The 41,809-nt window shown below is 57.3% G+C and carries 36 protein-coding genes, 1 tRNA gene and 1 pseudogene; 24 read left to right on the forward strand and 14 right to left on the reverse strand.

Annotation, left to right across the window (positions count from 1 at the left end; all coding sequences use genetic code 11):
- Positions 1-559: 559 nt before the first annotated feature.
- The 5 genes from CR159_RS19450 to CR159_RS19470 all read right to left on the reverse strand — a co-directional run bounded on the left by CR159_RS19450 (position 560) and on the right by CR159_RS19470 (position 8,048).
- Positions 560-1,027, reverse strand: coding sequence for a PaaI family thioesterase (locus tag CR159_RS19450; RefSeq protein WP_102075614.1), 468 nt, complete (start codon positions 1,025-1,027; stop codon positions 560-562).
- A 90-nt stretch (positions 1,028-1,117) separates the two neighbouring features.
- On the reverse strand, positions 1,118-2,110 hold the full coding sequence (locus CR159_RS19455; RefSeq protein ID WP_102075615.1) for a DUF808 domain-containing protein: 993 nt from the start codon (positions 2,108-2,110) through the stop codon (positions 1,118-1,120).
- Positions 2,111-2,123: 13 nt separating this feature from the next.
- Positions 2,124-3,644 carry an efflux transporter outer membrane subunit gene (locus CR159_RS19460; protein WP_102075616.1) on the reverse strand — a complete coding sequence of 507 codons (1,521 nt, stop codon included), beginning with the start codon at positions 3,642-3,644 and terminating at the stop codon, positions 2,124-2,126.
- A 12-nt stretch (positions 3,645-3,656) separates the two neighbouring features.
- Complete coding sequence (locus CR159_RS19465) at positions 3,657-6,842, reverse strand: efflux RND transporter permease subunit (RefSeq protein ID WP_102075617.1); 3,186 nt, start codon at positions 6,840-6,842, stop codon at positions 3,657-3,659.
- A 15-nt stretch (positions 6,843-6,857) separates the two neighbouring features.
- The gene (locus tag CR159_RS19470) at positions 6,858-8,048 is read right to left on the reverse strand and encodes an efflux RND transporter periplasmic adaptor subunit (RefSeq protein WP_102075618.1); all 1,191 of its coding nucleotides are present in this window, start codon (positions 8,046-8,048) and stop codon (positions 6,858-6,860) included.
- Between the two features lie 234 nt (positions 8,049-8,282).
- Here CR159_RS19470 and CR159_RS19475 point away from each other — a divergent pair, with 234 nt between their 5' ends.
- From CR159_RS19475 to CR159_RS19485, 3 genes are all read left to right on the forward strand, one after another.
- Positions 8,283-9,299 (forward strand): LysR family transcriptional regulator, encoded by a 1,017-nt coding sequence (locus tag CR159_RS19475; RefSeq protein ID WP_102075619.1) that lies wholly within the window; start codon positions 8,283-8,285, stop codon positions 9,297-9,299.
- 60 nt (positions 9,300-9,359) lie between these two features.
- Positions 9,360-10,766: a UDP-glucose dehydrogenase family protein gene (locus CR159_RS19480; protein WP_102075620.1), complete on the forward strand. Its 1,407-nt coding sequence runs from the start codon at positions 9,360-9,362 to the stop codon at positions 10,764-10,766.
- A 69-nt stretch (positions 10,767-10,835) separates the two neighbouring features.
- On the forward strand, positions 10,836-11,330 hold the full coding sequence (locus CR159_RS19485; RefSeq protein ID WP_102075621.1) for a DUF421 domain-containing protein: 495 nt from the start codon (positions 10,836-10,838) through the stop codon (positions 11,328-11,330).
- Here CR159_RS19485 and CR159_RS19490 read toward each other — a convergent pair.
- Genes CR159_RS19490 through CR159_RS19500 form a run of 3 tightly spaced genes read right to left on the reverse strand, consistent with a single transcriptional unit; the run spans position 11,299 to position 15,499 of the window.
- Positions 11,299-14,049 carry an ATP-binding cassette domain-containing protein gene (locus CR159_RS19490; protein WP_102075622.1) on the reverse strand — a complete coding sequence of 917 codons (2,751 nt, stop codon included), beginning with the start codon at positions 14,047-14,049 and terminating at the stop codon, positions 11,299-11,301. The genes CR159_RS19485 and CR159_RS19490 overlap by 32 nt on opposite strands.
- Before the next feature lie 21 nt (positions 14,050-14,070).
- Positions 14,071-14,961, reverse strand: a complete 891-nt coding sequence (locus CR159_RS19495) for a YihY/virulence factor BrkB family protein (protein WP_102075623.1) — start codon at positions 14,959-14,961, stop codon at positions 14,071-14,073.
- Positions 14,962-14,989: 28 nt separating this feature from the next.
- Positions 14,990-15,499, reverse strand: a complete 510-nt coding sequence (locus tag CR159_RS19500; RefSeq protein WP_102075624.1) for a hypothetical protein — start codon at positions 15,497-15,499, stop codon at positions 14,990-14,992.
- A 124-nt stretch (positions 15,500-15,623) separates the two neighbouring features.
- On the opposite strand from CR159_RS19500, the gene CR159_RS19505 reads away from it, so the two are divergent.
- A complete protein-coding gene (locus tag CR159_RS19505; RefSeq protein ID WP_102075625.1) occupies positions 15,624-16,913 on the forward strand; it encodes an MFS transporter in 1,290 nt (429 codons plus the stop codon).
- A 19-nt stretch (positions 16,914-16,932) separates the two neighbouring features.
- Here CR159_RS19505 and CR159_RS19510 read toward each other — a convergent pair whose 3' ends face one another.
- Positions 16,933-17,841: a LysR family transcriptional regulator gene (locus CR159_RS19510; RefSeq protein ID WP_102075626.1), complete on the reverse strand. Its 909-nt coding sequence runs from the start codon at positions 17,839-17,841 to the stop codon at positions 16,933-16,935.
- A 122-nt stretch (positions 17,842-17,963) separates the two neighbouring features.
- Between CR159_RS19510 and CR159_RS19515 the strand changes: the two genes are divergently transcribed.
- The 5 genes from CR159_RS19515 (at position 17,964) to CR159_RS19535 (ending at position 22,712) form a co-directional block, all read left to right on the forward strand.
- Positions 17,964-19,040, forward strand: a complete 1,077-nt coding sequence (locus CR159_RS19515) for a tartrate dehydrogenase (protein ID WP_102075627.1) — start codon at positions 17,964-17,966, stop codon at positions 19,038-19,040.
- A gap of 29 nt (positions 19,041-19,069) precedes the next feature.
- Entirely contained in the window at positions 19,070-20,077 is a 1,008-nt protein-coding gene (locus tag CR159_RS19520) for a Bug family tripartite tricarboxylate transporter substrate binding protein (RefSeq protein WP_439650585.1), read from the forward strand.
- A 212-nt stretch (positions 20,078-20,289) separates the two neighbouring features.
- The gene (gene pbpG, locus CR159_RS19525) at positions 20,290-21,378 is read left to right on the forward strand and encodes a D-alanyl-D-alanine endopeptidase (protein ID WP_102075628.1); all 1,089 of its coding nucleotides are present in this window, start codon (positions 20,290-20,292) and stop codon (positions 21,376-21,378) included.
- Positions 21,379-21,405: 27 nt separating this feature from the next.
- Positions 21,406-22,209: an NRDE family protein gene (locus CR159_RS19530; RefSeq protein WP_102075629.1), complete on the forward strand. Its 804-nt coding sequence runs from the start codon at positions 21,406-21,408 to the stop codon at positions 22,207-22,209.
- A gap of 32 nt (positions 22,210-22,241) precedes the next feature.
- Complete coding sequence (locus CR159_RS19535; protein WP_233208415.1) at positions 22,242-22,712, forward strand: carboxypeptidase-like regulatory domain-containing protein; 471 nt, start codon at positions 22,242-22,244, stop codon at positions 22,710-22,712.
- Here the strand turns inward: CR159_RS19535 and ypfH are convergent.
- The gene (gene ypfH / locus CR159_RS19540) at positions 22,709-23,467 is read right to left on the reverse strand and encodes an esterase (protein WP_102075648.1); all 759 of its coding nucleotides are present in this window, start codon (positions 23,465-23,467) and stop codon (positions 22,709-22,711) included. The two genes, CR159_RS19535 and ypfH, sit on opposite strands and share 4 nt — an antisense overlap.
- Positions 23,468-23,611: 144 nt before the next feature.
- On the opposite strand from ypfH, the gene CR159_RS19545 reads away from it, so the two are divergent.
- Positions 23,612-24,070, forward strand: a complete 459-nt coding sequence (locus CR159_RS19545; RefSeq protein ID WP_102075630.1) for a GatB/YqeY domain-containing protein — start codon at positions 23,612-23,614, stop codon at positions 24,068-24,070.
- 13 nt (positions 24,071-24,083) lie between these two features.
- On the opposite strand, the gene CR159_RS19550 is transcribed toward CR159_RS19545, so the two are convergent.
- Together CR159_RS19550 and CR159_RS19555 are read right to left on the reverse strand one after the other, a co-directional pair.
- Complete coding sequence (locus tag CR159_RS19550) at positions 24,084-24,485, reverse strand: BPTD_2524 family lipoprotein (RefSeq protein WP_143705486.1); 402 nt, start codon at positions 24,483-24,485, stop codon at positions 24,084-24,086.
- A gap of 127 nt (positions 24,486-24,612) precedes the next feature.
- Complete coding sequence (locus CR159_RS19555; protein WP_102075632.1) at positions 24,613-25,698, reverse strand: alkene reductase; 1,086 nt, start codon at positions 25,696-25,698, stop codon at positions 24,613-24,615.
- A gap of 176 nt (positions 25,699-25,874) precedes the next feature.
- Here CR159_RS19555 and CR159_RS19560 point away from each other — a divergent pair, with 176 nt between their 5' ends.
- The 3 genes from CR159_RS19560 to CR159_RS19570 all read left to right on the forward strand — a co-directional run bounded on the left by CR159_RS19560 (position 25,875) and on the right by CR159_RS19570 (position 28,107).
- On the forward strand, positions 25,875-26,528 hold the full coding sequence (locus CR159_RS19560; protein ID WP_102075633.1) for a potassium channel family protein: 654 nt from the start codon (positions 25,875-25,877) through the stop codon (positions 26,526-26,528).
- A gap of 30 nt (positions 26,529-26,558) precedes the next feature.
- Entirely contained in the window at positions 26,559-27,899 is a 1,341-nt protein-coding gene (locus CR159_RS19565; protein ID WP_233208416.1) for a TrkH family potassium uptake protein, read from the forward strand.
- Between the two features lie 131 nt (positions 27,900-28,030).
- A tRNA-Pro gene (locus CR159_RS19570) sits at positions 28,031-28,107 on the forward strand.
- A 120-nt stretch (positions 28,108-28,227) separates the two neighbouring features.
- Here CR159_RS19570 and CR159_RS19575 read toward each other — a convergent pair.
- A pseudogene (locus CR159_RS19575) lies at positions 28,228-28,398 on the reverse strand (transposase); the annotation flags it as partial.
- Positions 28,399-28,458: 60 nt separating this feature from the next.
- Here CR159_RS19575 and acuR point away from each other — a divergent pair.
- Positions 28,459-29,094, forward strand: a complete 636-nt coding sequence (acuR, locus tag CR159_RS19580) for an acrylate utilization transcriptional regulator AcuR (protein ID WP_102075635.1) — start codon at positions 28,459-28,461, stop codon at positions 29,092-29,094.
- A gap of 79 nt (positions 29,095-29,173) precedes the next feature.
- Positions 29,174-30,160 (forward strand): acrylyl-CoA reductase (NADPH), encoded by a 987-nt coding sequence (gene acuI / locus CR159_RS19585; protein ID WP_102075636.1) that lies wholly within the window; start codon positions 29,174-29,176, stop codon positions 30,158-30,160.
- A gap of 14 nt (positions 30,161-30,174) precedes the next feature.
- On the opposite strand, the gene CR159_RS21445 is transcribed toward acuI, so the two are convergent.
- A complete protein-coding gene (locus CR159_RS21445) occupies positions 30,175-30,426 on the reverse strand; it encodes a hypothetical protein (protein ID WP_143705487.1) in 252 nt (83 codons plus the stop codon).
- 234 nt (positions 30,427-30,660) lie between these two features.
- On the opposite strand from CR159_RS21445, the gene CR159_RS19590 reads away from it, so the two are divergent.
- The 9 genes from CR159_RS19590 to CR159_RS19630 all read left to right on the forward strand — a co-directional run bounded on the left by CR159_RS19590 (position 30,661) and on the right by CR159_RS19630 (position 41,586).
- Positions 30,661-31,647 (forward strand): NAD(P)-dependent oxidoreductase, encoded by a 987-nt coding sequence (locus tag CR159_RS19590; protein WP_158238569.1) that lies wholly within the window; start codon positions 30,661-30,663, stop codon positions 31,645-31,647.
- A gap of 14 nt (positions 31,648-31,661) precedes the next feature.
- Positions 31,662-32,561 (forward strand): LysR family transcriptional regulator, encoded by a 900-nt coding sequence (locus CR159_RS19595; protein ID WP_158238570.1) that lies wholly within the window; start codon positions 31,662-31,664, stop codon positions 32,559-32,561.
- Between the two features lie 106 nt (positions 32,562-32,667).
- A complete protein-coding gene (locus tag CR159_RS19600; protein WP_102075639.1) occupies positions 32,668-33,648 on the forward strand; it encodes a Bug family tripartite tricarboxylate transporter substrate binding protein in 981 nt (326 codons plus the stop codon).
- Between the two features lie 66 nt (positions 33,649-33,714).
- Positions 33,715-34,899 (forward strand): mandelate racemase/muconate lactonizing enzyme family protein, encoded by a 1,185-nt coding sequence (locus tag CR159_RS19605; RefSeq protein ID WP_102075640.1) that lies wholly within the window; start codon positions 33,715-33,717, stop codon positions 34,897-34,899.
- Positions 34,900-35,005: 106 nt separating this feature from the next.
- Positions 35,006-35,731 (forward strand): enoyl-CoA hydratase/isomerase family protein, encoded by a 726-nt coding sequence (locus tag CR159_RS19610; RefSeq protein WP_233208417.1) that lies wholly within the window; start codon positions 35,006-35,008, stop codon positions 35,729-35,731.
- 40 nt (positions 35,732-35,771) lie between these two features.
- Positions 35,772-37,916, forward strand: coding sequence for an acetate--CoA ligase family protein (locus tag CR159_RS19615; RefSeq protein WP_102075642.1), 2,145 nt, complete (start codon positions 35,772-35,774; stop codon positions 37,914-37,916).
- An 81-nt stretch (positions 37,917-37,997) separates the two neighbouring features.
- Positions 37,998-39,164: a mandelate racemase/muconate lactonizing enzyme family protein gene (locus CR159_RS19620; protein ID WP_102075643.1), complete on the forward strand. Its 1,167-nt coding sequence runs from the start codon at positions 37,998-38,000 to the stop codon at positions 39,162-39,164.
- 267 nt (positions 39,165-39,431) lie between these two features.
- On the forward strand, positions 39,432-40,412 hold the full coding sequence (locus CR159_RS19625) for a Bug family tripartite tricarboxylate transporter substrate binding protein (protein WP_102075644.1): 981 nt from the start codon (positions 39,432-39,434) through the stop codon (positions 40,410-40,412).
- Between the two features lie 25 nt (positions 40,413-40,437).
- Entirely contained in the window at positions 40,438-41,586 is a 1,149-nt protein-coding gene (locus CR159_RS19630; RefSeq protein ID WP_102075645.1) for a mandelate racemase/muconate lactonizing enzyme family protein, read from the forward strand.
- Positions 41,587-41,809: the final 223 nt, after the last annotated feature.

Below are 41,809 nucleotides of genomic sequence, written 5' to 3' on the forward strand. Positions count from 1 at the left end.
GCCAACAGGCTTTTGGTTTCACTGCGCTTCGCCGTCTGCACCGCGGGTAAACCCTAGGTGTTGGAGCAGCGAAGAACGAAACTATAGCACAGGTATTTTGTGCCGCGCAAACGAAAAACGGGGAAATTAGCAGGAAAAACGAGGGCTGACGATCGAAGTTGGCGTAAGCCCTTGAAACAAAACGGTAAGATATTTTTAACCGGAATGAAATAATTTGGGGTCACTGGCCCTATGCACGAGAAAGACGAGGAAAATGGGCTGATTTAATGAACTCGGTCTCCGTAAATCGATGACAAGTGCATTTATCGTTGTCCAGCTGCTTCCGAATCCGACTTCTCTCTATATTGCTCCTTGTACATATAGAGAGATAAAGCGGCTTTCTTTCTATAGGACGAAGACAGCCCTGTCTATATATGGATAGGAAAAGTTCCGCCCTCTCTCGTCCTCTCTATATATGTACAGAGAGGACGCAACCTTGTCTATATATAGAGCGCGCAGTCAGCCCTGTATATATATAGAGAGAGATCCCCTATATATAGAGACCGCCGCCTCGAAGTTCCTAGGCCCGGTCGGCTGGCCTGTCGCGCACGCACATTAATGTCTGTTGTCCTACCGCGACCAACACGCGTTCCCCGGAATGAACGGCGAATACCTCGAGATGGCATATCGTCAAGGTGCGCCCCGAGCGGACCACCTTCCCGACTGCTTCCAGGTGATCGCCCCTGGCAGGAGCGATAAGATTGACTTTGAATTCCACCGTAAGCACCGAGCTTCCGGCAGGAAACAGGGTGAGCCCTGCAAAGCCCCCCGCTGTGTCGGCAATGGCACTGGTGCCGCCGGCGTGAAAATATCCATGCTGCTGCGTCAACTCATCGCGAAACGGCAACTTGATATGAACCTCGCCAGGTTCAATCGCGATAAGCGTTGCTCCCAAATGGCGCATCAAACCCTGGCGATCAAAACTGTCACGCACGCGCTTCTTCATATCGGCGGCGTCTTCCAAAGCCGGCTGTTCTTTTTGCGTCATCGGATGCTCCCCTTATATTATTAGTAGGCAGAGCGTATCAGGATTCCCCGGCCGAAAGCAAAAGCGCTTCCGCCACGCTGGTGGTGGAAATCAGTGAGGTGCCTCATTGGACCCACCGGACTTGTTCGATCTTCCCAGGATACGCTGCACCAGCTTTACAAGCACAAGAGCAATACCACCCGCTATGATCCCGACCAACGCGTTGATCAGGGTGGGTGCCACCCAATTAATCGTCGACCCCAGCGCGCCGGCCAACCCCGACGTGGCGGAATGGACGAGGTCATGCGAGTAGGTCTCGGCGCCTGGAATACCGTGCATGAGTATGCCGCCACCGACCAGGAACATGGCAATCGTCCCAACGATGGACAGTGTCTTCATTAGATAAGGCGCGACGGATAGAATCGCAACACCAACTCCGCGTGTGGCTTTGTGCAAGACACCATCGCCATGCCGTTGGCTAAGATATAGGCCAGCATCGTCCAACTTCACGACAGCAGCCACGAACCCGTACACACCGACAGTCATGATAAGCGCGACACTCGCCACAACCAGGGCCTGGGTACTAAACACTGCGCTGGCGACTGTGCCCAGCGTAATGGCGATGATTTCAGCCGACAGAATGAAGTCGGTGCGTATGGCGCCTTTGATCTTGGTCTCTTCCGGAGTGGGGCCGGACGTATCGAAGGCCTTAGTGATATCGGCGGGCGGCGGCGCCCCGGGAACCACCAAATGCGCTTTGTCTTGCGGATGCAGCAGACTATGCACCACCTTCTCGACACCTTCATAGCACAGGTATATGCCGCCCAGCATCAGCAATGGCGTAATTGCCTGAGGCACAAACGCGCTGATGGCAAGCGCGGCCGGCACAATGATCAACTTATTGACAAAGGAGCCCTTCGCCACCGCCCAGACAACTGGCAGCTCTCGCTTGGCCACCACACCGCTTACCTGTTGTGCGTTCAGTGCAATGTCGTCGCCGAGCACGCCCGCTGTTTTCTTACTCGCTGCTTTGGTCAGAAGCGCCACATCGTCCAACACACTGGCGATGTCATCCAGTAAGGTAAGTAAGCTGGCTCCAGCCATCGGCAGTCCTTATTCATTGATCGAACTTCGGACTGTACAACCGCGCCGTGTCAGTAGCGAGTGTCGTTACATCTGGAATAACCGGGTTCCAGCCCCCGCCTATTGCCCGAATCAGATTGACCGCCGCATGGGCCCTATCACCATACAGAAGCACTGCTGCGCGTTTTTGCTGAAGAACGGCCCGGTCGGCGTCGATCACATCAAGATAACTGGTGGAACCCTCGCGGTACTGAATCTGTGAAAGCTCCGCCGCCCGGGCGGCTGACTGCACAGCCGTATCCTGGACGTCGGTCTGCGAACCCAGAATGCGCAAGCTGGACAAATTATCCTCAACCTCCCGGAATGCGTTCAATACGGTCTGGCGGTATATAGCCACCTCTTCTTCGTATTCGGCGCGCGCGCGATCCAGGCCCGCCTGGCGTTGTCCGCCATCGAAAATAGGCAGTGACAACATCGTTCCCACGAAAGGCCCTAACAGGAATGCCCGGCTGGACCACTCGAACAAGTCGCTTAACTGCGAAGATTCGTATCCCCCAGTGCCGGTGATGTTCAAGCGCGGAAAAAATGCGGCCTTAGCAGCCCCTATCCGGGCATTTGCGGCCGCCATGGCGCGCTCGGCTGCTGCAATGTCGGGACGACGTTCCAGCAGCGACGAAGGTAATCCCGCCGGAATTCCCACCGCGACCGACTCCAGCGGTTGCGGCGCCAATTCAAAATTGGAGGGAGGCTTGCCCAGCAAGATGGCTAGGGCATGTTCGGCGATCGCCCGCTGGCGATCGACGCCCAGCGATTCAGACCGAGCGGAATCCAGTTCGGTGCGAGCGCGCGCCACATCAAGTTCGCTGATATCCCCTTCCGCGTAGCGACGCTCGATAAGTTCCAGCGTCTGTTTGCGCAGTTCCACCGTGTCGCGGTAGAGCGCTTTTTCCGCATCAAGCCGGCGAACCAGAAAGTACGCTTGAGCAACGTCTGCCTGCAATGCCAGCAGTACGGAACGAAATAACGCCTGGTATTGCTGCGCGCCGGCCGTCGCCGCATCGACCTGGGAAGCCACGCGCCCGAACAGATCTACCTCGTATGAGACACCTGCCTGCGCGCGCCATAACGTGAGTGGCGGATTGGAAGCATCTTCCGAAAGACCTTGAGACGCATTGGATGTCCGTTGCCGCGTGGGTCCAAAGCCCGCATCGACACGGGGAAAAAGTCCTGAGCGCGCATCTTTGGTCAGGGCGCGGGCCTGCGCCACTCGTGCCGCGGCCGCCTTCAAGTCCTGATTGGCCGCCATGGCCTGCTCTTCAAGCTCATCCAGACGAGCGTCATGGAAGACCGCCCACCAACGGCCACGTTCCAGGCTGTCGGAGGGTTGCGCTTCTTTCCATCGTTCGGCCGCCTCGGGCGACATGGAGGCTTCCTTGAACGCGGCGGGTACGTCAACGTCCGGACGCTGGTATTGGGGGCCGACTGCGCATCCAGCCAGCACCAGCACGGTGGCGCCAAGGCCAAGTGTGAATCGTAAAGACTTGTTCATGATCATTATTCCGTATTGTCAGTGTCCAGCGGTTGGCGCCGCTGCGGGGGCTTCGTGTGCGGTGGCAGAGTGCAGTTCGCCCTTGCCCATGGAACGCAGCAACACGTAGAACACCGGCGTAAGGAACAAACCGAACAAGGTCACTCCCAGCATGCCGAAGAACACGGCCACACCCATCGCATGGCGCATCTCGGATCCGGCTCCTGAAGACAGCACCAGCGGAACCACACCCATGATGAACGCGATCGAGGTCATGAGGATAGGCCGAAGACGCAGCCGGCTTGCCTCGATTGCGGCCTTCAGCGGAGTCGCGCCCTGCAATTCAAGCTCACGCGCAAATTCGACAATCAGGATGGCATTCTTGCAGGCCAGCCCCACGAGCACCATTAGTCCTATCTGCGTGAAAATATTGTTGTCGCCCCCGGTGAGCCACACTCCCCCGAGCGCCGCAAGAATGCTCATGGGCACAATAAGAATGACCGCCAGCGGCAAGGTCAGGCTTTCATACAAAGCCGCCAGCACCAGGAACACCAGCAGTACGCTGATGGGGAATATCCAGATGCCCGCATTGCCAGCCAGGATCTGCTGATAGGTCAGATCAGTCCATTCGAACTTGACCCCGCGCGGGAGTGTCTTGTCGGCGATGCGTTCCGCCGCGGCCTGCGCCTGGTCCGACGAATACCCCGGTGCCGGGCCACTATTGATGTCTGCTGCGGTATAGCCGTTATAGCGGACCACCATCTCGGGTCCGTAGGAAGGCGTAACCTTCACCAGCGAAGACAAGGGAACCATGTCGCCATCGCGATTTCGAGTCTTTAACTGGAGGATGTCTTCAGGTTGCGAGCGGTACGGCGCATCAGCTTGCGCTCTCACCTGATACACCCGGCCAAACCGGTTGAAATCGTTCACATACAGAGAGCCCAGGTAAATCTGCATGGTGTCGAAGACATCTGTCACCGGCACGCCCAATTGCTTTGCTTTTACCCTATCCAGGTCCACATCGAGCTGCGGCACATTGATTTGATAGCTGGAAAACGCGGGGCCCAATTCCGGCGTCTTGCGCGCCTCGGCAAGGAATGCCTGCACCGCCGCGTCGAGTTGCGCATAACCGATGGCGGCCCGGTCTTCGATCTGCAGCTTGAACCCCCCGACTGTTCCCAGCCCCATGACCGGTGGCGGCGGGAAAACGGCTATGTATGAATCGTTGATGGAAAGATACTTCTGGTTCAGTGCAGCGGCGATACCGTTGGCCGAGAGCTCCGAGTCGCCGCGCTCGTCGAAGGGTTTAAGCATCACGAACACAATCCCGGCACTGGAGCTGTTCGTAAATCCATTGATGGACAGTCCCGGAAAAGCAATGGCGCTTTCGACGCCTGGTTGCTCCAATGCGATATCGGTCATGCTGCGAATCACCTGCTCGGTCCGATCCAGGGATGCGCCGTTGGGCAATTGAGCAAAGCTGATGAGATACTGTTTATCTTGTGCCGGGACAAAACCGCCGGGCACGATATACGACACGCCCACCGTCATTGCGAGCAGTACGAGATACACACCCATCGACGACGCCTTGCGCGAAATGACGCCCGATACTCCCCGGGCATACTGATCCGACGATCGGGCAAAGAAGCCATTGAACCGCGAAAAAAAGCCGCCCAATAGCCGGTCCATGGAACGGGTCAGCCAGTCCGGCTTTTCATCGTGCCCCTTCAATAGCAATGCGGCCAGCGCCGGCGACAGCGTCAGGGAATTGAACGCTGAAATCACCGTAGAAATGGCTATCGTCATGGCGAACTGCTTGAAGAACTGCCCGGTTAGCCCTGTCATGAACGCAAGCGGCACGAAAACGGCGACCAGGGTCAATGCGATGGCCACAATAGGCCCACTGACCTCCCGCATGGCGCGATAGGTGGCATCCCGGGGAGACAATCCCTCCGCGATATTGCGCTCGACGTTTTCCACCACCACAATGGCGTCGTCCACCACAATACCTATGGCGAGCACCAGTCCGAAAAGAGACAGCGCATTAATGGTGTACCCGAAGGCCAACATCAAGGCAAAAGTGCCAACGATGGAAACCGGCACCGCGAGCAAGGGAATGATCGAGGCTCGCCAGGTCTGCAGGAAGATGATGACCACCAGCACGACCAGGGCAATGGCTTCTAGCAGCGTCACCACAACCGCCTTGATGCTCGCACGAACAAACTGCGTGGGGTCATAGGCGATGCGGCTTTCGACAGATGCCGGGAAGTCCGCGGAAAGTTCGTCCATGACCGCACGAACCTGGTCGGATACGGCAAGGGCGTTGGCACCGGGTGCCTGCATGATGCCTATGCCGACGGCCGACTCGTTATCGAGCAGGGATCGCAAGCCATATTCCGAGGCCGCAAGCTCTATGCGCGCCACGTCAGCCAGTCGCGTCACTCCTCCGTCAGATGACGTCTTGAGCACGATATCGGCGAACTCGGCCTCAGTGTGCAACCGTCCTTGTGTGTTGATTGAAAACTGCAAGGGCACATCCGGCAGGTTCGGCGAGGCGCCAATCACGCCCGCAGCCACCTGTACATTCTGTTCGCGTATGGCGGCGACCACGTCAGCGGCGGTGAGCCCGCGTTGCGCCACTTTTTGTGGGTTCAACCACACACGCATGGAGTAATTTCCACCACCCCACAGCTGCACCTCGCCTACCCCCTCGATACGAGCCAGCCGGTCCTTGACATTGAGAACCGCATAATTGCGCAGGTACGTCATGTCGTAGCGGCCGTCGGGAGAAACAAGATGCACGACCATTGTCAGCGTCGGAGAGCTCTTTACCGTGGTCACACCCAATCGCTGCACGTCTTCCGGCAATCGTGGCAATGCCTGCGACACGCGATTCTGCACCAACTGCTGCGCCTTGTCGGGATCCATGCCAAGGTTGAAGTGTATGGTCACAGCCAGGTTCCCATCGCTATTCGCCTGGGATTGCATATACAGCATTTCCTCGACGCCGTTGATGGACTCTTCCAGCGGGGCGGCGACCGTTTCGGCAATGACCTTGGGATTGGCGCCAGGATACTGGGCACGCACCACAACGGAGGGCGGGACGACTTCCGGATACTCGGAAATGGGCAGCTGAAACACAGCCAGTGCCCCTGCAAGCAGGATCAAGACCGACAACACTCCCGCGAAGATGGGCCGGTCGATAAAGAACTTGGAGATATTCATGAGAGTCCAGTCGGTTCAGGAGTTATCGGCGGAGTTGGAGGCGAGCTTTGGAGGTTCAGTCGCCAGCGCCGGCCTGGGGGCCACCACATCGCCTGGCCGGATGCGCTGCAACCCATTGACAACGATGCGCTCCCCAGCTTTCAAGCCGGTTTCAACCACGCTCCGTCCCTTGCGGCTGGTACCCAGATGGACCTCCCGGTATGCCGTCTTGTTGCTTTCATCCACGACCACGACGAAACGCTTGTTCTGGTCAGTGCCGATTGCGCGATCATCGATCAGCACGGCCTCATGCGGAGCACTTCCGCCCAAGCGGATACGCGCGTACAGACCCGGCACCAGGGAGCCATCAGGATTGTCGAACACCGCACGCACCCGTATGGTTCCTGATGACGTGTCCATCGTGTTGTCGATAGAGGCGAGTTTTCCAGGCCGCGGATGGTTTTCCTCGTTAGCCAGACCGAGATATACAGGTACTTCGCGATCCCCCGAAACCCTGGCCGGATTCACGACCTTCAGGAAGCTTTGTTCGTCAACGTCAAACGAGGCATAAAGCCGCGATACCGAAACCAGCGAGGTCAAGGGCACCGATCCTGCTCCCGCTGCCACGACATTGCCCGGCGTCACTTCCGCTCGGGACACTCGTCCGGAAATCGGTGCGAGTATCCGCGTATGCTCCAGGTTCAGCCGCGCCGATTCCAGCGTCGCCTCGGCCGCCTGCAGATCGGCTACCGCACGTCGCGAGGCATTGCGCTTCTCTTCATAGTCGCGCCGGGCGATGGCGTTGTTATCCAGCAAGCGTTTTCCTCTTGCCAGATCGGAGCCTGTATATGCAACACGGGCCTCTGCGGAAACCACCAGCGCTTTGGCGTGATCCACGGCGGCTTGATACGGCCGGGGATCTATGGTGAACAACACATCGCCTTTCTTGACCAGGCTACCGTCGGTGAAATGAACGGTCGTCAAGGTACCAGACACCAAGGGTCGGACGACGACCTGGTCGACCGCCTCAAGCCGGCCTGAATAATCGTGCCAGTCAGTAATGGTTTGACTTTCGACCGTCGCAACGTCCACGGCGGCCGCGGGTACAGGAGGAGACGCTGCGGACTCTTGGGCGGTACCCGCGTAAACACGAAGTACTGCAATACCTCCAATCAGGGCCGCGGTGGCAATGGCCAGCACGGCGTATCGCTTGCGTAGAAAAAACATGGTAGTCCTCGTGTTGCTTGGCAATGCCTGGCACAGGAAGAAGTCGGCGAGGATACGCAACTTTCTTGTGCGGAGCATATGAATTCTGAAAAAGAGCGAGTATTATTTACTTTTCGCGGAAACGGATAAATACCTCCTTTCCGTCTTCACTATTCGAGAACTCCCAACAATGCAGTCAGCGTCCGTGTCATGAACACCCGCACTCTGGTTGCGACACCGCATTAAGGAAACGCCATGGACCGCTTCCAGGCCATGCAGGTCTTTACACGAGTAGTGGACGCGAACAGCTTTACGCTGGCCGCGGACACACTCGGTCTACCCCGCGCCACCGTGACGACCACCATCCAGGGGCTGGAGCGGCTGCTGAAGGTGCGATTGCTGAATCGCACCACGCGCCGCCTGAGCCTTACGCCGGATGGCGCGGCGTATTACGACCACTGCGTACGAATACTCGCCGACATAGAAGACGCGGAGGCATCGTTTCTTGATGTGACGCGAGGACCGAAAGGTCGATTGCGCATCGATACGCCGCCGTCCATCGGGCGACTGATATTGCTGCCCGCCTTATGCGAATTTCATAGCCGCTATCCCGACATCGAGCTAGCGATCGGCATGAGCGACCGGCCCGTCGACATGGTCCAGGAAGCCGTCGACTGCGTGATCAGGGTGGGCGAACTGCGGGATTCGAGCATGGTCGCAAAGCGCATCGGCACATTCGAAAGCATCACCTGTGCCGCCCCGTCCTATCTGGAGCGCTACGGGGAACCGCAAACCATAAACGAACTGGATAAGCACCTCGCCGTCCATTATTTTTCGGGGCGCAGCAGCAAAAATATAGATTGGAGTTTCACGGTAGACGGGCAGGTGAAGGAAGTGGCCGTTAAAGGTGCCGTATCGGTCAATGATGCAGAAGCCTATGTGACCTGCGGACTGAAGGGATTTGGCATCATCCAGCCAGCCCGATATATGGTTGCGGCGCATTTGGAATCCGGCGCGCTGCGCGAGATTCTGCCGGCCTGGAAACCGCAATCGATGCCGATCTCCGCGGTCTATCTGCACAACCGCCACCTATCACCCAAAGTCCGGGTTTTTGTAGACTGGATAAGTGAACTGTTCCAGCGCTGCCCGTTGCTGGGCACATGCGCTTCCGACATGGCCGGCACAGAAGAATGCCGGTTCGCGGGCCGCGTTGCGCCCCACACAATACGGGAAATCATGGAACGCGAACCTGTGAAGGAAAGTATCTTCTGACGGGCATAGCGATTGCTCCCACCCGCACAGACAGCCCCCTGTCGCGAATTAGGAGCATTCATGAACATAGCGATAATCGGCACAGGTTATGTAGGCCTGGTTACCGGCGCATGCCTTGCGGAATCAGGAAACAGCGTCATATGTATCGACAACGATGAACAGAAAATCGCCGGACTCCGCGCCGGCACTGTGCCGTTTCATGAACCGCTGCTCGATGCGGTTGTCCTGCAGGCCGGCAGACAAGGGAATCTTCAGTTCACAACGCGCCTGGACGAAGGCACACGTCTCGCAGACATCGTATTTCTGGCGCTGGGCACGCCGACAGGCAGCGACGGCAATGCCGACATCGGTCCTTTGCTGCAATGTGCACATGAGCTTGCAGAAATCCTTGATCATGATTGTCTTGTGGTTGTCAAATCGACTGTCCCACCGGGAACTTGTGAAGATATCCAGGCGCTTTTCGATACGATGCTCGGGCGCCGTGCTGCGGGCTGCGCGGTCAAAGTGGCTTCCAATCCCGAATTCCTTGCCGAGGGCAGCGCCGTCACCGACTTTCGACTACCAGCCCGCATCGTGGTGGGTACATCGGACGACGCCGATGCGGAAACACTCAAGCAGCTTTATGCACCCTTCGACCCCGACGGCACGCGCCTCATCGAGATGAACCTGCGCTCTGCGGAGTTTGCGAAGTATGCATGCAATGCCATGCTGGCGGCGCGCATTTCCTTGATCAACGAGCTTGCCAATATCGCGGGCCCTCTGGGCGCCGATATCGGTCCGGTGTGCCAAGTGTTGAAGTCGGACCCAAGAATCGGGCCGCGCTATCTGGAACCTGGCGCGGGCTACGGCGGGTCCTGCCTCCCCAAAGACCTGCGGGCGCTTATTCGCATGGCCGGGGACAAGGGCGAAACGGCGCCCATGCTCCATAGCATCGAAGAAGTGAATCGCCGCCAGGTAGGACTCGTTTTCAATGCGATAGAGAAATATTTCTGGGGACGTTTCCAAGGACGCTGCGTTGCCGTGTGGGGACTTGCCTTCAAGGCGGGAACAGACGACATTCGAGAGTCGCCCAGCCTGGCGCTGATTCGAGCCCTTCTTGACGCCGGCGCGCAGGTACGCGCCTACGATCCCATTGCGGAACCCGCCGTCGAGTCATCATTCACGCATCCCGGCCTGGTCCTTGCGGACAGTGCCGAACAAGCGTGCCTGGATGCCGACGTGCTCGTCGTGATGACCGAATGGGAGGAGTTCATGACGCCCGATTTCAGGTGGCTGGCGTCCACGCTTCGATCGCCAGCCATCTTCGATGCGCGAAATCTTTACCAGGATAAGGATTTGAAGTCCCTGGGCCTTCGTCATTATCAGCCGGGACGAACATTCCCGGCACACTCCATGCTCAAGACGGTATGGCCTCAAGCGCCATTATTAAGGGACGATATACCGCAGGCCCGGCAGCAACATGCATGATCGCGGATAAACAAGAAAAGCATCGCCAGCTTCGGAAGCTCCGGCGCTCAATAACAATGGGAGCACACCATGGATGTGGAATGGAGTTCACTGTTCGAGTTGACCATCCCGCCGCTGGAAATTATTGTCCGCGGCAGCTTGGTCTATTGGTTCATTTTCCTGCTTCTGCGCATGGCCGGCAGACGTGACCTGGGTTCCATCGGTATATCGAGCATACTGTTGCTGGTGTTGATGGCCGACGCGGCCCAGAATGCGATGGCCGCCGAGTACAAATCGGTAGGCGAAGGCATGATTCTCATTGCTACCCTGGTGTTCTGGAGCGTACTGGTCGACCGGATAAGCTATTTCATTCCCGCGTCCCGGCCGCTGCTTGCGCCGGATCGAATATGCCTGATCAAGGACGGCGTCATGCAAAAGCGCGGGATGCGCAAGGAGCATGTGACCGAAGATGAGCTGATGTCGGAACTCCGGTTGAAAGGCATCGATGACATTGCCAAAGTCCGGCGTGCATATATCGAGGAAGCGGGTGACATCAGCGTACTGGCTTATCGGGAGAAATCCTGACACGTGTCACCGCCAGAATAGTCGCCAGCAATTCCCGGGGGTCCACCGGCTTGCCCACATGCACCTGGAATCCCGCCAGCAATGCGCGCAAACGATCTTCCCTTTCGCTATAGCCGGACAGCGCAATTGCCGGCAACCGTTCCGCCAGGGATGAACCACGTTGCGCCTCGAGCTTGCGTATGTCGGTAATCACTTGGTATCCGTCCGGTTCGCCCAGGGATATATCGCATACCAATACATCGGGCCATAGTGGCCGCGCACTTTCGTGCAATCGCGACAACAGGGAGACGCCGGAATCGAATAGTTCGGCCTGCGCTCCGTGATCTTCAAGGACAGCCGCCAGCAGCTCCCTGGCCTCCTGTTGGTCATCGGCAATGAAAATACGGATTCCTTCCAGGACGTGATCCTGCTCCGGCGCAGCCGGCGTCGGCGGCGCCAGCGATGCAACAGCCCGTAGCGGCAAGCGGATGGAAAACGTCATCCCGGAACCGTCTCTTGCCGGCCTCATGTCAAAACTGCCGCCCATTTGCTCCAGTATCGCGGTCACCTGCAGGGGATCCAGCAAATGCGCCACCCTCACCAGCTGCACATCATCCACCGTGCTTGGGACCGCATCGGGCGCGGACAAGCGTCCATCGGTCACTGAAATCAGCGCTAATCCTTCCGAACGCTCCAGCCGCAACTCAAGGCGTCCGCCCGGCGGCGTGAAGCCAATCGCGTTCTCCAGCAGATCGCACACGAGTTGCTGCAAAGCGCTGGGGTCGCCGGTGACGCGCATCGTATCCGTACTGATAAGTGGATACAGGACTATGCCTTGCGCTTCACTGGCCGGACGCATCGCGTCCAGTACGCCAGCCACCAAAGTCACCAGGTTCACCGGCTGGGCGGTCAATCGCGAACCCGATTCATCCAGTTCGCTTTGCTGGCGTTGCAGGCTCCACATCTGGGCGTACAAGCCTTTGGCGCGCAGCAACTCGCCGTGTGAACCGCGCTCGACAATGCGACCATGGTCCATGACCAGTATCATGTCGGCGGCCACTATCGTTGACAACCTATGGGCAATGATCAGGGTGCTACGGCCTTGCGCAAGGCGATCAAGCTCCTCCTGGATGGCGCGCTCGGTGCGCGTATCCAGGGCGGACGTCGCTTCGTCGAACACGAGCAGGGGCGGGTTCTTTAGCACCGCCCTGGCAATGGCGATGCGCTGTCGCTCTCCACCCGAGAGCTTCACCCCACGTTCGCCCACCAGGGTGTCATATTGGGCTGGCAAGCTTTGGATCAGCTCGTGAATCCGCGCAGCTTTGGCCGCCTCGATGACATCCGCCGGTGTGGCCCCTGCCCTGCCATAGGCGATGTTATAGGCAATCGTATTATTGAACAGCGCAGAATCCTGGGGTACCACGCCTATCATCGAGCGCAGGCTTTTATGGCTGACCGACCGGACATCCTGGCCATCCACTTTCACACTGCCGCCATCGACATCATAGAAATGCAAGAGCAAGCGGGCTAATGTGGATTTGCCCGATCCGCTGCCTCCCACTACTGCAACGGTCGCACCCGGCTCAATGCGAAAGTCCACCCCATGAAGTATCTGGCGGCCAGGTTCGTACGAAAAGTCGACGTTTGAGAACTCGACGGCGCCACCGCGAAAATGCAGTTCAGGCAGGGCTTCGGCGGGATCCGATTCCGGCGGATAGCGCAACAGCTCCGACATTCTTTCCGCATTGATCAGCGCTTCACGCGCCTGGCGGAAGCTCAAGCCCAGCGTATTCAAGGGCAAGCATACTTGTATGACATAGGCATTGACCAGTATCAGGTCGCCGACAGTCATGTTTGCGTTAACGACTTCTTGACCGGCCAATAACATGATCGCCGCAACCCCGAACGCAATAATCCCGCTCTGTCCGACATGCAGGACCGACAAGGCGCGCTGGTTATCGACGCCTATGCCTATCCATCTCTTCATGATGTCGCGCAGGCGTTGCGATTCGACGTGATCGGCGGCATAGAACTTGACGGTTTCATAATTGAGCAGGCTGTCGACCAAATGCCCATTCGCTGCCGAATCGAGGTCATTCAACTGCCGCAGGTACAGCGTCCGCCTTTCAGTAAACACCACGGTAAATATCGCGTAAACGACGAACGTGACCAGTACGATGGCGGCAAACCCGAATCGATAGGCCATCATCATGATGGCGACCACCGAAACGATCTCAATGAGCGTGGGCAATACAGTAAAAAGCGCAGTGCCCAATAAAAAACCGACCCCTGTCGTTCCCCTTTCGACGTCGCGCGACAGCGCGCCTGCCTGCCGGCCGCCAAGGAACTTTACGCCAAGGCTGTGAAGATGGTCGAACATCCGCACGGTAAAGTCGGAAACTGCCGTCTGGGTGACGCGCGCAAACGCCAAATCCCGCAACTCCGTGAACAAGCCGGAAGAGAAGCGCAGCAGGGCATAGCCTATCAAGAGAAAAACCGGCAAGGTCAAGGTTGTAGTGCTTGAATCCAGGACATCGACGATGCGCTTGAGGGCGACCGGCACCAGAACTGCGAACAGCTTTGCCAGGATCAGCAAGGCCAAGGCCGCCCCCACGCGCCGCCTGAATCGCCACAAGACCCGACCTACGGTCTTGAAAATTTCGCGGCGTGCAAACGTCGAAGCGCCCGTATCGCCGATCCCCGGTCGGGTCGATGGCGGACTGTTAACCAAGTCTTCCATGACAATCCTCAAGCATTGAATTTACGGCGGCATCATATCGGCGCCCTTCTCTGCTTTCTTCTCAACGGTTACGCGCGATCCGTGCCGACGCGCGTAGATCCAGGTGAACTCGGCGCCCAGCAGAAATACCTGGGCGGCGTAGTACACCCAGATCAGCAGGATAACCAGGGAGCCTGCCGCCGTCAGCGAGGAAATGGTCGAGCTTTTACCCACATACAGGGCAATGAGAGTCTTACCGACTTCGAAAAGGATGGCGGTCACCAATGCGCCCACCCATACATCGCGCCAGGCTATCTTTGCCTGCGGCATGAATTTATAGATCATGGCAAAGAGCACAGTAGCGATGCCCAGTGAAACGACCGCGTTGATGACCTGCAGCAGTAGCTCCCACCCAGGGAACAATCCAGTGGTCCACTGGCCAAACGCCGCCAGAGCGGCGCTGAGAATCAGGGATACGATCAGCAGGAACGCCAAGCCCAGAACAAGGCCGAAAGAAAGCAGGCGCGCGCGCAGGGTCGCCAATATGCCGGACTTGGCCGTCGCCGGTACCTCCCAAATACGATCCAGCGCGCTTTGCAATTCGGCGAATACGGTAGTTGAACCTACGACCAGCACTATCACGCTGAAGAGCGTGGCGGTAATGCCTTGCGCCGGTTTATCGGCGCTCTCGATCAGATTCTGCACACCCGATGCGCTGTCAGGTCCGACCATGCCTCCGATCTGGCGGACGATTTCCCCGCGTACCGCATCTTCACCCCAGACAAAGCCGGCGACCGCAATGACTATGACCAGCAAAGGCGCAATCGAAAAAGTCGTATAGAAAGCAATGGCCGCACCCATGCTCGGGGCACCATCCTCCAGCCAGGCTGTCACGGACTCTTTGCCTAAATGAAAGAATTCCTTTACACGCATCGTGCAGCTCCTGGTAGCGCGTTTGCCATCATGGGTTGCTCAGATCAGGCGCATCCCGGCGCTCCAAAGCGCGCGCCTTGGAGACGGCTTTCAGGCAATGAGCGACAGTCGCGGCAAACGCTTCGTCATACCACGGATTGGCGCCGCTGACGCCCACGACGATGCCGTCAATGTGCACACCGCCCCAGATCCCGCAGTCGCCTTTGTGCAAAAGATGCGGCAGGACATGGCGCACGGTATGGCCATCGCGACCCGTGCGCCAGCAAACCTTCGCCTTGTCACGAGCAAAGCGGGCATAATCGGCATCCCATTTGGCCCGGTCACCGATGGCATGTTCATAGAGGATCGCATCGTCGAATTCGCTGGTCGATGGGTCGAGCCCGGGGTCCATGATTACGATGTAAAGGAAACCGCTATCCCCGACAGCGGCATTTCGTATGCCCTGCTCGAGCATTGGAAGGGCAAGGTTTACGGCCTGCCTGGCCGCATCCCGGTCCGCAAAATGACTGCCTGGAGCTGGCTGCCGCTCTGTATTCATCAACCTCGCTCTCCTTTCGCCGTTTGATTTCGGCACTGGCTGCAGCACAGCAAGCCGCATGCCGAGTCCGACGCGCAGAAAGGAAAGCTACACAAATTCATCGCTATCGTGTTCAATATGCTCCATGCATCCCGACACAGCCTCCCCGCGCCAGAACGATAATGCCGAAACGCCCTATGCCTGGGTCCGACTGATCGTGTCTCTTCTACTCATGACCATCGGCGGATCGGGCATGTACTCGGTCACTGTCGTGCTGCCGCAGATCCAGGCCGAATTCGATGTGAGCCGCGCCGACGCGTCACTGCCGTATACGCTCACGATGGTGGGCTTTGGACTGGGCGGTATCCTGATGGGCCGGCTTTCGGACCGGTTCGGCGTGGTTACTCCAATCGTTATCGGCACCTTGGGACTGAGCTTCGGCTTTGTGATGGCCGGCCTATCGACCAGCCTTTGGCAATTCGTGCTGGTGCAAGGACTGTTTATTGGACTGCTGGGCACGGCGGCCACCTTTGCACCCTTGGTGGCCGATACCTCACAGTGGTTCACCAAGCGTCGCGGGATCGCCATCGCCATATGCATGAGCGGCAACTATCTGGCCGGCGCCGTCTGGCCTCCCATAATGCAATATTTCATCGATACGTCGGGATGGCGCTATACCTATATTGGTATCGGTGTATTTTGCCTGGCATCCATGCTGCCTCTAGCCCTGGTGTATCGCAGGCGCCCTTCTTCTGTGACCGCCGCAACCACTCCAGGTCCGGGCAAGAATGCACGGTTCGCGATAGAAGCGGCCCGTTCGGATCCCAACCGGCCTCTCGGGTTCAGTCCGACGGCCTTGCAAGGTCTGCTGTGCGTCGCCGGCGTCGCCTGTTGCGTTGCAATGGCAATGCCGCAAGTGCATATCGTCGCTTACTGTGGCGACTTGGGCTTCGGTGCGGCGCGTGGTGCCGAGATGCTGGCCCTCATGCTGGGCTTGGGAATCGTCAGCCGACTTGTTTCCGGATGGCTGTCCGACCACATAGGGGGACTGCGCACCTTGCTGCTCGGTTCGCTGCTGCAAGGTGTCGCGCTCATCATGTTCCTGAACAACAACGGATTAGTTTCGTTGTACGTCATCTCGGCGCTATTTGGCTTGTTCCAGGGCGGAATCGTCCCTTCCTATGCCTTGATCGTGCGTGAATACTTCACGCCAAAAGAAGCAGGCGCCCGCGTGGGCACCGTGCTTATGGCGACGTTGTTCGGGATGGCGCTGGGCGGATGGATGTCTGGCGCCATTTACGATCTTACCGGTTCTTATCAGGCGGCCTTCGTCAACGGCATCGTATGGAACCTGGTTAACCTAAGCATTGTCGGTTTTCTGTTGTACCGTGCAAAGCGCGGCGCTGGTGTCATCAACTTGCCGGTCCGCGCATAGGCCCTTGCTTTGGCCCATGTCAGCGCTCGAAAGATTGCGCCATGAAATCCACGAAAGCGCGCACGCGCGCGGAATGCTGACGGCCCTGCGGGTATATCGCATAGATGTCGGCGTCGGGGGTTTGATAATCAGTCAGCACTTGCACCAGTCGTCCGCTGTTCAAATAGCGCGAAATATCCCATTCCGCGCGCATCAATATTCCATGGCCGTCCAGCGCCCAATTGACAGCGGCTTCTCCGTCATTGGTTCGTAGTGTGCCGTGAACACGGACCGTCTCGGTCTTGCGCGACGTTCCCACACCCGTAGTCAGCCGCCAGACTCCGTAGGCTTCATCGCCCTGCTGTATGCCTATGCAATTATGCTTGGAGAGGTCTGCAGGAGTGCATGGCGATCCATGCTTTGCCAGATAAGCTTGCGAAGCACACAGCAGGCGGCGGTTCGCGGTCAGGCGCCTTGCAATGACCCGGGCCTCGGGCGGCTCGCCGAACCGGATGCCCACATCGAAGGCATCGTCACTGAATGCCGGCGGATCGACCGACAGCTGGAGCTGCACTTCGATTTCGGGGTATTCGCGCATGAATCGTGAAATGGCCGGTGCCACGTACCGGCGGCCGAAGCCCGGTGTCGCATTCACTCGCAACAAGCCCCGGGGCGCCGCCCGGGACCCCGCCAGCGATTGCTCCATGTCGTCAATCTCGGCCAGTATGCGCCGTGCACGAAGCAGGTATAGCTCGCCCTCGGGTGTCAAATGCATCCGACGGGTGGTTCGCGTGACTAGGGAGACACCCAGACGAGCCTCCATCTGCGCCAGTCGTTTACTGACGGCAGGCGTGGTGATTCCGAGCTTGCGCGCCGCCGCACTAAGCGCCCCGCAGGAAGCCAATATCGAGAAGAAAGCCAGTTCTGAAGGATGGATGGTTGAACTCATAGTTTTTTGCTTGCCGCCATTGTTAACTGAAGGTTAACAGTGGTTTCACCGCAGGTCTCATATTTTGCCGTCGTTTGTTCTTATAGTGTTCGATATCACAAAGCATTCCGATGGAGCATTCAATGAAAACGTACCGTATCGCCACCATTCCCGGAGACGGCATAGGAAAGGAAGTCATACCGGCTGGCCAGCAATTGCTGGAAACGCTCGCCAGTACTGACTCGTCCTTTTCCTTTGAGTTTGAAAATTTTGCGTGGGGCGGCGACTACTATCGCGAGCACGGCGTGATGATGCCGGACGACGGCCTGGATGCCTTGCGCAATAAGGATGCGATCCTGTTTGGATCCGCCGGCGACCCGCACATTCCCGATCACATTACCCTTTGGGGACTACGCCTGAAGATATGCCAGGGCTTTGATCAATACGCCAATGTCAGGCCGACCCGCATTCTGCCAGGGATCGACGCTCCGCTGAAACGCTGCGAAACCGGTGACCTTGACTGGGTCATCGTGCGCGAGAACTCGGAAGGCGAATATTCAGGTGTGGGCGGACGCGTCCATCAGGGCCAGCCCATCGAAGCGGCCACAGACGTATCCATCATGACACGGGCCGGTGTGGAGCGCATCATGCGTTTCGCCTTCAAGCTTGCCCAGTCGCGCCCGCGCAAGCTCCTGACAGTCATTACCAAGTCCAACGCACAACGCCATGCGATGGTGATGTGGGATGAGATTGCACGCGAAGTATCGGTGAAGTTCCCGGATGTCACCTGGGACAAGGAACTGGTCGATGCCGCAACGGCGCGTATGGTAAACCGCCCGGCAACGCTGGACACGATCGTCGCCACCAATTTGCACGCCGACATACTGAGCGACCTCGCGGCAGCCCTGGCCGGGAGCCTGGGTATCGCACCGACGGGAAACATCGATCCCGAACGCCGTTATCCGTCCATGTTCGAACCCATCCACGGGTCAGCCTTCGACATCATGGGCAAGGGGCTCGCCAATCCGGTGGGCACTTTCTGGTCGGTAGTCATGCTGCTGGAGCACCTGGGAGAAACCGCTGCGGCGCGCCGCACGATGCAAGCCATCGAACGCATTACATCCGATCCCGCGCTGCATACCGGCGATCTTGGCGGCAAGGCGCGCACCGACGACGTTACGCGAGCCATGTGCCAGCAAATAGTCAGCGGGACAACTTAAGAAAGTATTTACACAACGGAGACAACGCCATGAAAAGCAGACGACTTACAACTGCAGGCATGCAAGTTATCAATTACACGATGCTAGCGGCAGGAGTGCTTGCGACAACTTTACTGAGCGGCGGGGCGGCGGCCCAAGGCTGGCCGACCAAACCTGTGAGCCTGGTCGTACCGTTTGCCGCAGGCGGCACGACCGATGTTCTCGCCCGGGCCCTGGGTGACAAGCTGTCAGCTTCGCTGGGTCAACCCGTCATCGTTGAAAACAAGCCAGGCGCGGGCTCCACACTTGGCGCCGATATCGTGGCACGTGCCAAGCCGGATGGTTACACCTTGCTGATGGGTGCCGTGCATCACACCATAGCCAGCAGCGTCTATAAAAATCTTTCCTATGACTTTCAGAAAAGCTTTGAGCCCGTCACCACGGTTGCGCTCGTGCCCAATGTCCTGGTCATCAATGCGGCAAACACCGATGCCAGCACGCCTGCCGAGCTCGTGGCATTGGCCAAGAAGGCCACACAAAGCATGGCCTTCGGGTCAAATGGCTATGGAACCTTGCAACACCTGATCGGCACGCAGTTCGCCACACAAAACGGGATAGAACTGCTGCACGTGCCTTACAAAGGCAGCGGCCCGTTAACGACGGACTTGCTCGGTGGCCAGGTCGCCATGTCGTTTGATACGGTTACTCCTGTATTGCCCCATATACAAAGCGGCAAGTTGCGCGCCTTGGGCGTGACAACCGCCAAGCGCTCTTCCGCCTTGCCGGATACGCCGACCTTGAACGAAGCCGGCTTGAAGGATTTTGACTTGGGGACCTGGTTTGGCGTACTGGCGCCGGCCGGTACACCGGAGGACGTACTGGACAAACTGAATCAGGAAATGGTCAAGGTTATTCATTCGCCCGATTTTCGGGATCGCATGGCCAAGATCGGCGCAGAGTCCATAGGCAATACACGCAACGAAATGGCCAAGCAAATCGATGACGACACCAAGCGGTTCGCCAAAATCATCAAAGAAGCCAACATAACTGTCAATTAATCGACCTTGATCCCAGTGAACCAAGGCGCCGGACCGCTGCGGTCCGGCAGCCGGCTGCGGAACCACTGCATGCATATACAGCTTATCCCTTCGTTCAGTGCTGTTTTTTTACAGACTTAAAAAAAAACTTAACAGAGTCTTGTAACGTACTAATTATTTGAGGGTTTTTCTGATACTATCGCTTCAATCGACACTAAACTGAAGCGCCAGCCATGCTCCTGATCCGGAATTCCCTTACACGTCGTGTTCCCCTATTGGCATCCCTGCCCCTGACCTTGCTCCTGCTAACGGCCACGTCGGCAAGCGCCCAGGCGACTGCAAGCGGTAAAGAGCAAAACATCCAGCTAGTGGCGTACAGCGCCGAGCAGACTGCGGCCCTGAACGGCGCACTCATAAAGACGCGCATCGCACCTCGGCGCAACTTGCAGCCCGTGGCTTATCAGCCTGTAGCGGGTGCCGCCTCTAAAATACGAGTGGGATTACGCAATGCGACGGACGGCATGATAGCCGTTCCCGAGGTACAACAGCAAATCGAATCACTGGGTAGCCGGGCCGTGCTGAGTTCGGAAGTCGCCTTTGCCCAGGACCTGGAAAGCTCTACCGTTTTGTTTGACAAGAATGCCGACGAGGTCCGCCCTATTGCGTCAATTTCCAAGTTGATGACGGCCTTGATCATTGCCGAATCCGACTTACCCATGAATCAGATGATGCAGATCACTGATGCAGACGTCGACCGCATGCGTTATTCCCGTTCGCGTTTATCGGTGGGTACCGAACTTAGCCGCGCCGATATGCTGCATCTTGCCCTGATGTCATCAGAAAATCGCGCCGCCCACGCGCTGGGCCGCTATTACCCGGGCGGCATGCCCGCATTTGTCCGGGCCATGAACGACAAGGCGCGCGCGCTGGGCATGCGCAAGACCCGTTTTGTCGAGCCCACCGGCCTGTCCAGCGAAAACGTATCGACGCCGCGCGACCTGGTCAAGCTTTTGCAGGCCACCAGCAAGCAGGCGTTGATTCAGCGCTATACCACGGACGACAAGTACAAAATCGAAGTGGCTCGCGGCCGGCAACTGGTCTACAACAATACCAATCGCCTGGTGGGAAAATCCGACTGGGACATCAAAGTTTCCAAGACGGGCTTCATTAACGAAGCCGGCGAATGCCTTGTCATGCTTGCACGGATCGACAATCGCGACGTAGCCATCGTCTTGCTCAATTCAACCGGGCGCTCCCGTATCGGCGATGCTGTCCGTCTACGCACGGTCGTGGAAAAAGCCAGCAATGTGGCGATGCTGTAGTACCGGTCAGAACATCGCGCTTCCACCATGTGCTTAGCCTACCTGGCCATCGCGGCGCATCCGGACTGGCCGCTGTTCATTGCCGCCAACCGCGACGAGTTCCACGATCGTCCATGCCTGCCGGCCGCTCCATGGCATGATTTTCCGGACGTCATTGCCGGTATAGATTGCAAGGCGCTGGGAACATGGCTGGGTATCACGCGACAAGGTAAATTCGCCTTGCTGACAAATTATCGCGACCCCTCGTCCGTCGTGGCCGGCGCGCCGTCGCGTGGAGACTTGGCAAGTCGATACCTGGTCGGCAATGAATCGCCGCAAGCCTATGCATGCGACGCGCACCATAAGGCCGCGTCCTACAACGGATTCAATTTGATCGTAGGAGACCTTTCCGCCGCCTTCTATGTGGGAAACCGTGCAGGACAAAACGCGCCACATAACTTGGTACCGGGGCGCTATATCATTTCGAATCATTTGCTCAACACGGCATGGCCCAAGGCCGAGCGATTGCGGCTGGCCCTGGATCAGTATCCGTTCGAGGACCTGGACCGAACCCTGAACCCCGTACTCGACCTCTTGAAAGACAATACGCGGGCCGATGATCACGCCCTGCCCCAAACCGGCCTGACCCTGGAGCGCGAACGCCTGCTCAGCAGCCCCTTCATTGTCAGCCCCGATTATGGGACACGCTGCTCGACGGTCATTGCCGTACACGCCAGCGGCCGTGCGATTCTCAGCGAGATCAGTTACGACCCTTCCGGCGCCCCCAAAGAGCGCCACGACTGGCCTTTCCAAATCGACAGCTCGTCGCTGTCCCACGTGCAGGCACGCTAGAATAAAGCAACGTCAATTTAGGAGATAGCACCATGTCTCGCATCCGCCTGCCCATACTATTTTCGCGAACCGCCCTGAAACATGCTTTGGCTGCAACGGCGCTTGCCTGCGCAAGTGTGGGCACTCAAGCGCACGCGGAACTTCCTCCGATACAGAACCAGGGGGGCATCGAATACGTAAGCGGGGGCTTCGGACAAGACGAATCCACCGCCTTCAAGCAAGCCATGCCGCAATTCCCCTTGGCAATGACGTTTTCCAGTCGATCTGATGGGGCCGCGGCTTACGCCGCGGATGTACAGGTGGTTATCCGCGACGAGAACGATGCGAATGTGCTGAATGTGGCGTCGGAAGGGCCATTTCTTCTGGTTAAACTGCCGCCGGGTAAATATCGGGTCTTTGCCACGTACGACAACAAGACCCAAGAGCGCCAAATAAACGTAGAAGCAAGCGACAGCACCCGCTTGACCTTCGCATGGGAGCGACCCGCCTCCGGTCCGGATTAATGCAGCGTCCTGCCTGAACAATCCGGGTGCGTATTATTTTGCGCGTCTTGCGCAGCCTGCTGTTGCAACAATGCCAGTGCGGCCTGCCAGTTACGCAAAGGCACGCAAGTTTGCAGGCGAACAATGGCCTGCTGGATCAAGGCCTCGTGGAGTTCGTGCCCCAGATCTGACGCGACATCCAGGGTTGCATCACCCTGCAGTTCGTCCAGCTGCGCCAGCGTAGCGGCTATATCGTCGGCCAATACCTGCGTATCGTCAGCCCCGTGAAAAAAATGCAGGAGCGTCGCCGGCGGTGCCGTTTCGAACGGGCCGGCATAAAGGCCGGAAAACGCCAGAACCCGTCCCGCCAGGTCAGGCTGAGCCAGCGAGGCTTCCAGCGCCATGCTGGCCCCTTGAGAAAACCCCGCCAGGGCCGTCTCTTCACCCGTGAGTCCGTACTTGACCTGCAAAGCTTTGACCTGTTCGATAAGTTCAGGCAGCACCTGCCTGACTTGACTGGCGTAGTTCTCGTCGTGCTGGTGGTCTGCCGCCACCCACGAATAAAGCATGGGCGACCCCTCTGCACTTGCAGCATGTGCGTAGGCAAAGGGCAAGACCACGACCGCCAGAGGAAATGCCGACTTGATCGCTTTCGCCAGCGGAAACAATTGCTCGGGGCTGGATGCTTCACCATGCAGCAAGACAAAAAGCAGACGTGGCTCACCCTGCTTGGGCACAAATATATACGGTTGAGGGTGATCTGATTTCATGGTCATGACGATAGTGATTTCAACGGCTTCGGGAAGTCTTGAAAAATTGTACGTCAAAAGTCAATATGCCTGCGGGCTCACGTCATCCCGATTCCACGCCATTGCTCCTGCCCATACTGCTAAAATAAATTCTTTGTCCGGGATTTCATCATGAGCAAAATGCTCAAGCCTCAACTTGCCGACGCGGTCAAGAACGCCATGCGCGCCAAAGATGCGCCTCGCCTGGGTACCTTGCGTTTCCTGCAAGCCGCCATCAAGCAAAAAGAAGTCGATGAGCGCCGCGAACTGGACGACACCGAAGTCATTGCCATCATAGAGAAACAGGTCAAGCAACGCCGCGAGTCCATTTCGGCGTTCGAACAGGCAGGCCGCACTGAAACGGCCGAGCAGGAAAAAGCCGAGCTTACGGTTTTGCAGGAATTCCTGCCGCAGGCGGCCAGTGTTGAAGAAGTCGACGCCACCATCGCCTCCGCCATTGCCGAAGTCAAGGACCAGGGCATTACCGGCGGCCCTGCAATGGGAAAAGTCATGGCCATCGTCAAGGCCGAGCTTGCCGGGCGCGCCGACATGACCGCGGTGTCGGCACAGGTGAAGGCCCATCTTATGTAAGGCTATATCGGCCTTACTTATATGCCACGCATACCGACGTATCCATGCGGATTGAATGACGCATGGCCTCCAGCGCGTCCTGGTCCCAGGGGCTGCGCCCCCACACCGTGTGCGTCACCTGGGTGTTCTTGTCATCGATCGCCTTGATCTCGGTGCGCGCGACTTCAATGTCACCCAGGTGGCTGCGTACGGCCACCTGGCCCGTTTGCAGCGCGGGATCAACCTGCGCGTAGACGTCGTACTGTTTCTTGGCAGTCAAGCATTCGGCCGCCTGGTTTTGCGCACGCAGATACACCGTCTGGTAACTGCGCGGAACCGAATAGGAAATGCTGGGAGAATTGCCGTCGGGCTGTATGCCCAGGGCGCAGCCAGCGAGCAATACAGCCGCACCCATACTGATCACTAAAGTTTTCACTCTGCCTCCCTGCCTGCGCCTTTGATGAATCGCCACGCTTGGTGAGCCTATGCAACACCGAGACGATTTCACAAAGGTAGCACGGCGCCCGTGATCCGTGAATGTTTTATTGTCGCTGCCGAGGCAACTATGTGCAGGTTTCGTTCAAGGCTATGCTTTCCATACTGAAGGCCGGATAATCGATATACCCTTTAGGTCCATCGGCGTAGAAGGTGCTGGGGTCACAAGGATTAAGCGCGACGCCCGTCTTCAACCGTGCAACGAGGTCCGGATTGGCAATGTAGGTCTTGCCGAATGCCACCGCATCGGCCCGTCCCTGCTCAATCGCCCTTTGGGCTGTCGACAGATCGTACTGTTCATTGACGATCACCGGTCCACCGAACAAACGCTTGATGTCGGCAGTAAGGCTATCGTCGCCCAACGATTCACGGGTGAAAATAAACGCAATCGCACGCCGTCCGAGTTCCTGCGCCACATGGGCGAACAAGGCTTGCGGGTTCGAATCCGAGACGGAATGCGCGCCGCCGCGTGGCGACAAATGCACGCCTACCCTACCCGCGCCCCATATTCCTGCGCACTCGTCCACGATATCAAGAAGAAGCCGCGACCGATTCTCGATAGAGCCGCCATATTGGTCGTTTCTTTTATTGGTGCCGTCCTGGAGAAATTGGTCGATCAGATAGCCGTTTGCCGCATGGATCTCGACCCCATCGAAATCCGCGTCCCGTGCATTGCGGGCCGCCTCGGCGAAATCAGCCACAATGCCCGGGATCTCTTCGGTATGCAAAGCGCGCGGTACGGCGTAGGCGCGCTTCGGACGCACCAGGCTGACGTGGCCTTCGCATGCAATGGCGCTGGGAGCCACGGGTATCCCGCCATTCAGGAATTCAGGATCCGAAACGCGGCCCACATGCCATAATTGCAAGAATATTTTCCCGCCTTTGGCATGCACAGCCTGTGTGATTTTTTTCCAACCCGCGACCTGTGCGCTACACCAGATGCCTGGCGTATTGCGGTAGCCGACACCCTGGGGTGAAACCGATGTTGCTTCTGAAAGAATGAGCCCGGCCGACGCGCGCTGACAGTAATAAGTACGCATTAAATCGTTGGGAATGCGTCCTTCGGCAGCACGCGTACGTGTCAATGGCGCCATTACTATCCGATTGCGTAATGCGACTGCACCCAGTTGAATGGGGTCAAACAAACTAGCCATGTTTTGTGTACCACTATTTAAATCGAGGTTAACCCTAGCCCCCTAGTTTGCACCCTAAGTGCAAAATCTGCAGGTATGCACGTAACTTCATAAGGGTTTTTACCAGATTTTGCGTTAAGCTACCATCCCGAGCCGGTCAAGGCGGCTACCCCCGGGGCTTCAAGAAGGAACATCATATGGGACAATTTGCCGTCATCGGCCTAGGACGGTTCGGATCCGCCGCATCACTGGAACTCATGAAGATGGGGCATTCGGTATTGGGCGTAGATACCAACGGAAAACTCGTCGACAAGTATGCCGATGAACTGACCCATGCAGTAATCGCCGATGTCACCGACCCCGGGGCGCTGGAGGAACTAGGGCTGGATAACTACGACGTCGTCCTGGTGGCTATCGGCGAAGACATACAGGCAAGCCTGCTTTGTGTCGTCCACCTGAAGTCGCTGGGAATTCAGACCCTTTGGGTAAAAGCCTCATCACACGCCCAGCACCTGATTTTAAGTAAATTGGGTGTAGCGCGCATCGTGCATCCCGAAGAGGAAATGGGTATACGCGTGGCCCAGGCGCTGAGCTACCCAATGGTGAATGATTATATTTCCATTGGCAATGGGGAATTTGTCGTCGAAATCGACGTCAGCGAGCGCCTGAGCGGTGTTCCGCTAAGCCAGGTGCTTGATGGCGAGCCCGATTCAATACACGTATTGCTCATCAAGCGCAAAACGCAGATCACCGTACATCCTCCCAGCGACTTCACCTTGCAGGCCAAAGACATACTGGTCATGCTGGGACAGCTCGCCACGCTCAAGAACATCGCCCCAAAGCTTGCCTGAGCCATGCGTAATTGGGACCCCTTATACAGCTTGCAATCATACCGACGGGTCAGGCGCACTGGCCTATTGCGGGCCAGCCCTCCGATCGTGCTGGCCGCCGGATTCCTGTGCCTGATTCTTCTCGGAACGCTGCTGCTTTGGTTGCCGATATCGGGCCTAGGCCCGATAAGCCTGTTCCAGGCTTTTTTTATGGCCACTTCGGCGGTAACCGTAACGGGATTGACCATCATCGACCCCGCCGTGGCGCTTAGCCAGTTTGGGCAGATCGTGTTGATCACGCTGGTACAGCTAGGCGGACTAGGCTTCGTGACCTTCGCCGTGATTTCCGCCATCACGCTGGGGCACAGAATGAGTCTTCAACACCAGGCGCTGGCGTTGGTGGCATTCAATCAGACCAGTGTCTCGAAGATACGAGGTACAGCCTTCCTGGTATTCAAAACGTCGATTGCCATTGAAGCGATTGCCGCCGTCGTCCTTACACTATGGTGGTGGCGCGACCTTCCTTTGCTCACCGCCTCCTATCGTGCCGTTTTTCACACCATTGCAGCATTCAACAACGCAGGCTTTTCATTGTTTTCGTCAAGCCTGGCTCAATTCGTTGATGACCCTGTTACCGTACTCACCATCTCGTCGCTGATCATCCTTGGCGGCATCGGCTTTCCCGTGCTTGGCGATATAGGCAACAAGAAGCGTTGGGTAACGCTATTGCCCTACACCAAAGTCATTCTGCTTGGCACGCTGACCTTGAATCTTGTCGGTTTTGTTTCCATCTGGCTGCTGGAATCGAATAATGCGGGGACCTTGGGAGCCTTGTCCCTGCCTGGACAAGCACTCGCCGCATGGATGCAAAGCGTAACCTCCCGCACAGCAGGTTTCACGACGATCGACATTACCCAGTTGCACGACACCTCCACCCTGCTCATTATTATGTTGATGTTCATCGGTGGCGGCTCTTTGAGCACGGCGAGCGGAATCAAAATAGGCACCTTCATAGTGCTTCTTGCCGCTGTGTATTCCTATATCTTCCACAAGAAGGAAGTGGTCCTGCTGAAGAGGTCGATTTCGCCCGACACGGTGCAGAAATCACTTGCCCTTGTACTCGTCACGGGCGCGCTGGCATTTGGCAGCGTTCTACTGATGACGATCTTTGAAAAAGCGCCGTTTATCAGCATTCTGTTTGAAGTCGTATCAGCGTTGAGCACAACCGGCATGAGCCGCGACCTAACCCCTCATCTGTCACTGCCAAGCCAGGCATTGCTGACTGTCCTGATGTTTGTGGGACGGCTCGGACCTTTGACCCTCGTCTATAGTCTGGCTACTCGCAAACGCAGCCGGGTACGCTACCCCGAAGCGGATTTTCAAGTGGGCTGATGGCTCTTGAGATGGGCGTTGCAGCTGATGGCCGTCGCGGCGGTAACTATGTAAAATTTGTGCTAGAATTCTGTCTCTCGTTGATCGGCTTTAACTGTCAACGATTGCTTGGATGCTCAACATCCAGGTTTCGGGGCGTAGCGCAGCCTGGTAGCGCACTTGCATGGGGTGCAAGGGGTCGAAGGTTCGAATCCTTCCGTTCCGACCAATAATATCTCAGGAAGATTAAGGACTTACAGGTTTACCGCTTGTAAGTCCTTTTCCTTTTCCTCTCCCGTTCTGATCATTAATCGCCGGCTCTTCCCCATTATCGGGGAATGGGCATTCATCACACTCGGCTAATCACATCATTCCGACCGCACGGGGCCAAGACCCTCATGCAGTAATCTTCAAAGTTCCCGGGTCCAACCGCCCTGCGCGAGATCATTTTTATTTTTGTGTGGAACCCTTCGGTAATTCCGTTGCATTTGGAGAACCGCCACATCCCGACAATAGGCTCGTGGCATATAGGAAAAGCTTAAAACTTGAATTAAAAAGACGATCGGTCTATTATTCAATCATGACAACACCTACCGCCCAGCCAAGACGCCGCGGACGCCCCCCCAACGTAAGCGAACTGCACATGGAAACCCGGCAGTCGCTCATCCGTTACGGCACCGAAGTGCTCACCGAGCAAGGCTTCGACAGCACCGGCATCGACCAGATCCTCAAGCACTTGAAAATACCTAAGGGTTCGTTCTACCACTATTTTTCCAGCAAAGAAGCGTTCGGCCTCGCCGTCATTGACAGCTATGCCGAGTACTTTGGGTGCAAGCTGGACCGCTGGTTACTGGACCGCAACTTGGCCCCGTTGGCGCGTCTGGCCGGCTTCATCGACGACGCACGCCACGGCATGATCAGGCACGAATTTCGACGCGGGTGCCTCATCGGTAATTTAAGCCAGGAATTCGGCGCTGCTCACGAAACCTTTGCCACACGCCTGGAAAACACCTTCAAGGACTGGCAGCATCGGCTGGCACTTTGCCTGGACGAGGCAAAGAGCAGCGGCGAGATGAATAGCGCCGCCAATACCGACCAGCTTGCCGCTTTCTTTTGGATAGGCTGGGAAGGCGCGGTAATGCGCTCGCGGCTAATACGTAGCGATGCGCCGCTGCTACTGTTTTCCCAAATGTTCTTCAGCAGCTTGCCTAAGTAGGCATTTCAACAATGTTTGCCGAATCAGGCATATTTTTTTGTGTATTACTAGACGATCTGTCTATAAATAGGAAGACATTATGTTCAACGCTATTCTGGTCGAAAACGACGATGCAGGTTATCGCGCCTCGCTAAAGCAGGTGGACGAGGCGGAACTGCCCGAGGGCGACGTTCTCGTTCAGGTGCAGTACTCCACCCTCAATTACAAGGACGCGCTGGCCATCACCGGAAAGTCTCCGGTCGTGCGTAAGTTTCCCATGGTGCCCGGGATAGATTTTGTCGGTACGGTCGAACAAAGTGCGCACATAGACTTCAAGGCAGGTGACAAGGTCATATTGAATGGCTGGGGCGTGGGCGAGACTCACTGGGGCGGCTTGGCACAGAAAGCACGCGTCAAAGCCGACTGGCTGATTCCCGTCCCTGACGGCATGGAGCCCGCTCACGCCATGGCGATCGGCACGGCTGGCTATACGGCCATGCTTTGCATCATGGCGCTGGAACGCCACGGCGTAACGCCGGACACCGGCGATATCCTCGTTACCGGCGCAGCCGGCGGCGTAGGCAGCGTTGCAGTGACGGTCTTGGCGAAGCTTGGCTATCGAGTCGTGGCATCCACTGGCCGCCCTGAAGAGGCCGATTATCTGCGTGCGTTAGGCGCCAGTGAAGTCATCGACCGCAATACGCTAAGTGAAGCAGGCAAGCCCCTAGCCAAGGAGCGCTGGGCCGGTGCCGTAGATTCGGTCGGCAGCCATACGCTCGCCAATGTGTGTGCCGGTATGCGTTATCGGGGCGTGGTCGCCGCTTGCGGTCTCGCGCAAGGCATGGATTTCCCATCCAGTGTCGCGCCGTTCATCTTGCGCTCGGTTATCTTGGCCGGCATCGACAGCTCGCATTGCCCTGTGCCAGAACGCAAGGAAGCATGGCGCCGTCTGACCACCGGACTGGACATCGAAAAACTGGACCAGATTAATACCAGCGCGATCCGGCTAAGCGACGTGATTGGTAAATCGCAAGAATTGCTGAACGGGAAAGTTCGCGGTCGTATCGTTGTCGACGTAAACAAATAGATAGTGCCCGGCGCCTATGGCGCCGTCTGCGTCTTGTGCACGCCAGTCGGATCGGCAAGCATAAGACGCAATTCGATATCCAGCTCGACGGCCTTCACGCCGCTTTCCAGAAAGCAGTTGGCGAGTACTGGCCTGCCTGGTAATGCGGGCGCTTTTTCACCGACTCGACGTCCAGCAAGACGTCGACCGTAAGGCGCTCGGTGCTCGATGCGAAGACGGCGACACCCAGGCGCCCCGCCTCCGATAGCGCGAGTATTGCTTGTCATATATAGCGAATTTCTTGCCAACGACTATTGAGGTGTATCGAGAAAACGAACACGCATTCTAAATTACATACAGCGTGATCTTTTCATCAACATGCGATATCCAATTGGTTGCCAAAGCAGCCAATTGGCTGTAAGGTCGTTGTCAGCCAAAACAAGATCTGCCGACGCCCGCCTCCCCGGGGGGCGGGGGGGCGAGTAAGATACCCCCTCAAGAAAACAAGGATGGAGACCACGGTGGACGCACCAGTTGTACTGCTTACCGATCCAATCGCGCCTAGCGCCGTCGCGCGAATGGCGCAGCGGGCTAACGTCGTCGTTGCGCCCAACAACACGCCCAGCGCCTTGATAGCGGCCGCAATCGACGCTGACATCATCGTCGTTCGAACGCCCCTTCCGCCCCAGATCTTCGGACACGCCGCCAAGCTAAGGGGCGTTATTCGACATGGCGCCGGCATCGATATGATTCCAGTAGAGGTGGCTACCGCCCATCGTGTGGCCGTCGCCAATGTGCCGGGCGCCAACGCCGTAAGTGTGGCGGAATACGCCTTGGGACAAATGATGAACCTTGCCCATCGCCTAAATGAAGCCGACCGCACGCTGCGCACCCAAGGTTGGGCAGCTACACGCGCCTTATGTGAAAAAAAAATCGAAGTGGCCGGAAGAACCTTGGGCATCGTGGGCACGGGCCGTATCGGCAAAGCTCTAGCCCATATGGCGCACCACGGTCTAGGAATGAAAGTTACGGGGTTTCACCCCAGCATGTCACCGATATCTAACTACATTGAGATGCTTCCTTTAGAAGATCTCTTCACGCGGGCGGATTTCATTGTGCTAGCCTGCCCCTTGAACGCATCTACCCGGGGCATGGTGAACGCGGCGCTAATAACTAAGATGAAAGTCGATGCCGTACTCATCAATGTGTCACGCGGGCCTGTGCTGGACGAAGTGGCGTTGATACAAGCTTTAAGCACAGGCCAAATCCGGGGCGCCGCGCTGGACGTCTTCGACGTCCAGCCCTTACCCGCCGAATCGCCGTTGTTGCGCATGGATAGTGTCATACTCTCCAGCCACATGGCCGGTCTTACACAAGATACGCTAGAGCGCATCGGCGATAAGGTCGCCGACCAAGCCTTGCAGTTATTAGACGGTAAGCTGCCCCAGCATTTATGCAATGTGGAGATGCGGGCGGATCTCCAGGCCAGATTGCAGGAATTCGCGTAGAGGCGATGGCGCCGATGAAGTTCAGCCTCAGAAACCTGGAACTCGTATTGCTGGTTGCGGAATACAGTTCGGTGACCCGCGCCGCACAACTCTTGGGCACCACGCAATCCTTCGTCAGCAAGCAAATCGTTCGGCTGGAGGAAGACTGGGGCGACCGTCTATTTGAACGCACGGGCCGAGGCATGCGGCTGACAAGCTTCGGCGAGACCATCTTACCTCAAGTTAGAGCCCTGCTAGCCCAAGCGCAACAGCTGAACAATTCCATCACCGAGAATGCGGGCGTGCCCGCCGGAAATGTACGGGTAGGGGTGGTGCCGTCCATGTCGCCGCGACTGCTGCCAAGGTTGGTCGCGGACATTCAACAGTGTGCGCCCGCCGTGCGACTGATGGTGCTGGAGAGCTTTACCGGTGTGTTAGAGGAGAAACTTACCACAGGTGAGTTGGATGTGGCCGTGATGAACCGCTACCAAGCCAAACGCGACCACGAAGATGTCTTGGGCTATGTCGACACCATGCTCATCGGTAAGCCGGGCTCGCCTGTATTGGCGGAAACGGACGTCAAATTTGAACGTATCCACCGCTTGCCGCTGGTCGTGCCGCCTTTGCCAGACGGCATGCGCGTATTCTTGAATCGCGAAGCCGATGCACAGCATATTGAGATTAATATCCGCCTGGAAATAAACACCATTTCGGCCTTGACACGTATCGCGGCAAGCGGGCAAGCCTTTACCTTCCTGCCCTTGCTGGCCGTGAGTGATGAAGTGCGTAGCGGCAAGCTAGCTGCCTCGCGCATCGTGGAGCCAGAGATGGTTCGTACGATTTCGCTGGGCTTGAACCAGCACCAGCCGCTATCACGGGCGGCGCGTTTGGTGGCGCATCGCGTCCGCGAGCTGATGAGCGAGCTATTGGAATAACTGGTATGACCATTTAGTCCATTGTTGTGGCCTCGTCGTATTCCTATAATCGGTCGAGCCGCCTCATTTGGGGCGCATACATATAACAACATCGAGGAGACGCTCCATGAAGAAAATGGCTAAATTGCCGTTCTTGTTATCGATGGCGGTCGCTGCCATCGCCATATCGCCGGCACACGCTAACACCGACTACCCCAAGAAGCCCATACAGATTATCGTGCCCTTCTCGGCCGGCGGCGCAACTGACATGCTGGCGCGCACCATCGGTCAGAAATTGACAGAGCGTTGGGGCCAAACCGTTATTGTCGAGAACCGCCCGGGTGCGGGTGGCAATATCGGCGCAGCGGCGGGTGCCCGCGCCGCGCCGGATGGCTACACACTAACGTTAACAGCGGCCGGCATCTCCGCCGTTAACCCCCATGTCTATAAAAACCTTCCTTACGATTCCATAACCAGCTTCGCGCCAGTGACGCAACTCGTCGCCGCACCGTTATTGCTAGCGGTGCACCCCTCCGTCAACATCGACACCGCGCAAAAGTGGCTGGAAGAGGTAAGGGCGAATCCGGGAAAATATACTGTGGCGAATGGTGGGGTGGGCACCGCCCAGCACTTGGGTGCCGAGTATCTGGACATGGAAGCGACGATGAAATCTTTGCACGTGCCGTATAGCGGCAGCGCGCCCGCTACATCCGACGTGCTGGGTGGGCAAACCCATGCCATTCTGGACAACATGGTGACGCTCGTTCCACATATCGAAAGCGGCAAGCTTAAGCCCTTGGCAGTTACCTCTACGGATCGCGCGGAGAACCTGCCGAATGTCCCCACATTCTCGGAATCTGGCCTGCCCGGCTTTCAGACGGGCACCTGGTATGGCGTGGTGGCCCCTGCCGGCACCCCACCCGATATAGTGAAAAAACTGCAAGTTGAAATCGCCGATATTCTTCAAGCGCCAGAGCTGCGCCAATCTCTGATTAAGCTAGGCCTGGTGCCAGTGGGCAACACCCCTGAAGAGTTCGCCGAGCATATCCGCAGCGAACGCGAAAAGATGGGCAAGATCGTCAAGGCCGCCAATATTCAGATGAATTAAGCGCGCGAGCTTCACGTCTCGATGCGTGGGCGCGGGCCCACGCACTTTCCCATTCAAGGAGTATCGATGTTAATAGCGTCAGCGCAGCCTAGTCGCATGGTGAATTGCGATCTGAAAATCACGAATATCGAAGCCTTCCCCGTTTCCTATCCCCTGCCCGAGGGGGACAGCGTCACCTTGGGAATCGGCCGCGCGGTGAAACGCGATGCGGTCGTGGTGAAGGTCACGACCGCCGACGGCATCGTCGGCTACGGCGAATCGCATCATGGCCGCTCGGTCATCGCCATTGCCACGCTGGTTAACACCACTTTGCGGCATTTGGTGTGCGGCATGGATGCCAGCGACGTCGTGGGCGTATGGGCGCACATCTATAAAATGCAACTGGGTAGCCACGGCATGGGCGCCGCCACCAGCATGGCCATGAGCGGCATAGACATGGCGCTTTGGGATATACGCGGTAAGGCGGTGGGCTGGCCTTTATGGAAATTGTTGGGCGGCCAACGTAAGGGGATTCGCGCGTATGCCGGTGGGGTGGCCTTAGGCTATCAATCACCAGAAACCTTGGTAGAAGAAGCGCGCCCCCTAGTGGAACAAGGCTACCGGGCGCTAAAAGTACGCGTGGGGGATACAGTGAAGCACGACACTGAACGTGTTTCCGCCATACGCGAAGCCTTTGATGACCAACTCACCATCCTCACCGACGCCAACTGCGGATACACAGTACAGGATGCCTTGGATGTAATGCCCGTCTTGGACGCCAATCGGGTGCAATGGCTGGAAGAGCCCTTCCCCGCCCATGATTACCGCAGCTATCAAGAAGCCCGTGGGTTTGGGCGCGTTCGTTTCGCGGCAGGCGAAAACCATTACACCCGATTCGAATTCAATCATCTCTTGAACGAAGCGGCCGTGAGTTATTGGCAGCCCGACTTATCCAAGTGCGGGGGCATTACGGAAGCCTTGCGTATCGCTGCCATGGCCTCCGCACACAAGATTACGATCAACCCGCATAGCGCGATGTCCGGCATCAATATGGCCGCCACGATCCATTTTCTGTCGGCCATTGAGAACCCCGGCTATTTCGAAGCCGATGCCGCGAAAACCAATTTTTTGCGCGACCGTTTGGTGAAAACGCCCTACCAAGTCGACGCAAAAGGCGAGGTTTGGGCGCTAGACCGCCCGGGCATAGGCGTAGAGGTCGACGAGGATTTCATCAAGGCTTATCCGGCAACTGACGGCCCGGCCTATATCTAATTAAACCAACAAATGCGCGGGATCTCGGCTTACACGGCCGTCGCCGCGCGCATAGACGAGGCAAACAATGGGTGGCAATACGGTGCAAGTGGGTCGGATAGGATGTGTGACTGTCATTACGCTGAATCGACCCGAGCGTATGAATGCAGTCAACCAAGAACTGCGCAGCGCGCTGATCACGGCCATGCAAGTGGCCGAAGCGGACCCTACCATACGGGCCGTGGTGTTGGCTGGCGCAGGGGGCAAGGCATTTTGCGCGGGCCAAGATTTAACCGAGTCCGCCGCCATGCAGTGGCAGGATCTCGTGCGCTGGCTGAACGCCCAGCGGGACATGTATCAGTCCGTCCGCGATTTGAATAAGCCCTGTATTGCCGCGATGAATGGCGTGGCCGCCGGGGCCGGCTTTCAGATTGCTCTTTGCGCCGATCTACGAATCATTGCGCCCACCACCCGTATCGGGCAGCCGGAAGTGAAAGCCGGCTTGGCAAGTATCGTGGGCTCTTATCTCATGACCTTGCATGTCAGTCACACGCACAATGTGGCGATGTCGCTCGGCGGGGAGTTGATTACGGGCGAGCGCGCCTACGAGATCGGCTTGGTGACCGAACTGGCCGAGCCCGATGCCGTGTTAAGCCGGGCCATCGAAGTTGCAGCAGGCTACGCGCAGCTACCCGCCACCGCACTGCGGGTGTCCAAACAGCGCTTCCGGGAAATGACGCAAGCCGGCTTTGACGAGGCCGTAATGGCGGGCATTCGCGCGCAGCTAGAGTGCTATGCCGATGGCGACCCGCAGCGCGCAGCCGCCGCCTTTCTCGAACGTAAGCGTCCCTAAAGGGCCACCTTCAACCGCCTTCAACCGGATATCTGCTGCCATGATTGCACCACAAAAGAGCTTATTAACACTACTTACCGAACCAGCATCCATTGCCGTTATTGGGGCCTCCGACGACAAGAATAAAGTGGGCGGACGACCGGTGGATTATCTGCAACGTTTCGGTTATCCCGGCAGAATCTACCCCATCAACCCCGGCCGCGAGCGCGTACAAGGCTTGCCCGCCTATGCCAGCTTGGCGCAACTGCCTGAAACGCCCGACATGGCCATTATCGCCCTAGCCGGCCCTGCGGTGTCCGCCAGCATTGAAGCGTGTGCGGAAAAAGGCGTGGGGGTGGCGGTAATCATGAGTTCGGGCTTTGCCGAAGCGGGCGACGAAGGGAAAGAAGCGCAGCGACGCCTGATGGAAATCGCCGCACGCGCAGGCATGCGGCTGATCGGCCCCAATTCCCAAGGCACTGCGGATTTCCACCGCGGCGCGGTTGCCAACTTCAGCACCATGTTCAAGCAGCTTCCCCCACAGGACGGCCCTGTGGCCGTGATTAGCCAAAGCGGCGCCACCAGCGCCGCTTTATACACCCTGCTACGTGAACAGCACATTGGCGTGCGCTACGTCATGGCCACTGGGAACGAAGCCGATGTCACCGTATCCGAGCTTGCCTACGCATCGCTAGAAGACTCCGCCTTGAAAGTGCTAGTGCTGTACATGGAAAGCATTAAAGACCCAGAGATGTTGGTCAAGGCAGCTGCACTGGCCCGCGAACGCGGCGTTCCTATCATTGCCATCAAAGCGGGCAGCAGTGAGAAAGGGGCCATCGCCGCGCAATCACATACCGGTGCACTCTCTGGAGAAGACGATGTCATCGACGTCTTTTTGCGCCAGCATGGCATTTGGCGCGCCTCGGATCTAAACGAAATCGCGCAGGCCCTGCCCTTATACCTTAAGGGATTGACGCACATCGGGCGCAAGCTGGTCGTTATCAGTAATAGCGGCTCATCCTGTGTGATGTCTGCCGACCTTGCCGATACGCTTGCCTTGCCGATGGCAGAGTTAAGCACCGCTACGCAAAGTGGCGTGGCCGCCGCCTTGGCCAGCTATGCCACCAGTAAGAATCCCATTGATCTGACTGCGGCATTGATGGGCAACAGCGCCCTATTGAAGCAGGTGTTTGAGGCGCTGAAACAGGACGACGAAGCTCAGACACTACTGGTGAGCCTGCCCGTTGCGGGGGAAGGATACGACTTGGATCTCATGGCCGAGCATATCGCTGCGTTCGAAGTAGAATCCCAACGGCTGGTGATGGTATCCAGCACCTTGGAATCCATCTTGGCGCCCTTCCGTCGCCAAGGAATCGCCACCTTCAAGGGGGAACCGCAAGCGTTGCGCGCCATGGATCAAATCACCCGCCATCGCGCGCTGTTGCGGCGCGAGCCCGCCCACACGCAAGAGGCCCCCTTGATCATCCTGCCCGCTGGCGTCGAGGCCTTTCTGAGCGAAGCCGACAGCCTGACGGCGCTCGCCTCGGCTGGCCTGCCGGTGGTTCCCCATACGGTCTGCAATACGGCCCAGGAAGCCATCGAAGCCTGGAAAACCACAGGCGGCCCGGTAGTTTTGAAAGCCTGCTCAGACAAACTACCACACAAAAGCGAATATGGCTTGGTCTTTTTGAATCTGAATGCAGAAGCCCACATCCTGGCGGCGGCCAAGAAGTGTGAAGAGACGATGCAGAATATGGGTATAACGCCTAGTTACGTGATCTCGCCCATGGAAGTTGGCCGCTGGGAGATGGCGCTAGGCGCAAAGAACGACCCAAACTACGGCCCCGTCATCATGCTAAGCGATGGGGGCAAATACATAGAAAGCATGCCCGACTACTGCCTGCTGATGCCGCCCTTCAGTGTGGAGGACGTTCGACGAGCAATCGCCGGCTTAAGAATCGCCCCTATCTTTGGAGGAGTTAGAGGTGAACCGCCCATCGCCATCGAGCCACTGGCGGATATGGCTATACGCCTGGCCAACCTAATGTTGCGCAACGAGGACGTCATTGCATCAGTCGACCTAAACCCGGTGCTGGTGTGCACCGACAAGATCGTCGTGCTCGATGCCCTGATCGAGCGGCGACATAGACTAATGCCAGGGGCGCGGGCCGCGCGCCATGCTGCGCCAGAACTGCTTACAGATTAAGCCCGGCTGACGTATCCCCTTTTGGACAACCACTTGCCGCTTGCGAACATGCTAGCGGCCCACCTTCCTCCCTATCGCCCTATGAAAATTAAAAGCATCCTCGCCCGTTGGCTACACGTACCCATCCCGCACGAGAAGCAGCACGTCTCCGACTTTGGGCGTGTCGCCTCCTTCGATTCCGTTTTGGTCCGAATAGAAACCGTATCCGGCCTAGTCGGATGGGGTGAAGCTAAAGAAGAAGTGGGCAGCGAAGCGAACTGTCGCGGTCTGGTCGCGCTGATCAACCAAAAATTCGGCCCCCTGCTCGTCGGCGAAGACGCCCAAGACATCAATCGCTTATGGGAAGTGATGTACAACGGGTCCCGGGCGCATTACGCCGTCTCGCAAGGCCATGTGTTTCCCATCATGGGCCGCCGAGGGGTCTCGATAGCTGCCATTAGCGGCATCGATATGGCGTTGTGGGATCTGCTCGGCAAATCCTTGAACGCACCGGTATGGCGCTTGTTGGGCGGCAGAAAGTCCGAACGCATGGCAGCGTATGCGTCAGGCGGATGGGCCGATGCCGAGCATATCGGCGCACAGTTGCAGGGCTATATTGACATCGGCGGCTTCAAGGCCGTCAAAATGCGGGTAGGCGTTATAGACGGCGACCCCATCAATTCCGCTCGCCGCGTCAAGGCGGCGCGCGAGGCCCTGGGGCCGGACGTCGCCCTAGCCTGCGATGCCCATGGCACGTACACCGTGGCCGAAGCCAAGCGGTTTTGCCGGCTGGTAGAAGACTGCAATCTGTTGTGGTTTGAAGAACCGGTAACCGCCGACGATAAACGGGGCTTGGCCGAAGTACGTGCCGCCACCGCCATCCCAATCGCAACCGGAGAAAGCGAGTTCAATCGCTTCGATTTCCGCGACTTGGCAGAACTGCGTGCGGCCGATGTCTTTCAGCCCGATCTCGCCATCTGCGGCGGTATATCCGAAGCGATGCGTATTGGGGCGATTGCCAGCGCCTGGAATATCAAGTTGGCCCCCCATCTTTGGACAGGCGCCTTAGCCTTTGCAGCCGGCATGCATGTCGCCGCCGCATCGCCTGCGGGGTGGATACTGGAGTACTCCGTCGGCGCCAACCCGATGCTGCAAGAGCTCGCAGAAGAACAATTCGCGGTAGAGGACGGAACGATAGAGATTCCGGAAAGGCCGGGTTTAGGCATCACTATCCAGCAAGATTTCGTGGATCGCTACACCGTCGCTTGAACCCCGTGACATTAACACGCGTAATGCTGCTCAAGTGGTGGGATCCACTACAGTTCTTACGAACTCCGTTTAGCGGCTCATGGTGCCGAAACCGTCGATATTCCGTCCGATGTCATGGTCGCTATCAGGCTTCAAGCCGGTATTTCCATGACCTCAGCTCAATCCCATATTAAATTTCAACCGTCGACTATAGACAAGTAGTCCATGCCACCGTAAAATTGGTACTACCAATCTGGTCGTACCAATAAAATTTAACAAGGAGATAATATGTTCCATTCCTTTTCGCGTCGTCTTGGCTGGGTAGCATGTGCCCTTTTATTTAGTGCGGGCGCCGCTTCAGCCAACACAGAAAACTATCCGGCTAAGGCCGTCACCCTAGTAGTGCCTTTCGGCGCGGGGGGCACCACCACCACGTTGGCCCGCTTGATGGCAGAACAGCTGGCTTTAGAAATGGGCCAGCCTTTCGTTGTGGAGAATCGCCCCGGCGCCGGTGGGAACATTGCTTTCGATCATGTCTCTCGTGCTCGGCCCGATGGCTACACCCTGCTTATGGGCCCCATCGGTCTGGCCATCAATCCCGCCATCTACCCTTCCTTGAGCTTTGACCCGCTCAAGGATTTTGCGCCCATCAGCTTATACGGCGGTGTCGCCAACATCTTGGCGGTTAATCCTTCCGTGCCGGCTAAAACCTTGAAAGAACTAATCACTTACGCAAAAGAAAATCCGGGCAAACTGACCCAAGGTTCGAGCGGCAATGGCAGTTCGAGTCACCTGGCTGGTGAAATGCTGCGTGCGCAGACAGGCATCGACTTCATTCACGTTCCCTACAAGGGCGGCGCGCAGGCCATGCAGGACCTGCTAGCTGGACAAATATCCATGCTGTTTGACCAAGTGCCAGCCGTTCTTCCCCATGTCAAAGCAGGTAAGGTGCAGGCACTTGGCGTGTCAACCAAAGAAAGGTCTTCGGGCGCTCCAGATATTCCAACCATTGCAGAGCAAGGTTTACCGAATTTTGAGGTCAATGTCTGGTTCGGATTTCTGGCACCCAATGGCACACCCAGGCCCGTTATCGACAAAATCAACACCAACATGGTGAAAATCCTGAAAAACCCTGACTTCATCGCTCGCATGACGAGCATGGGCGTCGACACGATGCCAAGCACTCCAGAGGAGTTCCAACAGTATCTGGAAGTGGAGACTGCTCGCTGGAGCAAGGTAGCCAAAGATTCGGGCGCCAAACTTGAATAACAACTGCTCTGACAGGAATAACAGCATGAAAATAGACAGTATCACCGCCACGCCACTCTCCTTTCGTTTCCCTGAAGGAAAGGCGGTTGCAATGGGCATTGGCACTGCGCGGAAGCGCGATGTCGTGATAGTGAAGGTTCAAACTTCAGACGGCCTGGTGGGTTATGGCGAATCCCATCCGGGACGCAGTCCGGGCGCGGTGGCAAGCGTCATCAACAATACATTCGGACCACTCCTGCAAGGCATGGATGCCTGCGATGTTTCCGGCGTCTGGGACCTGGCTCACCGTATGCAACTCGCGAGCCACGGCTTGGGTGCAGGCGCTGCGCTTGCGCTCAGTGGCATAGACATGGCGCTGTGGGATATTCGTGCAAAAGCCGCCAACATGCCGCTGTACCGCATGTTGGGCGGTAAGTCCAAACGTGTCCCCGCCTATGCTGGTGGGGTGGCATTAGGCTACCAAGATCCTGAGTATCTGGTCGTGGAAGCGCAGGGTTATGTCGATCAAGGATACCGAGCGATCAAGTTGCGCATCGGCGATACCACCGCCAAAGACATCGCCCGCATTACGGCGGTGCGCGATGCGTTGGGAGACAACATCGCCATACTCGCTGATGCGAATACGGCATACACGCTTGCTGATGTCCGCCAAATTATGCCTGCCCTCGCGGAGTTGAAGGTCGGCTGGCTTGAGGAGCCTTTTCCCTGCAATGATTTTGCATCGTATCGCCTCGCGGCACAAATCAACCCCCTGGTCCCCATTGCAGCTGGCGAAAATCACTACACACGGTACGAGTTCGCAAGACTCATCGAGGATCGCGCTGTGGTGATTTTTCAGCCTGACCTTTCAAAAACTGGCGGCGTCACCGAGGCTATGCGTATTGCCGCGCTCGCGTCCGCGTGGCGCATACCGATTAATCCCCATAGCTCCGCGGGCGGAATAAACCTTGCAAGCACGATTCATTTTTTGGCTGCCATAGACAACGGCGGCTATTTTGAGGCATGCGTGTCCCAGGTCAATCCACTACGAGACATGTTCGGATCAGCCTTCGAGATCGGAAAGGACGGTTGTGTGGAGCCACTAGAAACACCAGGAATCGGGTTGGAAATCGACGAAAGTATATTCGCGTCGTTCCCTTTAATCGACGGCCTTGGTTTTGACGAGAAAACGTAATGCTTCGGCCTGACATCACCACTAGCCATCCTTTCATCGCATATTGCCGGATTACCCGTGATAGCTTGGATCGCATCGGGTGGTCTGTGGCACAACGGTAATCCCCCCATTTTCAGCAGTGAGCGGCAGTAGAATCAGTTAAATATTTACTGGCTAGTTTCTGTCTTGGAGTGATGCCGCCCAGTGCCATGTTGGGTCGTTCGTTGTTGTAAGTCCAGAGCCA

The sequence above is a fragment of the Pollutimonas subterranea genome, from assembly GCF_002849655.1.
In the GTDB taxonomy this organism is placed as follows: Bacteria; Pseudomonadota; Gammaproteobacteria; order Burkholderiales; family Burkholderiaceae_B; genus Pollutimonas; species Pollutimonas subterranea.

Bases quoted from the DNA above. Each gene is read 5' to 3' on its own strand.
- CR159_RS19450 (WP_102075614.1), bottom strand. From the start codon at position 1,027: ATGACGCAAAAAGAACAGCCGGCTTTGGAAGACGCCGCCGATATGAAG.
- CR159_RS19455 (WP_102075615.1), bottom strand. From the start codon at position 2,110: ATGGCTGGAGCCAGCTTACTTACCTTACTGGATGACATCGCCAGTGTG.
- CR159_RS19460 (WP_102075616.1), bottom strand. From the start codon at position 3,644: ATGATCATGAACAAGTCTTTACGATTCACACTTGGCCTTGGCGCCACC.
- CR159_RS19465 (WP_102075617.1), bottom strand. From the start codon at position 6,842: ATGAATATCTCCAAGTTCTTTATCGACCGGCCCATCTTCGCGGGAGTG.
- CR159_RS19470 (WP_102075618.1), bottom strand. From the start codon at position 8,048: ATGTTTTTTCTACGCAAGCGATACGCCGTGCTGGCCATTGCCACCGCG.
- CR159_RS19475 (WP_102075619.1), top strand. From the start codon at position 8,283: ATGGACCGCTTCCAGGCCATGCAGGTCTTTACACGAGTAGTGGACGCG.
- CR159_RS19480 (WP_102075620.1), top strand. From the start codon at position 9,360: ATGAACATAGCGATAATCGGCACAGGTTATGTAGGCCTGGTTACCGGC.
- CR159_RS19485 (WP_102075621.1), top strand. From the start codon at position 10,836: ATGGATGTGGAATGGAGTTCACTGTTCGAGTTGACCATCCCGCCGCTG.
- CR159_RS19490 (WP_102075622.1), bottom strand. From the start codon at position 14,049: ATGGAAGACTTGGTTAACAGTCCGCCATCGACCCGACCGGGGATCGGC.
- CR159_RS19495 (WP_102075623.1), bottom strand. From the start codon at position 14,961: ATGCGTGTAAAGGAATTCTTTCATTTAGGCAAAGAGTCCGTGACAGCC.
- CR159_RS19500 (WP_102075624.1), bottom strand. From the start codon at position 15,499: ATGAATACAGAGCGGCAGCCAGCTCCAGGCAGTCATTTTGCGGACCGG.
- CR159_RS19505 (WP_102075625.1), top strand. From the start codon at position 15,624: ATGCATCCCGACACAGCCTCCCCGCGCCAGAACGATAATGCCGAAACG.
- CR159_RS19510 (WP_102075626.1), bottom strand. From the start codon at position 17,841: ATGAGTTCAACCATCCATCCTTCAGAACTGGCTTTCTTCTCGATATTG.
- CR159_RS19515 (WP_102075627.1), top strand. From the start codon at position 17,964: ATGAAAACGTACCGTATCGCCACCATTCCCGGAGACGGCATAGGAAAG.
- CR159_RS19520 (WP_439650585.1), top strand. From the start codon at position 19,070: ATGAAAAGCAGACGACTTACAACTGCAGGCATGCAAGTTATCAATTAC.
- pbpG (WP_102075628.1), top strand. From the start codon at position 20,290: ATGCTCCTGATCCGGAATTCCCTTACACGTCGTGTTCCCCTATTGGCA.
- CR159_RS19530 (WP_102075629.1), top strand. From the start codon at position 21,406: ATGTGCTTAGCCTACCTGGCCATCGCGGCGCATCCGGACTGGCCGCTG.
- CR159_RS19535 (WP_233208415.1), top strand. From the start codon at position 22,242: ATGTCTCGCATCCGCCTGCCCATACTATTTTCGCGAACCGCCCTGAAA.
- ypfH (WP_102075648.1), bottom strand. From the start codon at position 23,467: ATGACCATGAAATCAGATCACCCTCAACCGTATATATTTGTGCCCAAG.
- CR159_RS19545 (WP_102075630.1), top strand. From the start codon at position 23,612: ATGAGCAAAATGCTCAAGCCTCAACTTGCCGACGCGGTCAAGAACGCC.
- CR159_RS19555 (WP_102075632.1), bottom strand. From the start codon at position 25,698: ATGGCTAGTTTGTTTGACCCCATTCAACTGGGTGCAGTCGCATTACGC.
- CR159_RS19560 (WP_102075633.1), top strand. From the start codon at position 25,875: ATGGGACAATTTGCCGTCATCGGCCTAGGACGGTTCGGATCCGCCGCA.
- acuR (WP_102075635.1), top strand. From the start codon at position 28,459: ATGACAACACCTACCGCCCAGCCAAGACGCCGCGGACGCCCCCCCAAC.
- acuI (WP_102075636.1), top strand. From the start codon at position 29,174: ATGTTCAACGCTATTCTGGTCGAAAACGACGATGCAGGTTATCGCGCC.
- CR159_RS21445 (WP_143705487.1), bottom strand. From the start codon at position 30,426: ATGACAAGCAATACTCGCGCTATCGGAGGCGGGGCGCCTGGGTGTCGC.
- CR159_RS19595 (WP_158238570.1), top strand. From the start codon at position 31,662: ATGAAGTTCAGCCTCAGAAACCTGGAACTCGTATTGCTGGTTGCGGAA.
- CR159_RS19600 (WP_102075639.1), top strand. From the start codon at position 32,668: ATGAAGAAAATGGCTAAATTGCCGTTCTTGTTATCGATGGCGGTCGCT.
- CR159_RS19605 (WP_102075640.1), top strand. From the start codon at position 33,715: ATGTTAATAGCGTCAGCGCAGCCTAGTCGCATGGTGAATTGCGATCTG.
- CR159_RS19615 (WP_102075642.1), top strand. From the start codon at position 35,772: ATGATTGCACCACAAAAGAGCTTATTAACACTACTTACCGAACCAGCA.
- CR159_RS19620 (WP_102075643.1), top strand. From the start codon at position 37,998: ATGAAAATTAAAAGCATCCTCGCCCGTTGGCTACACGTACCCATCCCG.
- CR159_RS19625 (WP_102075644.1), top strand. From the start codon at position 39,432: ATGTTCCATTCCTTTTCGCGTCGTCTTGGCTGGGTAGCATGTGCCCTT.
- CR159_RS19630 (WP_102075645.1), top strand. From the start codon at position 40,438: ATGAAAATAGACAGTATCACCGCCACGCCACTCTCCTTTCGTTTCCCT.